The sequence below is a fragment of the Aeromicrobium jepli genome (assembly GCF_047246605.1).
GTDB lineage: Bacteria > Actinomycetota > Actinomycetes > Propionibacteriales > Nocardioidaceae > Aeromicrobium.
The window spans coordinates 1-52,198 of record NZ_JBFOKO010000015.1 but is presented as its reverse complement, the minus strand read 5'-3'; the positions used below and the strand labels follow the sequence as shown (position 1 = coordinate 52,198).

Genomic DNA, 52,198 nt, shown 5'->3' with positions numbered 1-52,198 from the left:
ACCTGGTTCCACCGCGTCGCCGGCACCGACGCCCACCACCTCACCGACGCCGAACAACGCCTCACCCAACTCCAGGGACAGACCGGCGAGCAGTGATCGGTCCACAGGGGTCTCGGCCGCTCCGCGCCTCGTCCACAGCTCGCGACTGACGCCTGTCGGCACGCCGGTCGTCACGGCAGGCTCGTCGTCATGACAGACACCGAGCACACGGACGCGGACAACCGTGTCCTGCTGCGCGGCCGCGTCGCCGACGTGGCCGAGCAGCGCACCCTGCCCAGCGGGGACGAGGTCGTCTCGTTCCGGCTCATCGTCGATCGCAGTGCGGCGGCGAAGCGCCGCTCGCGCCAGCTCGTCGACACCTTCGACTGCTCGGCGTGGACGTCGCGGCTGCGCACCAAGGCGCTGCGGCTGCAGCCGGGTGACCGCATCGAGATCAGTGGCGAGCTGCGCCGGCTGTTCTCCAGCCGTGGGGGAGGGGTCTCCAGTCGCGTCTACGTGGACCTCGGGTCGCTGACCCGGCTCCCCGCCGTCCCGGTAGCCTCGACGACATGACCTTGGCCGCGACCGAGGGCGCGCTCGTCGACGCCCATGATGCGGTCCTGCTGGACCTCGACGGCGTCGTGTATCGCGGCGCCCACGCCGTGCCCGGCGCGGTCGAGGCGCTCGAGTCCGCGACCCACGCCCGCCTGGCCTATCTGACGAACAACGCGAACCGCCGCCCCGAGACGGTCGCCGAGCACCTGCAGGAGCTCGGCCTGCCCGCCGCGGTGGAGGACATCATCACCTCGGCCCAGGCGATCGCGGGCGTCATCGCCCGCGACCTCCCCGCCGGCAGCGGCGTCCTTGTCGTGGGCGGCGAGGGCCTGCGCGCCGCGTTGACCGAACGTGGTCTCGTGCCGCTCGACGACCGCCACGATCCGCGCGTCGCCGCCGTCGTGCAGGGCTATGCGCCGGACCTGGGCTGGCGTGACCTGGCCGAGGCGGCGTACGCGATCGAGTCCGGCCTGCCGCACTACGCCAGCAATACGGACCTGACCATCCCGACCGCCGAGGGCATCGCCCCTGGCAACGGCGCGCTCGTGCACGCCGTCCAGCTGGCCACCGGCGTCGAGCCGGTCATCGCGGGCAAGCCCTACGCGCCGCTGTTCGAGGAGACGATGGCGCGCCTCGGCGTCGACGCGCCGCTCATGGTGGGCGACCGCCTCGACACCGACATCCGCGGTGCGCGCACGGCCGCGATCCCGTCGCTGTGGGTGGCGACGGGTGTCAACACCGTGGCCGACGTCGTCGGCGCCGAGCCGCAGGATCGTCCGGACTTCGTCGGTGCGGGCCTGGCCGCCCTGCACGAGCCGCACCCCGAGGTCGTCCTCGAGGGCAAGCGCGCCCGGTGCGGCGACGCGGTGGCCGAGATCGACGACGACCGCATCGGCCTGGTCGCGTCCGGCACGTCCACCGAGACGCTGCGCGCCGTCGTCGCACTGGGCTGGGCCCGCCGTGACGAATCAGGCGTCACGCCGGTCGTCGATGAGACAATCGGCGCATGACCAGCGAACCGATCGAGGCCGCCGTCGCCCAGCTCGACTCGCTCGCCGAGCTGCCCGTCGAGGACCACCCGGCCGTGTTCGAGTCCATCCATCGCGTCCTGCGCGACCAGCTCGCCGGCAACCCCGGCGCGCAGGCGTGACCGCATGAGCCGACGCGTCCGGCTCGACGCCGAGCTCGTCCGCCGGGGGCTCGCGCGGTCACGCGGCGAGGCCGCCACCCTGATCGAGGCGGGCCGTGTCCTCGTGAACGGCGCCGCGGCGAGCAAGCCGGCCACCCAGCTGACGACCGACCAGCCGATCGTCGTGCGCGAGGACAGCGAGGACCCCGGCTGGGCCTCGCGCGGCGCGCACAAGCTGCTCGGCGCCCTCGAGGTCTTCGAGCCGATGGGCCTGACGGTCGCCGGCCGCCGCGCACTCGATGCCGGCGCCTCGACGGGGGGCTTCACGGACGTGCTGCTGCGCCGCGACGTGCGCGAGGTCGTGGCCGTCGACGTCGGCTACGGCCAGCTCGTGTGGTCGCTGCAGTCCGACGAGCGGGTGCACGTGTTCGACCGCACCAACATCCGCTCCATCGACACCGAGGTGATCGGGGGAGCGGTGGACCTGGTCGTGTCGGACCTGTCGTTCATCTCGCTGACCCTCGTGCTGCCGGCGCTCATGTCCGTGTGCCGCGACGACGGCGACATGGTGCTCATGGTCAAGCCGCAGTTCGAGGTGGGCCGCGAGAACCTCGGCAAGAACGGGGTCGTCCGCGACCCGGCGCTGCACGCCTCGGCCGTGCACGGCGTCACCACCGCGGCGTGGGCCGGCGGCTGGGGGACCCGCGCCCTGGCGCCCAGTCCGCTGCCGGGCCCCGCGGGCAATGTCGAGTACTTTTGTTGGCTGAGGACCGATGCGCCCGAGCCCGAGCTCGCGGCGGCCGAGGCTGCCGTGGCGGCCGGGCCTCTCGCAGCGACCGGAGGAGGCGGGGCATGAGGAGCGTGCTGCTGGCCGTCCACGTCGCGCGTGAGGGAGCGCCGCTCATCGCCGCCGGGTTCGCCAAGGTCCTGCAGGACGCGGGCATCGAGGTGCGCGCACTCGACACCGACATCGCCGAGCTCACCGAGGCCGGTGCCACCGATCTCGTGTGCGTCCCGGCCGCGCCGGGCGCCTCCGAGGGCTGCGAGCTGACGGTCGTGTTCGGCGGCGACGGCACGATCCTGCGCGCCGCCGAGGTCTGCCGCGGCACCGGAACCCCGCTGCTCGGGGTGAACCTGGGTCACGTCGGCTTCCTGGCCGAGGCCGACGAGGAGGACCTCGACGACGTCGCGCGCCACGTCATCGCCGGCGGCCTCACGGTCGAGGAGCGGCTCACGGTCGACGTGCTCGTGTTCCACGACGGCGAGGTCGTCGCCACGAACTGGGCCCTCAACGAGGCCTCCGTCGAGAAGGCGTCGCGCGAGCGCATGCTCGAGGTCATCACCGAGATCGACGGCCGTCCCGTCTCGCGGATGGGCTGCGACGGCGTCGTCTGTGCCACGCCCACCGGCTCCACCGCCTACAACTTCAGCGCCGGCGGCCCGGTCGTCTGGCCAGAGGTCTCGGCCCTGCTCATGGTCCCGATCAGCGCGCACGCGCTGTTCGCCCGGCCCATGGTCGTCTCGCCCGAGTCGACGCTCGCCGTCGAGGTGGTCGGCCAGTCGTCCACCGGCATCCTGTGGTGCGACGGCCGCCGCGCCGCCGAGCTGCCGATCGGCGCGCGCGTCGAGGTGCGCCGGGGCGCCGAGCCCGTCCGGCTCGCCCGCGTGCACCCTGCATCGTTCGCGGACCGCCTGGTCCGCAAGTTCGAGCTCCCCGTTGCCGGGTGGCGCGGCTCCGCCGAGGCGCGACGGGCCGCCGGGGGGCGCTGATGTGGAACTACCTGCGCCTGGAGTCGCTGGGCGTCATCGAGGAGGCCGAGCTCGACCTCGGACCCGGGTTCACCGTCATCACCGGCGAGACCGGCGCCGGCAAGACGATGGTCGTCACGGCGCTGGGCCTGCTGCGTGGTGAGCGTGCCGACACGGGCCTCGTGCGTCGCGGCTCCGACCGCGCGCGCATCGAGGCGTCGGTCGCGGCCACGCCCGAGGTGAGCGGCCTCGTCGAGGAGGCCGGCGGCCACGTCGACGACGAGCTGCTGCTCGCGCGCGTGCTCACCAGCGCCGGCCGCAGCCGCGCGCTCGCCGGCGGCGCCACCGTCCCGGCCGCCCTGCTGTCACGGCTGGCGGACAGCCTCGTGGCCGTCCACGGACAGTCCGACCAGCAGCGGCTGGTCCGGCCGCAGGAGCAGCGGCACGCGCTCGACCGGTTCGCCGGCGACGCCGTCGCCGACGTGCTGCGCGAGTACCAGCCCGCCTACGAGCGGCTGCAGCAGCTCAAGCGCCGGCTGCACGACCTGCGCACGCACGCGGGGGAGCGGCTGCAGCGCCTCGACCTGCTGCGCCACGGCCTCGACGAGATCGACGCCGTCGACCCGCAGCCGGGCGAGGACGAGGAGCTCGTCCAGCGCGAGAACCGCCTCGCCCACGCCGAGGCGCTCGCCGCCGCCGCGACGGGTGCCTCGTCCGTCCTGTCCGAGGACGAGGCGTCCGCCGCGGCCGCGCTCGCCGCCGCGAAGGCCGTCGTCGATCCGGTCGCCGGGAACGACCCGCGCCTGGAGGAGCTGGCCGACCGCATCACGCGCGCCGCGATCGACCTGACCGACATCGCGTCCGAGCTGGCCGCGTACGCCGCCGACATCGACCTCGACCCCGCCGGGCTGGCCACCGTCCAGGAGCGCCGCGCCGCGATCACGGCCCTGCAGCGCCGCTACGGGCCCAGCCTCGACGAGGTCATCGCGTGGGCGAAGCACGCGCGCGAGGAGGTGCTCGAGCTCGATCTCGACGACACCGCCGTCGAGCGGCTCGAGCAGGAGCTCGCCCAGGTGCGAGGGACGGTCGTCGACCTCGCCGGCCGCCTGACGAAGGCCCGCACGACCGCGGCGACCCAGCTCTCCGAGGCCGTCGGTGCCGAGCTGGCCGACCTCGCCCTGCCGTCGGCGCACTTGGAGATCCGCGTGGTCCCGGGCGACCCGGGCCCGCACGGCGCGGACGACGTCGAGATCTGGTTCGCCGCCAACAGCGGCGCCGAGCCGCGTCCGCTGGGCCGGGCCGCCAGCGGTGGCGAGCTCTCGCGCCTCATGCTCGCGATCGAGGTCGTGCTGGCCGGCCGCGACCCCGTGCCGACCCTCGTGTTCGACGAGGTCGACGCCGGCATCGGCGGCCGCACCGCGGTCGAGGTGGGCCGCCGCCTGGCGCGCCTGGCCGACCACGCGCAGGTCATCGCGGTCACCCACCTGCCGCAGGTCGCGGCGTTCGCGGACTCGCACTTCGTCGTCAGCAAGTCCGACGACGGCAGCATCACCAGCAGCAGCGTCGTGCGCCTCGACCACGACCGCCGGGTCGACGAGCTGGCCCGGATGCTGGCCGGACTGGACGACTCCGCCGCCGCCCAGGAGCACGCCCGCGAGCTGCTCGAGCTGGCCCGCACGCCCTGAGTGTGACGACCTTTTCCCGGTCCGCCCGGCGTGTCTGAGACGCTCGCGGCGGCGGGAGCGTTTCCATGGAAGGCATCATGCCCATCTTGAAGCGCAGGAACAGCGCCGTGCCCGAAGGGCCGGGCGTCACCGGCCCCGCGCGGCTGTGCCGCCGGCTCGACGACCTGTCCACGGTCCGCGCGGGCGACGTCGTCGTGCTCGACGTGACGGACCTCGAGGCCGACACGGCCCAGGGCCTCGTCGAGCGCCAGGTCGCCGCCGTCGTGAACGTCTCGCCCTCCTCGTCCGGCCGGTACCCGAACCTCGGACCCCAGGTGCTCGCCGACGCCGGCGTCGTCCTGGTCGATCGCGTCGGCGAGGCCGTGTGGCAGTCGCTGCGCAGCGGCGACGTCGTGCGCGTGCACGAAGGCACCGTCTTCCGAGGGGACTCGACCGTCGCCACGGGCGTCGAGATGACCTCGGCCCGCGTCCGCGACCAGCTCGACGAGGCGTCCTCCGGCCTGACCAACCAGCTCGACTCGATCGTCACGAACGCCGCCAACACGCTGCGCCGCGACCGGGCGATGCTGCTCGAGGGAGCCGGCATCCCGGCCGTCTCCACGCAGATCAAGGGACGCCCGGTGGTCGTCGTCAGCGCCGGCCCCGACGCCGAGGAGGACCTCCGGTCGATCCGCGCGTTCATCCGCGACCACGACCCCGTGCTGATCGGCGTCGCCGAGGGAGCCGAGCTGCTGATCGGCGCGGGCCTGCGCCCGCACGTGGTGATCGGCCGCGGCGACGATCTGTCGCCGCGCATGATCGAGCGCTCCGGCGAGGTCGTCATCGTCTCGGCCGCCGGACGCCTCGAGCGCCCCGAGCAGTTCGAGGCCCACGGCCGCCAGCCCGTCGTCTTCACCGCCGCCGGCGCCCCCGAGAACCTCGCGGTGCTGCTCGCGGACCAGAACGACGCCGCCGTCATCGTCCTCGTGGGCGCGCCCTCGCGCCTCGTCGACGTGGTGGACGGCGACACGGCGGACGCCGCCGGCACGTTCATCGCCCGGCTGCGCGCCGGCTCGCGCGTCGTCGACGCCCAGGCCGTGTCCTGGTTCGCGCGGCAGCGGCTGAGCTGGTTCGTCCCGCTGCTGCTCCTGCTCGCCGGTGCCGTCGCGGTCGTCGCCGCCATCGCCACCACCCCGCTCGGTCACGACTGGCTCGCGCCGGTGGCCGACCGTGTCACCTCCTGGACCGAAGGACTCGTCTCGTGATCAACCTGCGCTACCACGTCATCTCCCTGGCCGCCGTCCTGCTGGCGCTCGCGGCAGGCATCGCGCTGGGCGCCGGGGTGCTCGACGAGAGCGACACGGCCGAGGCGGGCGGCGCGAACGACAGCGCCGAGATCAGCTCGGCCCTGGCCGGCTTCGACGCCGGCTACGCCACGCTGACCTCGCCGGGCCTGCTCCGCGACAAGCTCAAGAACCGCACCGTCCTGCTGCTGACCACGCCGGGTGCCCGCGACAGCGAGATCGACTCGCTCATCGAGAACCTCACCACCGCCGGCGCGCGCGTCACGGGCGAGGTCGAGATGACGGGCAAGCTGCTCTCGCCGTCCAACCGCCAGTTCGCCGAGGGCGTCGCGACGCAGGCCGACCCCGACGCCGCGACCGCCACGAGCGACTACGCCAAGGTGGGGACGGCGATCGCGCGCGGCTACCTCACGACGGGCGACGGCTCGCTCGATGACACCGCCCTGACGATCCGCTCCGCGTTCACCGAGGGCGGCCTGCTGGCGCCCGAGCAGGACCCCGAGGTCTCGGCCCAGCTCGCGCTCGTCGTCTCCGGCCCGTCCGGCGCGGGAGCCGGCGGAGAGGGCACCGTCATCTCCAGCATCGTCGCCAGCCTGGACTCCGGCAGCCAGGGCGTCGCGGTCGTCGGGCCGGTCTCGTCGGGGGAGGACGGCGTCGTCAACGCGGTCCGCAGCAGCGACGCCGCCGCGACCGTCTCCACCGTCGACGTGACCGACACCGGCACGGGCCGCGTCGCCGCGATCCTGGGCCTCGTGCGCGAGGCCGCGGGCCAGTCCGGCGCGTGGGGCACGTCGCGCGCCGGCGACGGGCCCGTCCCCAACTGAGACCGGGGCCATGCCCGAGATGGTCTCGGGCGTGGTCCGCCGGTGGTAGGCTGGAGTTCCGTGGAACCCAGAGTCGCATCGATCACGGATCGATCCTCAGCCCACGGGTGCGGCCGCAGGCATCGCCCGGTTCCGCATCCGAAACGGATCCACGGGAGTCACCTTGGCAGCTAACGCGGTCACCAAGCACGTATTCGTCACCGGCGGCGTCGTCTCGTCGCTCGGCAAGGGCCTGACCGCGTCGAGCCTCGGCCGTCTGCTCAAGTCGCGCGGCCTGCGCGTCACGATGCAGAAGCTCGACCCGTACCTCAACGTCGACCCCGGAACGATGAACCCGTTCCAGCACGGCGAGGTCTTCGTCACCGACGACGGCGCCGAGACCGACCTCGACATCGGTCACTACGAGCGCTTCCTCGACGAGGACCTCGTCGGCCGGGCCAACGTCACGACCGGCCAGGTCTACTCCGAGGTCATCGCGCGCGAGCGCCGCGGCGACTACCTGGGCGACACGGTCCAGGTCATCCCGCACATCACGAACGAGATCAAGGACCGCATGCTCAGCATGGGCGGACCCGACATCGACGTCGTGATCCACGAGATCGGCGGCACGGTCGGCGACATCGAGAGCCAGCCGTTCCTGGAGTCCGCGCGCCAGGTCCGCCAGGAGGTCGGCCGCGCCAACGTCTTCTTCCTGCACGTCTCGCTCATCCCGTACATCGGCCCCTCGGGCGAGCTCAAGACCAAGCCCACGCAGCACTCCGTCGCCGCGCTGCGCTCGATCGGCATCCAGCCCGACGCGATCGTGTGCCGCAGCGACCGCCCGGTCCCGGCGGGCGTGAAGCGCAAGATCTCGCTCATGTGCGACGTCGACGAGGAGGCCGTGGTCACCGCGATCGACGCGCCCTCGATCTACGACATCCCGAAGGTGCTGCACGGCGAGGGCCTCGACGCGTACGTCGTGCGCCGCCTCGACCTGCCGTTCCGCGACGTCGACTGGACCGAGTGGGACGCGCTGCTGCGCCGCGTGCACGAGCCGGCCGAGGAGCTGACCGTCGCGATGGTCGGCAAGTACATCGACCTGCCCGACGCGTACCTCTCGGTCGCCGAGGCGCTGCGCGCCGGTGGCTTCGCCAACGACGTCAAGGTCAAGCTGCGCTGGGTCCCGTCGGACGAGTGCGCCACCGAGGCCGGTGCGGCCGAGCAGCTCGCCGACGCCGACGCCGTCTGCGTGCCCGGCGGCTTCGGCATCCGCGGCATCGAGGGCAAGCTCGGCGCGCTCAACTACACGCGCACGCACGGCATCCCGACGCTCGGCCTGTGCCTGGGCCTGCAGTGCATGGTGATCGAGTACGCCCGCACCGAGCTGGGCATCGAGGACGCCAGCTCCTCGGAGTTCGACCCGTCCACCGAGCACCCGGTCATCGCCACGATGGCCGAGCAGCAGGCCTTCGTCGAGGGCGCGGGCGACCTGGGCGGCACGATGCGCCTGGGCCTGTACCCGGCCAGCCTCAAGCCCGGCAGCATCGTGGGCGAGCTGTACGGCAGCGACAAGATCGACGAGCGCCACCGTCACCGCTACGAGGTCAACAACGCGTACCGCGACCAGCTCGAGAAGGCCGGCCTGGTGTTCTCGGGCACGTCGCCGGACTCGACGCTCGTCGAGTTCGTCGAGCTGCCGCGCGAGGTGCACCCGTTCTACGTGTCGACCCAGGCGCACCCCGAGCTCCGGTCCCGCCCGACCCGCCCGCACCCGCTGTTCGCGGGCCTGGTCGAGGCCGCGCTGAAGCGCAAGCTGGAGATGCGGCTGCCGGTCGAGCAGGCATGAGCGCCCACCCGCGGCTGCCCGGGCGCCTCGTCACGTCCTGGCAGACCGACGACGCGCACTGGCCCGTCGCCCGCTCCGAGGTCGGCTTCCGCAGCGACTACCTGACGCTCACCGTCGACACGATCGTCGGTCCCGACCAGCAGGAGCACGGCCGCGTCGTCGTGCGGCCGCGCCCCGCCGTGGGCGTCGTCGCCCTCGACGAGGACGGTCGCGTCCTGCTGGTCGAGCAGTACCGCCACCCGCTGGGCCGGCGCGTGCTGGAGATCCCCGCGGGCGTCATGGACGTCGAGGGCGAGGCCGCGCAGCAGACGGCCGCCCGCGAGCTGGCCGAGGAGGCCGACCTCGTCGCCGCGACGTGGCGCGAGCTCATCACGGTGGCGCCGTCGGTCGGCTACTCGACCGAGCTCATCACGCTGTTCGAGGCGACCGACCTGAGCGAGGTCCACGAGGACGACCGCACCGAGCGCGAGGCCGAGGAGGCCGACATGGCCCACTGGTGGGTCGACCTCGACGAGGCGGTCCGGGCGTGCCTCGACGGACGCATCGTCGACGCGAAGACGGTGATCGCCCTGCTGACGGTGGCGCGGGCGTGACCGAGGCGGCGGTCGACCGCGTCGTGGCCGAGTACCTGTCCCACCTCGGGGTGGAGCGGGGCCTGGCCGAGAACACGCTCGCGTCGTACCGCCGCGACCTGCGCCGCTATGCCGCGTTCCTCACGGACCGCGGCATCGACGACCTCACGGCCGTCACCGAGGCGGACGTCACCGCGTTCGCCGCCGCCCTGCGCACGGGCGACGAGGACCATCCGCCGCTGGGGACGTCCAGCGTGGCGCGGACGGTCGTCGCCGTCCGCGGCTTCCACAAGTTCTGCCTGCGTGAGCAGATCGTCCCGAACGACGTGACCGCCGCCGTGCGCCCGCCGCGGCCCGCCTCCCGGCTGCCCAAGGCGCTCCCGCTCGAGGACGTCGAGGCGCTGCTCGCGGCGGCGGGCGAGCCCGGCACGGCCCTGGCGATCCGCGACCGCGCGCTGCTCGAGGTGCTGTACGGCACGGGCGCCCGGATCTCCGAGGCCGTCGGGCTCGACGTGGACGACGTCGACCTCGAGAACGGCTCGGTCCTGCTCACCGGCAAGGGCTCCAAGCAGCGCATCGTGCCCCTCGGGTCCTACGCGCGTGACGCGATCGAGCGGTACCTGCTCAAGGCCCGGCCGGCGCTCACCGCGGCGACCGGCAGCGGCCCCGCGATGTTCCTCAACGCGCGCGGCGGACGCCTGTCGCGACAGAGCGCGTGGACCGTCCTGACCAAGGCCGCCCAGCGCGCCGGGATCAGCGTCGACGTGTCCCCGCACACCCTGCGGCACTCCTTCGCGACGCACCTGCTGGACGGGGGAGCGGACGTGCGCGTGGTGCAGGAGCTGCTGGGTCACGCGTCGGTCACGACCACCCAGATCTACACCCTCGTGACGATCGACAGGCTGCGGGAGACGTATGCGGCGTCCCATCCCCGCGCGCTCGGGTGAGCGGTACAGTGTCCGCTATGCCCAGCACGGAAATCGGACCCACCGGTCGACCGCTGCCCGACCTGCCCGATCCCGGTCCGCGCACTTCCCAGGGGCCCGCCGTCGTCATCTCGATGTGCAACCAGAAGGGCGGCGTCGGCAAGACGACCACCACGATCAACCTCGGTGCCGCGCTGGCCGAGCTGGGCCGCCGCGTGCTCCTGGTCGACTTCGACCCGCAGGGCTCGATGACCGTCGGCCTGGGCTACAACGCCCACGAGATCGAGCAGAGCATCTACCACGTCCTCATGGACCGCGAGCTGTCCATGAAGGAGGTCATCCTCGGCACGTCCGTGGACAACCTCGACCTCGTCCCCGCCAACATCGACCTGTCCGCCGCCGAGATGCGCCTCGTGACCGAGGTCGGTCGCGAGCAGGTGCTGGCCCGTGCGCTGCGCGACGTGCGCCACGACTACGACGTCATCCTCATCGACTGCCAGCCCTCGCTGGGCCTGCTCACTGTCAACGCGCTGACCGCGTCGAGCGGCGTCATCGTCCCGCTCGAGTGCGAGTACTTCGCCCTGCGCGGCGTCGCGCTGCTCAACGAGACGATCGAGAAGGTCCGCGACCGCACCAACTTCGACCTGCGCGTCATCGGCCTGCTGGGCACGATGTTCGACGGGCGCACCCTGCACGGCCGCGAGGTCCTGCAGACGCTCGTCGACGGCTGGGGCGACGCGGTGTTCCACACCGTCATCCGCCGCACCGTGAAGTTCTCCGACTCGACCGTCGCGGGCGAGCCCATCACCGAGTACGCGTCGTCGTCGCCGGGCGCCGAGTCCTACCGTCAACTGGTCAGGGAAGTGCTGCAGCGGTGCCCCGACGCGTGAACCTCCCGGGTGCGGACGAGCTCTTCCGGCCGACCGCTCCCAGTGCTCCTCGCGGTGACGACGCCCCCGTCGTCCCGCCGGCCGGCAGCGGCCGGGTCAAGCACGACGAGAAGATGACGGTCTACCTGACCAGCGAGGAGCTGCTCGCGATCGAGCAGGCGCGGCTCGAGCTGCGCTCCGTGCTGGGGCGCAAGATCGACCGCGGGCGCCTCGTGCGGGCCGCGATCGCCGGGGCGCTGGCCGACCTCGAGACGCGGGGCGCGCAGAGCGAGCTCGCCCGCCGCCTGACCGAGGACTGAGTCGCGGTGTCCGTCACCGAGCCGGCGCCCGCCGAGTCCGCCGAGGCCGGGTTCTCGGTCTCGCTGGGCAACTTCGAGGGCCCGTTCGACCTGCTGCTGCAGCTCATCGCGAAGCACCAGCTGGACATCACCGAGGTTGCCCTGTCCGTCGTCACGTCCGACTTCATCGCGTACACGCGCGAGCTCGAGGACGACCTCGAGCAGACCACGCACTTCCTGCTCGTCGCGGCCACACTGCTCGACCTCAAGACGGCGCGCCTGCTGCCGCAGGCCGAGGTGGAGGACGAGGAGGACCTGGCGCTGCTCGAGGCCCGGGACCTGCTGTTCGCCCGGCTCATGCAGTACCGCGCGTTCAAGTCCGTCGCCGCGATCCTGGCCGAGCGGTACGAGAACGCGCTGCTGCGCCACCCGCGGGCCGTGACCCTCGAGCCGCGCTTCGCGACGCTGCTGCCCGAGGTCGAGATCCGCGCGACGCCGCAGGACCTCGCCGAGCTGGCGGCCGGCGCGCTCGCGCCCAAGCAGCCGCCGCTCGTGTCGCTGGCGCACCTGCACGCACCGGCGGTCAGCGTGCGCGAGCAGGCCCACCTCGTCGTCGACCGGCTGCGCCGCGAGCGGTCGCTGACGTTCCGTGCGCTCGTGCAGGACGCGCCGGACGGCCAGACCAAGGTGGCGCGGTTCCTGTCCCTGCTCGAGCTGTTCCGCGAGGGCATGCTGGCGTTCGAGCAGGCCGTCCCGCTGGGCGAGCTGACGGTGCGCTGGACGGGCAGCGACGAGGGCGACATCGACGTGGGCGACGAGTTCGACGAGCCCGCGCCGCAGGACGAGACCGAGACGACCGGAAGTGACGATGACCGAGACTGACGACCAGGTGCCCGAGGGCACGGACGCGATCGACGAGCGACCCCCGGTCGCGCTGCGTCCCGCGCTCGAGGCCGTCCTCATGATCGCCGACGAGCCGCTGGACCACCTCGTCCTCGCGCAGGCCGTGGGACACCCGCCGGCCGACGTCCAGCAGGCGCTGCGCGAGCTGGCCACCGAGTACGCCGAGCAGGGCCGCGGCTTCGAGCTGCGCGAGCTGGCGGGCGGCTGGCGCTTCTACAGCCGCGAGGAGTACGCCGACGTCGTGGCCGCCTTCGTGCTCGAGGGCCAGCAGGCCAAGCTCAGCCAAGCCGCGCTCGAGACGCTCGCGGTCGTCGCGTACCGCCAGCCGATCAGCCGCTCGCGCATCTCGGCGATCCGCGGCGTCAACGTCGACGGCGTCGTGCGCACGCTCGTCACCCGCGGGCTCATCGTCGAGCTGGGCAACGACGCCGAGACCGGCGCGGTCCTCTACGGGACCACCACCTACTTCCTCGAGCGCATGGGGCTGAGCGGTCTCGACGAGCTGCCGCCGCTCGCGCCGATGCTGCCCGAGCTCGACGACCTCGACGGCGAGCTTGAGCGCGTCGCGCAGGAGACCGTCGAGAAGGAGGCCGTGCCGCAGGAGCCGGCCGCCGACGCGAGCGCGGGCGATGCCCGTGAGTGAGCCGATCCGCCTGCAGAAGGCGCTCGCGCAGGCGGGCGTCGCCAGCCGCCGCCGCTGCGAGGAGCTCATGGCGACCGGCCGCGTCGAGGTCAACGGCGAGGTCGTCACCCAGATGGGCGCTCGCGTCGACCCGGCCACCGACGTCATCCGCGTGGACGGCGTCCGCATCCCGCCGCCGTCCGAGCACGCCTACGTCCTGCTCAACAAGCCGCGGGGCGTCGTGTGCTCGATGGCCGACGAGCAGGGCCGCCCCGACCTGTCCGGCCTGCTCGCCGACCGCGACGACCGGCTGTTCCACGTCGGCCGCCTCGACACCGACACGTCGGGGCTGCTGATCCTGACCAACGACGGCGACCTGGCGCACCAGCTGGCGCACCCGTCGTTCGAGGTGACCAAGACCTACGTCGCCCTGGTCGAGGGCACCGTCGCCCCCGCGATCGGGCGGACGCTGCTCGGGGGAGTGGAGCTCGAGGACGGGGTGACGAAGGTCGACCGGTTCGTCGTCCGCGACCGCAGCCGTGGCCGGAGCCTCGTCGAGCTCGACCTGCACAGCGGCAAGAACCGCATCGTCCGCCGGCTGCTGGCCGCCGTCGGACACCCCGTGATCGAGCTGACCCGCACGGCCTTCGGCCCGCTGCGCCTGGGCGACCTGCGGGTAGGGGCCATGCGCGACCTGTCGCGTGACGAGCTCGGCGCGCTCTTCGATAGCGTGGAGGCATGAGTGCGCCGTCCGATGCCGTCGTGCCCGGACCGGTCCTCGTCATCGGCTGCGGCCTGATCGGCACCTCCGTCGCCCTCGCCCTGCGCGACCGTGACGTCGAGGTCCACCTGCGCGACGCCCGGCCCTCGAACGTCGAGCTCGCGGTCTCGGTCGGCGCCGGCACGGCCGACCCGGTGGACGCTCCCGCGCTCGTCGTCGTGGCCGTCCCGCCGTCCGCCGTCGTCGAGACCGTCCGCGCCGCGCTCACGGAGTTCCCGGGCGCCGTTGTGACCGACGTCGCCAGCGTCAAGGGCGCGATCTGTGCCGAGGTCACCGACCCGCGCTTCGTCGGCAGCCACCCCATGGCGGGCAAGGAGCGCTCCGGCCCGATGGCCGCCTCCGGCCTGCTGTTCGAGGGCCGCGCGTGGGCCGTGGTCCCGTCCGAGGACACCGATCCCGCCGCGATCGAGGTCGTCGAGCGCATGGCGGCGTCGTTCGGCGCCGTCACGCGGCGCATGGACGCCGCATCCCACGACCGCGCCGTCGCCCTCGTCTCGCACGTGCCGCACCTGGTCTCGGCGCTCACCGCGGGCCTGCTCACCGAGGCGCCCGGCGACGACCTGCTGCTGGCCGGCCAGGGCCTGCGCGACGTCATCCGCATCGCCGGCAGCGACCGCGGCCTGTGGGTCGACATCATCGGCAGCAACGCCCGCCAGGTCGGCGACATCCTCGACGACCTCGCCGTGCGCCTCGACGAGCTGCGCGCGGCCGTCCGCTCGGCCGACGGCTCCGTCGCGTCGCACCTCGACCGCGGCCGCGCCGGGGTCCAGCGCGTCCCCGGCAAGCACGGTGCCCACCCCACCGCCGTCGAGGGCGTCTTCGTCTCGATCGACGACACGCCCGGCGAGCTCTCGCGCCTGTTCGCCGACATCGGCGACGCGGGCGTCAACATCGAGGACATGCGCATCGACCACGAGCTCGGCCGCATGGTCGGCATCGTCGAGGTCGTGGTCCGCGCGGGCGTCGCCGACGACCTGCACACCGCACTGATCGAACGCGGCTGGGCCGCGTTCCGCTGAGGAGACATCCGTGACCCACGTCATCGCCATCGACGGGCCCTCGGGCTCGGGCAAGTCCAGCACCTCGCGCGGGGTGGCCACCAAGCTGGGGTACGCGTACCTCGACACGGGCGCCATGTACCGCGCGATGACGTGGGCGATGCTGCAGCGGGGGATCGACGTGAACGACGCCGACGCCGTCGCGGCCGCCGCGGCGGACGTGACGCTGACCTCGGGCACCGACCCGCAGGACCCGACGATCCACGCCGACGGCGTCGACGTCTCCGAGCCGATCCGCGGCGACGAGGTGACCGCGGCCGTCAGCCCGGTCGCGACGGTGCCGCAGGTCCGCCAGCAGCTCGTCGACCTGCAGCGCGAGCTCATCGCCGGTGCCGCGGACGGCATCGTGGTGGAGGGGCGTGACATCGGCACGGTGGTGGCGCCCGACGCGAGCCTGAAGGTCTACCTCGTCGCCGATCCCGTGGCCCGCGCGCAGCGCCGCGCCCTCGAACTGGGGGTGGAGGACGCCGAGGCGATGCGCCAGGCCCTGGCCCGCCGCGACGCGATCGACTCGACCCGCAAGACCGCGCCGCTGGCCCAGGCCGACGACGCCGTCGTGGTCGACGGCACGCACCTGACGCTCGACGAGGTCATCGACCACATCGTCGGCCTCGCGCAGCGCTGACACGGGTTGGAGCCGCGGGGCCACGTCTGGCAGAATGGGTGATTGCGTCCGGAACGCGCGGCCCTCTCACCGCTCGTGCCCGGCCCCACGACGATGACCGGCATGCCCCACACGCCTGGTCGGAATCACCCACAGATCGACACATCAAGGAGACACCACACTCGTGGCAGTCAAGATTCGCCTCAAGCGGATGGGCAAGATCCGCACGCCGTTCTACCGCATCGTCGTCGCCGACAGCCGCACCAAGCGTGACGGCCGCGTGATCGAGGAGATCGGCACGTACAACCCCAAGACGGAGCCCTCGACGATCCACGTCGACTCCGAGCGCGCCCAGTACTGGCTCGGCGTCGGCGCGCAGCCGACCGAGTCGGTCGCCGCGATCCTCAAGCTCACCGGCGACATCGGTGGCGAGAGCTCCCTCAAGCAGCCCGAGCCCAAGGCCGACAAGGCCGAGGCGTTCCAGGCCGCGCTGAAGGACCTGCACGCCGAGCCGAAGAAGTCGGCCACCACGTCGAAGGCCAAGAAGGACAAGGCCGAGGACGAGGCGCCCGCCGCCGAGCAGGCCGAGGCTCCCGCCGAGGAGACCCCCGCCGAGGACGCGAAGGCCGACGAGGCCTGATCGTGGCCGCACCCATGCAGGAGGTCGTCGAGCACCTCGTCGCCGGCATCGTCGAGCACCCTGACGAGGTCACGGTCCGCACCAAGCAGACCCGTGGCGGCGAGCTGTTCGAGGTCCGCGTGAACCCCAGCGACCTCGGCAAGGTCATCGGCAGGCAGGGCCGCACGGCCACGGCGATCCGCACCGTCGCGTCGGCGATCGCCGGCCGCGGCGGCGCGCGGATCGACTTCGTGGACGTCGACCGCCGCCGCTGACCGACATGCGTGTCGTCGTCGGCCGGATCGGCCGTGCCCACGGCATCCGTGGCGACCTGTCCGTCGACCCCAGGACCGACGAGCCCGAGAAGCGCTTCGCGCCGGGCTCGTCGGTCCTGTGTCGTGACCGGGTCCTGACGGTCGCGGCCGTCCGCCCGCACTCGGGCAAGCTCCTCGTGACGTTCGACGAGGTCCCCGACCGCACCGCCGCCGAGCAGCTGCACGGCGCCGTGCTCGAGGTCGAGGTCGACCCGGCCGACGTCCCCGACGAGGACGACGCCTTCTACGACCACCAGCTCGTGGGGCTGAGGGTCCTGGTGGACGGCACCGAGCGCGGCACCGTGCTCGAGGTGCTGCACCTGCCCGCCCACGACTCCCTGCTGCTCGCCGTCGACGGCCGGCGCGTGCAGGTCCCGTTCGTCGAGGCGATCGTGCCCGATGTCGACCTGGCCGCCGGAACGCTCACCGTGCTGGACCGGCCGGGCCTGCTGAACCCCGAGGAAGCCGACGAGGCCCGCTAGTGCGCATCGACGCCCTCTCGATCTTCCCCGACTACTTCTCCCCGCTGGACCTGTCGCTGCCGGGCAAGGCGCGACGGTCCGGCCTCGTCGACTTCCGCGCGCACGACCTGCGCGACTGGACCCACGACCGTCACCGCACGGTCGACGACACCCCCTACGGCGGCGGCGCCGGCATGGTCATGCGCCCCGAGCCGTGGGGCGAGGCGCTCGACGCCGTGTGCACCGATGCCGCGGTCGTCATCGTCACCACGCCCTCGGGCAAGCCGTTCACGCATGCCGACGCCGTGCGCCTGTCGCAGGCCGAGCAGCTCGTGTTCGCGTGCGGCCGCTACGAGGGCATCGACCAGCGCGTCCTCGACCACGCCGGCGAGCGCTGGCACCTCGAGGAGATCTCGCTCGGCGACTTCGTCGTGAACGGAGGCGAGGTCGCCGCCCTGGCGATCATCGAGGCCGTCGTGCGTCTGCTGCCCGGATTCATGGGCAACCCCGAGTCCCTCGCCGAGGAGTCCCACGCCGACGGGCTGCTCGAGTACCCCGTCTACACCAAGCCCGCGCAGTGGCGCGGCCTCGACGTCCCCGACGTCCTGCTCTCGGGCGACCACGGGCGCATCGCCGCGTGGCGCCGCGAGCAGTCGCAGCTCCGGACGGCGCAGCGTCGTCCGGATTTAACCCGCGACCGCGTCGAGTAACACGCTCGTAACGGCTGGGGTGCCGTCACGTAATCGCAGGTCAGCAGGATCGGTGACGCGCCGAGGCAAGGGAGCCCGGGCGCTTCCCACGAGTTACCTACTGCGAAGAGGTTGATATGGAACCCGGGACGATCTGGCTGCTGATCTGCGCAGCCCTTGTTCTCTTCATGACGCCGGGGCTGGCGTTCTTCTACGGCGGCCTCGTCAAGGCCCAGAGCGTCATCTCGATGATGATGCTGAGCTTCGGCGCCATGGGTCTGGTGTTCGTGCTGTGGATCCTCTACGGCTCGAACATGACCACGATCGGGGACGGCGACTGGATCTCGGGCTGGCTCGGCAACCCGTTCTCGGACTTCGCGCTGCAGGACCTGGCCACCGGCGACGGCGCCTCGGCCCTGGCCGGCGTCGCGTTCGCCTCGACGTTCGCGGTCATCACGACCGCCCTGATCTCCGGTGCGGTCGCCGACCGTGCGCGCTTCTTCCCGTGGATGCTGTTCGCGGGCCTGTGGGCGACGATCGTCTACTTCCCGTCGCAGGGCTGGGTGTGGGGCCTCGACGGCGAGGGCAACCTCTCGGGCTGGATCGGCAAGCTGACGATCGGCGACGCGGCTCCCATCGACTGGGCCGGTGGCACGGTCGTCCACATCAGCGCCGGTGCCGCCGCGCTCGCCCTGGCGATCGTGCTGGGCAAGCGCTCGATCGGCTTCGCCAAGGAGTCGGCCGAGCCGCACAACGTGCCCCTCGTCCTGATCGGCGCCGCGATCCTGTGGTTCGGCTGGTTCGGCTTCAACACCGGCGCCGCGACGGACGTCAACACCGGCGCGCTGATCTTCCTCAACACGATCGCCGCTCCGGCGGCCGGCATCATCGGCTACATCGTCGTCGAGCACTTCAAGGACGGGAAGCCGACCGCCGTCGGCGCCGCCTCGGGCATCGTCGCCGGCTTGGTCGCCATCACGCCGGCCTGCGCCAACCTGACGCCGTTCTGGGCGATCGTCCTGGGCCTGGTCGCCGGTGCGCTGTGCTGCTTCGCGATCGATCTCAAGTACAAGCTCGGCTACGACGACTCGCTCGACGTGGTGGGCCTGCACCTGGTCGCCGGCCTGCTGGGCTGCCTCTACCTGGGCTTCTTCGCCACGGACACGGGCCTGTTCACGGGCGGCAACCTCGACCAGCTGATCGCGCAGATCATCCCGTCGGTCGTCGTCGCGGTGTTCTCCTTCGCGGTGGCCTTCGGCCTGGGCAAGGCGATCGACGCCACCGTCGGCTTCCGCGTCACCGAGGAGGAGGAGGTCGCCGGCCTGGACAACGTCCTGCACGGCGGCGCCGCCTACAAGTTCGACTGACGGTGGTCGAGTAGCTCGGCGAGGAACGAGCCGGCGTATCGAGACCACATCTGGATCTCGATACGCGGCTCGTTCCTCGCCGCTACTCGATCGCCGGTGGCGCCCCGCTCCCGATTTCGTCGGGGGCGGGGCGCTGTGGCATCATTGACTGTTGGTGCCGGACGGCTCTGCCACGAGGGAGTCCCCATGCAGCACCACACACATTCTTCGTAGCAACACCGACATCCGCAGGTGACTTGTGGCACCGGCGAGGAGAGACCATGACGAACGTCATCGACCAGATCGCAGCCCAGAGCAAGCGCGACGACGTCCCCGAGTTCCGCGCTGGCGACACCCTCAAGGTGCACGTCAACATCGTCGAGGGCAACCGCTCGCGTGTGCAGCTGTTCCAGGGCGTCTGCATCAAGGTGCAGGGCTCGGGCATCGGCCGCACCTTCACGGTCCGCAAGGTCAGCTTCGGCGTCGGCGTCGAGCGCACGTTCCCGGTCCACTCGCCCGTGATCGAGAAGATCGAGGTCGCGACCCGCGGTGACGTCCGTCGCGCCAAGCTGTACTACCTGCGCAACCTGCGCGGCAAGGCCGCCAAGATCAAGGAGAAGCGCGACGTCTGATCGCCCCTCCTCGCCGCCCCCGCCCGGATTTCGGGCGGGGGCGTCGTCGTTCACCTAGGCTCGCGGGCGTGACGAAGCCGCGCCGCCGCCGCGTCCCCTGGTGGCTGGAGATCCCGCTCGCGCTGGCCCTCGCGCTGGGCTGCGCCCTGGTGGTGACGACCTGGTTCGTGCAGGCGTTCGTCATCCCGTCGAGCTCGATGCGGCCCACGCTCGTGAAGCACGACCGCATCGTCGTGGAGAAGTGGTCCACGTGGTCCGGCCTGCCCGAGCGCGGCGACGTCGTGGTGTTCCGCGACCCGGGGGAGTGGCTGGACGAGCAGGAGAGGGTGTCCGTCTTGCGACGGCTGACGCAGGAGCTGGGACTGGCGCCCAAGGGCGGGCACCTGGTCAAGCGCGTCATCGGCCTGCCGGGCGACGAGGTGCGCTGCTGCGACGCGCGGGGACGCACGCTCGTGAACGGGCGCGCGATCGATGAGCCCTACCTCGCCGACGCGACGGCCAACGCCGACGTGACCTTCCAGGTGACCGTGCCCCGCGACCGGCTCTGGGTCGAGGGGGACAACCGGGGCGACTCGGAGGACTCGCGCCTGCAGATGGACGGACCGTCGGGCGGCTTCGTGCCGGTCGACCACGTCGTCGGGCGCGTGTGGTCGCGGGTCTGGCCGCTCGGGCGCTTCGGGCCGCCGGCCGCCACGCGAGCCTTCGACGACGTTCCGGCGCCGGCGAAGGGCTGAGTCCTGCGCCGAACCCGATGGGCCAGCCGCTAGGCTCTTCGGGTGTCCGAGGAGAAGCGCCAGTTGCCCCTGTGGCAGGAGTCCCTCCTCCTCGTCGCGACGGCCCTCGTGCTGGCGCTGATCGTCAAGACCTTCTTCTTCCAGGCCTTCTACATCCCGTCGGACTCGATGGTCCCGACGATGGTCAAGAACGACAAGCTGCTCGTGCAGAAGTGGTCGTACTGGACGGGCGGCCCCGAGCGTGGTGACATCGTGGTGTTCCGCGATCCGGGCAACTGGCTGGGTCCGGACGAGTCCGCCGCCGACGGCAACGCGATCCAGGACGCCCTCGAGGTCGTGGGACTGTTCCCGTCGGGTGGACACCTGATCAAGCGCGTCGTGGGCGTGGGTGGCGACACCGTCAAGTGCTGCGACGCGCAGGGCCGTACGACGGTCAACGGTGTGGGGATCGACGAGCCGTACCTGAAGGACAAGAGCGTGAACGCCGACCAGACCTTCGAGGTGAAGGTGCCGCAGGGCTACCTGTGGGTGCAGGGGGACAACCGGGGCAACTCGGCGGACTCGCGCGCGCACCTGGGCCAGCCCGGCGGCGGGTTCATCGCCGAGGACGACGTGGTCGGCAAGGCGTGGCTGCGCGTGTGGCCGCTCGACCGGTTCGGCCTCATTCCGGGCACGGACGCCTTCGACGAGGTGCCATGAGCACCGCGCCGTCCCTGCGCATCGAGCGCCGGCTCCTGCGGGAGGGGCGCGTCGCTCTCGCGTGCGCCGACGAGGTCGGCCGCGGAGCCCTGTGCGGGCCCGTGACGATCGGCGTCGTCGTCGTGACGGAGCAGACCCGCACCGCGCCGCAGGGCGTCCGCGACAGCAAGCTGCTGACGCCGGCGGCCCGCGAGGCGCTCGTCCCCAAGATCCGCCGCTGGGCTCCGGTCCACGGCGTCGGGCACGCGAGTCCCGCCGAGATCGACCAGTACGGGATCATCGCCGCCATGCGGCTGGCGGGGCACCGCGCCCTCGCGCAGCTGGCGACGCAACCCGACGCCGTGCTGCTCGACGGCAACCACGACTACCTCAGCGTGCCCGAGCAGTCCGCGCTGTTCGGCCCGCCGGACCTGCGTGACGACCTGCCGCCCGTCACCACGATGATCAAGGCCGACATGAAGTGCGCCGCGGTCGCGGCCGCCAGCATCCTGGCCAAGACGGCACGCGACGCGATCCTCGTCGAGCTCGCCGCCGAGCACCCGCAGTACGGCTGGGAGCTCAACAAGGGCTACTCCGCGCCCGAGCACATCGCCGCGCTCGCCGAGCACGGACCGACGGTCCACCACCGTCGCTCGTGGTCGCTGCCGGGCTGCACCCCGAGCCCCGAGACGGTGGTTACGATGGCCGACACGACGACGCGAGAGGCGGTGGCCGGGTGAGCGCCGAGGACCTGGAGCGGTACGAGAACGAGATGGAGCTCGCGCTCTACCGTGAGTACCGCGACGTCGTCTCGATCTTCAAGTACGTCGTCGAGACCGACCGCCGGCTGTACCTGTGCAACGCCGTCGACGTGAAGGTGCGCTCGGAGTCCGGCGACGCGTACTTCGAGGTGACGATGGCCGACGCGTGGGTGTGGGACATCTACCGTCCCGCGCGCTTCGCGAAGAACGTCAAGGTGCTGACGTTCAAGGACGTCAACGTCGAGGAGTTGCAGGACTCCGACGTCAAGCTGCCGGGCTGACCCCGTGTCCTCCCCGGTCGCACCGCGTGACGGAGCGAGGGTCTTCGGTCACGTCCTGCTCAACACGCTCGTCGCGAACGTCACGACGAGCTTCCTGTGGTTCGCGCTGACGTTCTGGGTCTACCTCGAGACGCGGTCCGTGCTCGCCACGGGCGTGGTGGGCGGCGCGTACATGCTCATGCTGGCGCTGTTCGCGATGCTGTTCGGCACGATCGTCGACCGCCACCTGAAGCGCGACGTGCTGGTCGGCTCGAGCGTCGTCACGATGGCCTCGTTCGCGGTCGCGGGCCTGATGTACGCCGTCGTGGGCCCGGCGGCGATCGTCGACATGTCCGGGCCGTGGTTCTGGCTGTTCGCCGGCATCGTGCTGTTCGGCTCGGTCGTCGAGAGCATGCGCAACATCACGCTGTCGACCCTCGTGACGCTGCTCGTGCCCGCTGACCGGCGGGACCGCGCGAACGGGCTCGTCGGCACGGTGCAGGGCCTCGCGTTCATCGTCACGAGCGTCTTCAGTGGGCTGGCGATCGGCCAGCTCGGGATGGGCTGGACGCTCGTCGTCGCGAACGTGCTGACCCTGCTGACGGTGCTGCACCTGTTCTTCGTCCGGATCCCCGAGGAGCGCCCTGAGGCGACGGGGGAGCATGCGCCGAGAGTCGACGTGCGCGGCGCGCTCACGGCGATCCACCAGGTCCCCGGCCTGTTCGCGCTCATCGTCTTCACGACGTTCAACAACCTCATCTCGGGCGTGTTCATGGCGCTCATGGACCCGTACGGCCTGACGCTGTTCAGCGTCGAGTGGTGGGGGATCGTGTTCGGCATCGGCTCGACCGGCTTCATCATCGGCGGGCTCGTCATCGCCCGCTTCGGGCTCGGCGCGAACCCCATCCGGACGATGCTCCTGGTCGTGGCGGTGCTCGGCGTCATCAACGCGACGTTCACGATCCGCGAGTGGCCGTGGCTGTGCATCCTGGGCATCTGGGTGTTCCTGCTGCTGATGCCGGCGGTCGAGGCCGCCGAGCAGACGGTGATCCAGCGCGTCGTGCCGTTCACCAGCCAGGGCCGCGTCTTCGGCTTCGCCCAGGCCTTCGAGTCCGCCGCGGCTCCCGTCACCTCGTTCCTGATCGCCCCGATCGCCGAGTTCTGGGTCATCCCGTACCTGGAGACCGACGAGGGAGCCGACCGGTGGGCGTGGCTCGTGGGGCACGGCGACGCCCGCGGCATCGCGCTCGTGTTCTTCTTCGCCGGCGCCATCATGGTCGTGGCATCGCTCGCCGTGTTCGGCACTCGGTCCTACCGCCTGCTGTCCGACCGGTATCGCGCCGGCGAGGGTGAGCCCGCGCACATCGGGGACCCCGGGTTTGGGTCGACCGAAACCCTCCGGTAATGTTGTTCTCGCAACGCGGGGTGGAGCAGTTCGGTAGCTCGCTGGGCTCATAACCCAGAGGTCGCAGGTTCAAATCCTGCCCCCGCTACCACGAAGATCAGGCCCGGAATCCACTGGATTCCGGGCCTGATGCTTGTCGGGCCGGGTGAGGCACGTCATGCGCGCTCACAGCTGCAACCTGAGGTGTTCCCGGGACAGGGGAGGTCCGGCCGACCTAGTCTTGCGGAGGCCTTGGCTCGGATCCCGTCCCCTCGCGACGCGAACACCAGGTCGTCGTCTCTCGGGAGTCCTCGATGCATCGTCATGCCGTCTCGCGCGTCCGGCCGTGGAGCGCGGTGCTCGCGCTCCTCGCCCTCGTGGCCTCGACCTTCGCGGTCGCCGTCAGCCCGGCCGGAGCGGCCGAGCCCGACCCGCTGCCGCGGGTGCTGCTGCTGGGCTACGAGCGCGCGGACTACATGATCGACGTGCAGGACCAGCTGACCAGGTCCGGCGCGTTCGCCGAGGTCGCCACGCTGACTCCGTCCAACGGCTGCACCTTCACCGATCCGACGGTGGAGGAGCTCGACCAGTACGACGCGGTGCTGCTGTGGACCGACTGCGCCCTCGCCGACCCGGCCCGGCTGGGTGACCGGCTCGCGGACTACGTCGACCACGGCGGGCGGCTCGTGGTCAGCACCTTCGCGACCTCGACCTCCTACGGCCCGCAGGGACGCATCGTGTCCGGCGGCTACCTGCCGTACGTCTTCGACAGCTATCGCAGCGGCGAGCCCGCCTCGCTCGAGGCCGAGCTGGCGGACCACCCGCTGCTCGCCGGCGTGACCACCTTCCGGGGCGGTGCCTCCAGCTACCGCGGCACCGGCATGACGTTGGCCGAGGGTGCGACGCAGGTGGCCCGCTGGAGCACCGGCGAGCCGCTCGTCGGCTTCAAGGACGAGGTCGTCGTCGTCAACTTCTTCCCGCCGTCGAGCGCCATCCGGGCCGACTTCTGGGACGCCTCGACCGACGGCACCCGGCTCCTGGTCAACGCGCTGACCAGCTCGCTGGAGTACGCGCCGAGCCTCACGAGCGCCGCGTCCGCCGACTTCACCGCCGGGGAGGCCGGCTCGTTCACCGTCAAGGCGACGGGTCACCCGAAGCCGGCGATCACGTCGACCGGCGCGCTGCCGGACGGCATCACGCTCACCGACCGTGGCAACGGCACGGCGACGCTGGCCGGCACGCCCGCGCCCGGCACCGGCGGCCAGTACTCGCTCGCCCTGACCGCGGCGAACGGCATCGGCGACGACGCGAGCCAGACCCTGGACGTGACGGTGAACGAGGCGCCCGCCGTCTCGAGCGTGCCCTCGGCCGGCTTCACCGTGGGCGAGGCCGGGTCCTTCGCCGTGACCACGACCGCCGGGTACCCGGCGAAGACCACGCTCACCCAGACGGGCGACCTGCCTGCCGGCATGAGCTTCACCGACAACGGCGACGGCACCGCGACGGTGTCGGGCACGCCCGCCGACGGCTCCGCCGGCAGCTACCCGATCACCGTCACGGCGGCGAACGCCGTCCTGTCGTCCAGCCAGACGCTGACGCTCACGGTCGCGAAGGTCTCGCAGGCGGTCGCGTTCACGTCGACCGCGCCGACGGCCGCCGTCGTGGGCCAGACCTACGAGGTCACCGCGACGGGCGGCGCCTCGGCGAACCCCGTCGTCCTCGCGATCCACGAGGATGCGGCCGGCGTGTGCTCGCTCGACGGCAACCGGGTGACGTTCCGCCACCCGGGCTCGTGCGTGATCGTCGCCGACCAGTCCGGTGACGGCCGGTACGCCGCGGCGACCGCCAGCCAGACCGTGGCCGTCACGGCCGCCGCCACCACGACCGACCTCAAGGTCACGGGCGAGCGCCTCACCGCGACCGTCACGCCGAAGGCCCCCGGCGCCGGCACCCCCACCGGCTCGGTGACCTTCTCGGTCGACGGCACGGCGGTCGGCACCGCGCCGCTCGTCGACGGCGTCGCCACCCTCGCCCACCGGCTCCCGGCGGGCAAGGCGCGCGCCGTCGCGGCGACCTACTCCGGCGACGCGGATTACACGGGCTCGTCGGGCTCCACGGCCCGCCGGGATCCCACGATCACCGCGAAGGTCTCCAGCGCTCGGGCGAAGTCGCGCCACGGCTGGTACCGCACGGCGGTCACCGTGACGTTCCGCTGCACCACCGCGGGCGCGCAGCTCAGCGCCCCGTGCCCGAAGCCGGTCACGCTGTCGGCCAACCGCGCCGGCCAGTCGGTCACGCGGACGATCCTCGCCGAGGACGGCGGCGCGGCCACCGTCACCGTCTCGGGCATCAACGTGGACCGCGGCGCCCCGCGCGTCTCGATCAAGGGCGTCAAGCGCGGCGCGACGTACCCCGGCCAGGCGCCCAAGGCGCGCTGCGCGAGCGCGGACGGCGTGTCCGGCGTCGCGCGGTGCCGCGTCACCAAGCGCGTCAAGGGCGAGTCCGTGACGGTCCGGGCGACCGCGACCGATCGCGCCGGCAACACCCGCACGACCACGGCCCGGTACACGGTCGCGCGCTTCTACGTGGCCGGGGCGCCGTTCCGCAACGGCGCCTACCAGGTGCGCGACGGCCACACCTATGCCGTGGTCGCGCTGACCACCGGCACGGCCCGCCCGCAGTACTTCAACGCCGCCCTGCGTGGTTCGACGCCGACGGCGTCGGGCAGCTTCCTGCGCCGCGCCGGCAAGCAGGGCGGCCTGGTCCGTCACACGCTGCCCGTGCGAATCGACCGAGGCATGAGCCGCCGCGGCGACTGGGTCCTGGGCGTCAAGGTCGGCAACACACTGCACCGGATCCCGGTGCACGTCCGCCGCTGACGCATTGGGTCACGTCATGCGGATCGGTCGCTCAGGCGGCCGATCCGCATGACGGACAGGCGCAGGCCCGCCGCCACGCCGACGCCGAGTGCGGTCCCGGCGAGCGCGTCGGAGGGCCAGTGCGCGCCCTGATGGACGCGCACGAGCGACGAGGCCGTCGTCAGCGCGGCCACCGGCAGGGTCACCGGGGGAGCGGCGCGGCAGACCAGGTAAGCCGCCGCGGCGGCGAGCGCCGCGTGACCTGATGGGAACGACGGTCCCTCGACGGGCGCGTCGTCGCGCAGGACGGTCGGCGTCTCGTACAGCGGGCGCGGCCGCTGGAGGACCTTCTTCACCGCCACCTCGACGCCCTTCGAGGCGGGCAGGGACAGGAACGCGGCGACCGCCTCCCGCCGGCGGCCCGCGAGCCACAGCGCCGCGCCGACCAGCGGTGGCGCCCAGGGCGTCCCGACCTGCTGGGGAAGACGGTGCAGGCGCGTGTCCGGCCACTCGTTGACGACGCCGAACAGGCGCAGCTCGGGGCCACGCGGCGTGCCGCGGAACGCCACGGCCGATGCCAGGAACGCGACGGCGCCGCACGCGGCGACCGTCGCGTCCACGTCCCGCCGTGCTCGCCCTCCCCGCATGACCTCATGGTCGGGCGGGCGGCGGGCGGGCGCATCCGCTCAGGGGAGCAGCGTCGCGAGCTTGTCGACGGCGCGGTAGCCCGCCGGCACTCCCTCGACGATGCACGTCACGGAGTCGGAGTGCTCGGTGCGCAGCGGCAGGATCGCCCGGTAGGCGTCCGAGTCGTACCAGGCGCGGGCGGCGTCGGCGCCCGGGAACTCGATGATGACGAGGTCGCCGTCCCACTCGCCCTCGATCGGCGTCAGGGCGCCGCCGTGGACGATGAACCGGCCACCGTACGGCTCGAGCGTCGCGTCGATGCGCTCGATGTACTCGACGATCTCGGCGCCGAGGTCGACGCTGCGCAGGTGGGCGATGGCGTAGGCGGGATGCGTGCTCATGGTGGTCTCCGTTCGGTCGGGGTGATGGCCCGATCCCACCGCGCCGGCCGGGCCCGAGTCGATGACCTCGGAGGTCATGGCGACGATGCCCTCGCGCGGCTAGGTTGACGCTCGTGAGCACCTCGGCCGGCACCCTGATCCGCACGTGGCGACAGCGCCGCCGGCTCTCGCAGCTCGAGCTCGCGTCCGGCGCCGACGTCTCTACGCGCCACCTGAGCTGGATCGAGACGGGCCGCAGCCGCCCCACCAGCGCGATGGTGCTGCGGCTGTGCGACCACCTCGACGTGCCGCTGCGCGAGCAGAACCGGGTGCTGCTCGCGGCCGGCCACGCTCCGGTCCACCCCGAGCACGGGCTCACCGACCCGCCGATGGCCGAGGTCAACCGCGCGCTGGAGGCGATCCTCGCCGCGCACCACCCGTACCCCGCGCTCGTGGTGGACCGCCGCTGGGAGCTGGTCACCGCGAACGAGGCGGCCTACGCGCTGCTCGGCGGCATCGACCCGGACCTGCTTGAGCCGCCCGTGAACGTCATCCGGCTCTCCGTCCACCCGCGCGGCCTCGGCGGCCGCATCGTGAACCTCGACGAGTGGCGTGCCCACCTGGCGGAGCGGCTGCACCGCGACCACGAGGCCACGGGCGATCCGTTCCTCGCCGAGCTGCGCGCCGAGGTCGTCGGCGATGGCGTCGCGCCACTGGACTCCGCGGCCCTCGTGGTGCCGTTGCGGCTGCGGACCCCCGAGGGCGCGGTGCTGTCGTTCATCTCCACGACGACCGTGTTCGGCACGCCGCGCGAGGTCACGCTCTCCGAGCTCGCGATCGAGGCGTTCTACCCGGCCGACGAGGCCACCCGCCGCCTGCTCGGGTAGCTCACCGCTCCTCCTGCCGCGCCTGCTGGTCCAGCAGCTCGCGGGCGTGCTCCGCGTCCTGCTCCTGGTCGAGGGCGCGATGGAACGACTCGAGCTTCTCCTCGCCCGCGGGGAACGGCGGCAGCAGCGGGACGTCGGGGTCGACGACCGCTTCGAGGACGACCGGCCGGTCCGCGCAGAGCGCCCGGTCCCACGCGGACTCGACGTCCTCGGGCCGCTCCACGCGGATGCCGGTCAGCCCGAGCAGGTCGGCGTAGCCCGCGTACGGGAAGTCCGGCAGGGACTGGCTGACGTCGTAGCGGGGGTCGCCCTCGGTCTCGCGCTGCTCCCACGTCACCTCGGCGAGATCGCGGTTGTTCAGCACGAGCACGACGAAGCGCGGGTCTGCCCAGTCCCGCCAGCGGGACTCGACCGTCACCAGCTCGGCGATCCCGTTCATCTGCATCGCGCCGTCGCCGACGAGCGCGACGACCGGCCGGTCCGAGTCGTCCAGCTTCGCCGCGAGACCGTACGGCAGCCCCGATCCCATCGAGGCGAGCGTCGAGGACAGGTGCGCCTGCACGCCGGTCGGCAGGGTCAGGTGGCGCGCGTACCAGTAGACGACCGAGCCGACGTCGACGCTGACCTGCGCGTTCGCGGGCAGGCGAGGCGTCAGGGCGCGCACGACGTGCTCGGGGCTGAGCGAGGCGGCGGAGGACCCGGCGCGCTCGGCGGCGATGCGGTGCCACCGCTCGACCTGCTCGGTCACGGCGGAGCGCCACGCCGGGTCGGTCCGCTCGCGCAGCAGTGGCAGCAGGGCGTCGAGGGTCTCGGCCGCGTCCCCGGTCAGGCCGACCTCGACGGGGTAGCGATTGCCCAGGTGCCGGCCGTCGAGGTCGATCTGGACGGCGCGCGCCTGTCCGGGCGCCGGGTAGAACTCGGTCCACGGGTCGTTCGTGCCGATCATGAGCAGGGTGTCGCACTGGTCCATGAGCCAGCCGGACGCCGTGGTGCCGAGGTGCCCCATCACGCCGCAGCTGATGGGGAGCGTCTCGTCCCACCACGGCTTGCCCAGCAGGCTCGTGGTCACGCCCGCATGGAGGCGCTCGGCCACCGCTCGCACCTGGTCGCCGGCGTCGCGCGCGCCCTGGCCCATGAGGATCGCGACGCGCTCGCCGGCGTTGAGGACGGCGGCGGCCTCCTCGAGGTCGGCCTGGGTGGGCAGCACGCGCGGGCGCCGCCACTCGGGCGCCGTCGGCACGACGCCGTGCTCGTGCGGTGGGACCTCGGGGGCGGGGGCGACCTGCACGTCGTGCGGCAGCACGACGACGCAGGGCGAGCGGGTCGCCAGCGCGGTCCGGAAGGCCCGGTCGAGGACCATCCCCGCCTGCTCGGGCGACAGGACGGCCTGCACGTACTGCGCGGCCACGTCCTTGAACAGCGTCGTGAGGTCGACCTCCTGCTGGTACTCGGACCCGAGGGCGGTGGTCGGCTGCTGGCCCACGATCGCCACGACGGGCTGGTGGTCAAGCTTGGCGTCGTAGAGGCCGTTGAGGACGTGAACGGCACCGGGCCCCTGCGTGCTCACGACGACGCCGACGCCCCCGGTGTACTTCGCGTGGCCGACCGCCATCAGCGCTGCGTTCTCCTCGTGCCGCGCCTGCACGAACGCGGGGTCGCCGCCGGCGCGACGCAGGGCCCCCATGAGGCCGTTGATCCCGTCACCGGAGTAGCCGAAGACCCGCGGCACGCCCCACGCCCGCAGCCGTTCCACGACCAGGTCCGCCACGAGGAGCTCGTCGTGGTCCTGCGTCCCGTCGTCGCTCATGCCCATCCCTTCGCCGTCGGTCCCTCTCGGGTACCCGTGGCCCGGCGGGACAAACGACGCGTCGCCCGTATCCACCCGCGTCCGTTCCTGCTCATCGAGGGTGACGAGCCGTCCCGGCCGTCCCGCACCGAGGAGGACCACCATGGCCACCGCATCAGACCTCATCCGCGCCATCGCGCACGGACGCGCCAGCCTGTCCGGCTCGGACCGGCTGGAGCTCCTCGCCCTGTTCGACGACCGGATCTGGGAGCTCGTCGGAGGCGGGCCGCAGGGCCTGTCCGCCCGCTTCGCCCACGTCGCGCTCAACCCGCAGCCGCTGCCGCCCGTCGACGCGGGGCGACTCCTGCTGACGGTCGTGGCGCGCGGGATCATCGTCGTCGGCGGTCGCGACGAGAGCGCCCACCGGGCGTTCCTCGAGGACATCGACGACTGGTGCGGCACCGGCTGGCCGCGTCGTTGGCCCAAGCCCCAGCCCGGACCGTTCCCGGATCCGCGCCAGGAGCTCGACCCGTCGGTCCTCCTCGGTGGAGCGCTGGCCGCGGCCGAGCTCGCGGCGCGGTACCCGGCAGGCGGGCTGCAGGACCTGTTCGGCCGCGCCGCCGAGCAGCTCACCGAGGCCGCGCTCGGCTGAGGGGCCGTCGCGCGCCCACAGGCCTAGGCTGAGGGCGTGACCGACGATGCCGCCGCGCGCGGTGCCCGCCGCCGCGAGCGGACTCGCTCCACGGTGCTCGAGGCGGCCGAGCGGCTCGTGTCGCAGCGTGCGCCGGAGGAGATCCGGGTCGAGGACGTCGCCGCGGAGGCGGGCATCTCGGCGGCGTCGGTCTACGTGCACTTCGGCACGAAGGACGCGCTGCTCGCCGCCGTGACCGAGCGGGTCCTGGGGGTGGCGACCGAGACGCTGCGCGCGGCCTACGCGGCCGACGTGTCGCCGCTGGAGCGCTTCGCCGGCATCGGCGTCGCCTACCTGCGGCTCCTGCTGGACCATCCCGTCGTCGTGAAGTACCTGACGGTGACGGGGGAGCGGGGGCCGCGCACGCGCATCGAGGCCGAGGTGGTCGAGCGCTTCAGCGAGCTGCGGTGCGAGTTCGAGCAGAGCATTCGCGAGGCCGTCGAGTCCGGCGCGATCCGCCGCGTCGACCCCGAGCTCATGTCGTTCTTCCTCTTCAGCGCCTGGAACGGCGTGGCGGCCCTGGCCCTGCGGCGCGACGCGCTGGCCCTGGACCCGGCGCGCGTCGAGGCGACGGTGACCGAGTCGGGCCTGGTCCTGCTCGCCGGACTGATCCCTCCATCGCCGGCCGACTGAGCGTGGCGGGGGTGACGTGGAGCGGCCGAGGGGGTTGACTGGAGTCCGACTCCAGATCACTCGACGAGAGCGGCGCACCATGAGCCAGACACCCGAGCCGGACGGCTCCACCAGCGAGACGTGGGACGTCGTCGTCGTGGGCGCCGGCCCCGGCGGCCTGACGTGCGGCGCCTACCTCGCGGCCAACGGCAAGCGGGTGCTCGTGCTCGAGGCCAACCAGGTCGTCGGCGGCAGCACGCAGGTCTTCCGCCGCGCCGGCAACAAGTTCGAGTTCGACGTCGGCACGCACTACGTCGGCGAGTGCCACCCCGGCGGCCGGATGCAGACCGCGCTGTCCGGTCTCGCGCTCACCGAGCGCATCCACTGGCTCCGGCAGGATCCCGACCGGCACTGCCAGGTCATGATCCCGGGGACGACGTTCCACACGCCGACGGGCTGGGACGCCTACCTCGAGCGGCTCGTCGCGGCGTTCCCCGACGAGGAGGCCGGCATCCGCCGGTGCGTCCGCATCCTCCGTATCGTCTCGGCGGGGGAGGAGCCGCGCCGCAGGCCGTGGATGCTGCTGCGCTGGGGAATCCGTCCGATCACCAGGCTCATGGACGCGTGCGGCCTCAGCGCCGACGTCCAGGCCGTGATCCTGGCCGAGAACGGCGACTACACGTGGCCGCCGCACCGCACGCCGGCGGTCATGCACGGTGGACTGCTGCACCACTACCTGCAGGCCGGCGCGTACTACCCGAGGGGCGGGGGACAGGTGATCGGCGCGCACCTCACCGACGTCATCCAGACCCACGGCGGTCGCGTGCGCACGAAGGCGCGCGTCGAGCGGATCCTCATCGAGGGCGGCCGTGCCGTCGGGGTGCGGCTGCGCGGCGGCGAGGAGATCCGCGCCGGCATCGTCGTGGCCGCCGGCGACTACAAGCTCACGTGGACCGAGCTGGTCGGCGACGAGCACCTCACGCGGCGGCTGCGCCGGCGCCTCGCGAGCCTCGAGATGACCCAGCCGATGTTCGCCGTGTACGTCGCCCTCGACGTGGACCTGCGCGAGCGGGGGACGCCGCCGCTGGCGTGGGTGTGGCCCAACAACGACGTCGACGGCTACTACCGCGAGGTCGCCGCCGGGCGCTGCCCCGAGCAGATGCCGGTCGGCATCAGCTGCCCCACCGCGAAGGACCCGCACGGCACGCACTCGGCACCGCCGGGCTATTCCACGCTCGAGCTGGTCAGCTGGGCGCCGAAGGAGCACGCCTTCTGGAACGTCGAGACCGACCCGAAGGAGGGCGCCGAGTACGGCCGCGACGAGCGGTACCGCCGGCTCAAGGAGGAGCTCACCGAGCGGGTCCTCGACACGGCCTCGATCTTGATCCCGGACCTGCGCGAGCGGATGGTGTTCTGCGAGGCGTCCACCCCGATGACGCAGGAGCGGTTCACGCTGACGTCCGACGGCTCGTGCTACGGCATCGCTCCGCTGATGCGGAACCTCGGCCCGTGGCGGCCGCGCGTCACGACGCATATCCCGGGCCTGTTCCTGGCCGGCGCCAGCACCGAGCACATGTTCGGCATCAACGCCACGATCTGGGGCGGGATGAAGTCGGCGGGGACGATCCTGGGGCGCGACCTCGAGCAGGAGGTCAGGGACGGCGCCGTCTTCGTCGACGAGTCGCGGCTGACCGAGATCACCGAGGACTGGGACCCGCTGCTGGCCTCCAAGCCCGGCTCGGTGATCCGTCGTCCGGTCCGGCGGCGTCCGCGCGCCTCCGTGTGACGCACGATGATGCATTCGGGTGCCTGAGCGGGGCGCGATGCCTCATCGTTCGTCCGGCTCCGCGGTGACGGCCACGCCCGTGGGTACGCCTCCCTCGTGACGGCGCGGCAGCCGGTCGCCGACGGCGGCCCCGCGCCGAGGAGGAGGGGACGATGACAGCACTGGAGATGCTCGAGAGCCATCCGAAGGACGTCGAGGTCTTCGACGCTCAGCAGCTCGCCGAGTGCATCGAGGCGTGCTTCGCGTGCGCGCAGACGTGCACCGCGTGCGCCGACGCCTGCCTGGCCGAGGACATGGTCGCGGACCTGGTGTCCTGCATCCGGACCGACCTGGACTGCGCCGAGATCTGCCGCGCGACCGGAACGGTGCTGTCGCGCCAGGGCGGCTCGTCCACCCCGGTGACGCGGGCGCTGCTCGAGGCCTGCGCCGCGGCGTGCAAGGCCTGCGGTGACGAGTGCGCGCACCACGCCGAGATGCACGAGCACTGCCGCATCTGCGCGGAGGCGTGCCGGCGCTGCGAGGAGGCCTGCCGAGCGCTGCTCGCCGCGCTGTGAGCACGTGCGAGACCTTCGTCCGCGCGCGACAGTGAGTTCCATGGACGTCGATCGCATCGCACAGCCGTGGGGGACGAGGACGCCGTACGCGGCGGGGGAGGCGTGGCCCATCCGGGTCGACACGCACCTGGCGGACGGCCTCGCACCCGAGGACGTCGACCACTGGGCGCAGTCGGCGTCGATCCTGCACTCCAACGGCGACGCGATGGACATCGCCGTGAAGGACGGGCGCATCGTGGGGGTGCGGGGGCGCGCGGTCGACCGGGTCAACCACGGTCGTCTCGGTCCCAAGGACCTCTACGGGTGGCAGGCGAACGGCTCGCCGGACCGGCTGACCCGGCCGCTGGTCCGGCGCGACGGCCAGCTCGTCGAAACCGACTGGGACACCGCCATGGAGGCCGTCGCGGCCCGGATGAAGGAGCTGCTGGCCGAGCGAGGACCCTCGTCGATCGGCTTCTACACGACGGGCCAGCTGTTCCTCGAGGAGTACTACACGCTCGGCGTCATCGCCCACGGCGGGATCGGCACCAACCACGTCGACGGCAACACCCGGCTGTGCACCGCGACGGCGGCCGAGGCGCTCAAGGAGTCGTTCGGCTGCGACGGCCAGCCCGGCTCGTACACCGACGTGGACCACGCGGACGTCATCTGCCTGTACGGGCACAACATGGCCGAGACCCAGACGGTCCTGTGGACCCGTATCCTCGACCGGCTCGCGGGCGCCAACCCACCGAGCATCGTGTGCGTCGACCCGCGGCAGACACCCGTCGCTGACCACGCCACGGTCCACCTGGCGCCGCGGCCGGGCACGAACGTCATGCTGATGAACGCGCTGCTGCACGAGCTCATCGAGAACGACTGGGTCGACCACCAGTACGTCGAGGCGCACTCGGTCGGCTACGACGAGCTCGTGAAGATGCTGCGCGACTGCACGGTGGAGCGCGCCGCGCAGGTGTGCGACGTGCCGGCCCGGGACCTGCGCGAGGCCGCCCGCCTCATCGGCACGTCGCAGCGCCTCATGTCGACCGTGCTGCAGGGCTTCTACCAGTCGCACCAGGCCACGGCCGCAGCCGTGCAGGTCAACAACGTGCACATCCTGCGCGGGATGCTCGGCCGGCCGGGCTGCGGCGTGCTGCAGATGAACGGCCAGCCGACGGCCCAGAACACCCGCGAGTGCGGCGCCGACGGCGACCTCGCGGGATTCCGCAACTGGTCGAACGAGGAGCACGTCAAGGACCTCGCGCGGGTCTGGAACATCGATCCGATGAGCATCCCGCACTACACGGCGCCGACCCATCTCATGCAGATGATGCGATACGTCGAGGACGGCTCGATCCGGTTCCTGCACGTCTCGGGGACGAACCCGGCGGTCTCGCTGCCGGAGCTCGGGCGGATCCGCTCGATCCTCTCGCAGGACCGCCTGTTCCTCGTGGTGCAGGACCTGTTCCTCACCGAGACGGCGCAGCTCGCCGACGTGGTCCTGCCCGCCGCGACGTGGGGCGAGAAGACGGGCACCTTCACGAACGTCGACCGGACCGTGCACCTGTCGGAGAAGGCGGTCGAGCCGCCGGGGGAGGCGCGACCGGATCTCGACATCCTCGTCGAGCTGTCCCACCGCCTCGGGCTGCAGGACAAGGACGGTGGCCCGCTGGTCACGTGGAGCACGCCGGAGGAGGCCTTCGAGGCCTGGAAGGAGTGCAGCCGCGGCCGTCCCTGCGACTACACGGGCATCACCTACGAACGGCTGCGCGGCGGCAGCGGGATCCAGTGGCCGTGCAACGAGGACCATCCCGACGGGACCGAGCGGATCTACGCGGACGGTCGCTTCTGGGCCCATCCCGACGAGTGCGAGAGCTACGGACGCGACCTCGTGACCGGTGCGCCGGTCTCGCCGACGGAGTACAAGGCGCTCAACCCGCAGGGCCGAGCGGTCATCAAGGCCGCCGAGTACCTGCCGCCGCACGAGCCGCCGTCCGAGGAGCTCCCGTTCCAGCTCATCACCGGGCGCACCCTCTACCACTTCCACACCCGGACGAAGACCGGTCGCGCGCCGCAGCTGCAGGCGGCCGCTCCCGAGGTCTGGGTCGAGGCGTCGGCCACCGACGCCGAGGCGGCCGGTTGGCAGGAGGGCGACGTGCTGCGGGTGACCACGCCGCGCGGCGAGGTGACCGCGCGGCTGCGCATCAGCGGCATCCGGTCCGGCGTGCTGTTCCTGCCGTTCCACTACGGCTACTGGGACACGCCCGGCGGGCACGAGCCCGAGCACGAGGGTCGCGCGGCGAACGAGCTCACGCTGACGGACTGGGACCCCGCGTCCAAGCAGCCCATCTTCAAGACCGCGGCGGCGCGGGCCGAGCGCGTCTCGGGGTCCGGCGGCCGCGCGGCACCCGCACCCACGACCACCGCCTCGCGACCCGTCTCGGGCTCCGTCCCGCCGACGCGCGGGACCGCCGCTGCGGGGGTCACCGAGACGTTCGGAGGACGCCGATGAGACTCACCCAGACGCTCCGCAGCCTGCACGGCAACAAGGTCGGTGCCGCGATCGAGGAGCTGCACCGCTCCGAGAACAACCTCGCGGGCGCGCTGCTGACGCTGTCGGACCAGCAGCGGACCGACCATGAGATCTTCCACGTGGCGCGCGACATCGCGCGGTGGTCGCAGGAGCACGTGCGCCGCCTCGCCGAGATCGGGCACGCGTACGGGCTCGACCTCGATCCCGAGCCGGAGGACGAGTCGACGCTCGTCGCGCGCGTGAAGCAGAAGGGCTCCGAGCTGGTCGGCCGGTTCCACGAGCCCTCGCTGCTGCTGCTGGCGGACCTGCGGCACATCCACCGGATGGCCGCCGGGGTCTCGCTGGACTGGGAGGTGCTGGCGCAGACCGCCCAGGCGATGCAGGACACGGACCTGCTGGCGGTCGCCGAGGAGTGCCACCCGCAGACCCTGCGCCAGATGCGCTGGGCGAACGCCAAGGTGAAGGAGACCGCGGCCCAGGTGATGGTCACCGGGTGACCGCCGCCGGGCGCGGTGACGAGGGTCCTACGCTACGGACGTGACCTCGCCCACGTCCCCCCTCGCACCCGTCCTCGTCACCGGCGCCGGCTCCGGCCTGGGCCTGCGCCTGACCGAGCTCTACGCCGAGCGTGGGCACGCCGTCATCGCCCTCGACGTGGCGTTCTCGGCGCAGGCGCGCGACCGGCTCGGGCGGGCGACCGTGCGGCTGCACACCGAGGACGTCGACGTGCGTGACGGTGCCGCGGTCGAGGCCGCCGTGGCGCGGGGGATCGAGGCCCTCGGCACGCCGGGCGTCGCCGTGAACTGCGCCGGAGTCCAGGACGCCGCACGCTTCGAGGACCTGTCCGAGGACGCGTTCCGGCGGGTCGTGGACATCAACCTGGTCGGCAGCCGCAACGTCGCCGCGGCGGTCCTCCCGCGGCTCGGGCGGGGCGGGCACCTCGTGCTGATCGCCTCGATGGCCGGCCTCGTCGCGAACTACGGGTACGCGGCGTACGCCGCGTCGAAGTACGGCGTCGTCGGCCTGGGCCAGGTGCTGCGGATCGAGCAGCGGCCGCGCGGCGTGGACGTCTCGGTGGTGTGCCCGCCCGAGGTGGAGACGCCCATGGTCGACGAGGAGCGGCGCACCATGCTGCCGGCGACCCGCGCCCTCAAGGGCATGGCGGGCACGCTCGAGCTGGAGCCGGCGGTGCGCGAGATCCTGCGCGGCATCGACCGCCGCCGTGCCGTGATCGTCCCGGGCCGCGCCGCCCGACGGACCCTGCTGCTGACGAGACTGCTGCCGCGCCGGGTGGTCGACGCGGTGACGGACGGCATCGTCCGCAGGGCGCTGCGGTCTGCGTCCTGACGGGGTCCGCCTCGTCCGGAAGTGAACGTTCTCCCTGATCTTTCAGGCATTCTCAGACTGTGAGATGGGACTCATCCGAACTCGCGGGCGCCCCGAAGCAATGTCAGGAGGTCGGAAGTCCCGGCCGCTGACAAAGGGGAAATCATGAAGAAGGCAATTCTCGCGTTGCTGACCGTCGTGCTGGGAGTGGGCATGACGACCGCTCTGGGGTCGCCCGCGCAGGCGGCGACCGCCAAGAGCAGCTCTTCGAAGGTCGGCTACACCCGGGTCGTCGTCGCGCCCCCCGTGTACGACCTGATCGCCGGCGCCGGCATCACGCCGACTCCCGTCCAGGGCGCCAAGGCGGGCGCTTACAAGGACACCATCGCCGCCACGTTCCCGATCACCGGCTACCGCCTCAAGGGCCTGCGCATCAAGCACAGCGGCGGCCTCAACCTCGCGGCCGGCTCGGCGACGATCACCGTGTCGGACTTCAACATCGACCTCGCCCGCCTGCGCGTCAGCGGCAAGGTCGTCGGCACGGTCGGCAACGTCGGTCGGGTGGACCTGTTCAAGATCCGCGCCTCCGACCGCCGGGACCTCGGCCTGGTGAGGCTGACGCTGACCAAGACGGCGGCCGATGCGCTGAACGCCACGTTCGGGGTCGACGCCTTCGCCGAGAACGCCACCTTCGGCTACGCGACGCCGAAGCCGTTCTCGCGCTTCTGATCGGCAGGGGGAGCGGCTCCCACCCTTCGTGGTCGCTCCCTACTGCAGGTCCGCCGACCACGACGGCGGACCCGCAGGGTGGCCCCTCGCGGGCCACCCTGCGTCATGTCGGGGCTCGGGCGGCGGCCGAGGGGACGGCCGTCGTCCGGGCCCGGGCGGTCCCGGCGCTTCGCCCGTACATTGGACGGCAGGAGGACTCATGTCCCTGCTCGAACTCGCCCTGACGGCCGCTCAGGACGCGCCTGCGGGACTGCTGCCTGCCCGCCAGCAGATGGCGCTCTCGCTGGGCTGGCACATCGTGCTGGCGTGCTTCGGGGTGGCGTTCCCGACCATGATCTTCGTCGTCCACGCCCGCGGCATCTTCCGGGACGACCCGATCGCGCTGGGGCTGGCCAAGCGCTGGGCCAAGGTCTCGGCGGTCCTGTTCGCGATCGGCGCGGTGTCCGGGACGGTGCTCAGCTTCGAGATGGGCCTGCTGTGGCCCGGCTTGATGGGCACGTACGGCGACGTGCTCGGCCTGCCGTTCGCGTTCGAGGGGCTGTCGTTCTTCGTCGAGGCGATCTTCCTGGGCATCTATCTGTACGGGTGGGGCCGGATGCCTCCGAAGCGGCACCTGCTGATGCTCGTGCCGATGGCGCTCGCGGGCATCGTCGGCACGTTCTGCGTCCTGTCGGTCAACGCGTGGATGAACGATCCCGCCGGGTTCCGGATCGTCGACGGCGAGGTCGTGGACGTCGACCCGTGGCGGGCCATGTTCAACGACCAGGTGTGGCTGCACTTCGCGCACATGTGGGTCGGCGCGTTCGTCGTGGTGGGCTTCCTCATCGCCGCGGTCTACGCCGTCGGGATGCTGCGCGGGCGGCGCGACGAGCACCACCGGCTCGGCTTCATCGTGCCGTTCACGTTCGCGACCGTCGCGGCGATCGCGCAGCCGTTCGTGGGGCACCTGCTGGGGCTGCGCGTGGCCGAGACCCAGCCGGCCAAGCTCGCCGCGTTCGAGCTCGCCCTCGAGACCGAGAGCCCGTCGCCGCTGCGGCTCGGCGGTGTCCTCATCGACGGCGAGGTCCGTGGGGCGATCGACCTGCCGCGGCTCGGCTCGGTCATCGCGCGCAACTCCTTCACCGAGCCCGTGCAGGGACTCGACACGATCCCCGAGGACGAGCGCCCACCGGTCAACATCACGCACATCGCGTTCCAGTCGATGGTGGGCATCGGGACGCTGCTCATGCTCTCGGTGATCTTCTTCTGGTTCGTGCGGTGGCGCGGGCGAGACCTGCTGGAGAACCGCTGGTGGCTGAGGTTCGTCGTGCTGGCCGGCCCGCTGTCGGTGGTCGCGCTCGAGATGGGCTGGATCGCCACCGAGGTCGGGCGGCAGCCGTGGGTCGTCTACGGGTACCTGCGCACGGCGGACGCCGCGGGTGAGAACAGCGGACTGTGGTGGCTCCTCGCCGCGACGGTCGTCGTCTACACGGGGATGACCGTCGGCGCGGTGATCGTGCTGAGGTCGATGGCGCGGCGCTGGCGGTCCGGCGAGGACGACCTGCCGAGTCCGTACGGCCCGCAGCTGGCGGACAGCGCGTCGGGGGATCCGGGGCCGCGATGAACGTCGAGATCGTGGTGGCCGCGGCGATGTTCGTCGGTGTCGTCGCGTACGCGCTGTTCGGCGGCGCGGACTTCGGGTCCGGCTTCTACGACCTCACGGCCGGCAACGCGCGTCGGGGCGCGGCGCTGCGGACGCACATCGACCACCACATCGGGCCGGTGTGGGAGGCGAACCACGTCTGGCTCATCTACATCCTCGTGGTGTGGTGGACGGGCTTCCCGAGGTCGTTCGCCGCCGCCATGGACACGCTGATCCTGCCGTTGCTGTTCGCGCTGCTGGGGATCGTGCTGCGCGGCGCCTCGTTCGCGTTCCGCAAGTACGCCGCGACGCTGCGGCAGGCGCAGGTGTTCGGGGCGTTCTTCGCGACCTCCTCGGTCATCACGCCGTTCTTCCTCGGCACGGTGGCCGGGGCGATCGCGTCGGGGCGCGTGCCGATGGACGGGCGCGGCGACCTGTGGACCTCGTGGCTGCACCCGACCTCGATCGTCGGCGGACTGGTCGCCGTGGGGACGTGCTCGTTCCTGGCGGGGGTGTTCCTGACCGCCGACGCCGCACGCGCGGATCGGGCCGACCTCGTCGCGTACCTTCACCGCCGGACGCTCATCGTCGGCGTGGTGACCGGGCTCGTGGTGTTCGCCGGGCTCATCCCGCTGCGCGACGACGCGCCGACGCTGTGGGAGGGGCTGACCGGCCGGGCACTGCCGCTCATGATCGTGTCCGCGCTGGCCGGCGCGGCGACGCTGTGGCTGCTGTGGACCCGCCGGTACGCCGTGGCGCGCGTGACCGCGGTCGTGGCCGTGGGTGCGGTCATCACGGGCTGGGGCGTCGGCCAGTACCCGTGGATGCTCGTGGACGAGGTCACGATCTCCGAGGCGGCCGGCGCGACCGCGACGCTGTGGGCCCTCGTGGTGGCGGCCCTGCTGGCCGCGATCATCGTGCTGCCGGCCCTGGGCTACCTGTTCTGGCTCACCCAGACGCAGGCGTGGACACGGGAGGACGAGCCGGCGCCGGCGGAGTGAGTCAGGACGGCGGCCCGGCGGGGTGGTCGGACCTCGCGACGCGGCGGTCGGTCATGACGACCCACGCAGCGAGGGCGGCACCGGCGAGCACGGCGAAGAGGAAGAACAGCATCGCCAGGCCGGGGTAGCCGAACAGCGTCCACGTCGAGGGGACGCGCATCATCATCGCGGCGCCCAGGATCGTGGCGGCGATGATGATGCCGAGCGTGAGGCGGTTGGCGATGCGCTGCAGCACGGTGTGGAGGCGCTGCTCGTCGATGGCGTTGACGGTCAGCTGGAACTCGCCGTCGGCGAGCGAGTCCATGATCCGGTTGGCGCGCTTGGGCAGCTGCTCGAGGAAGGTCTTGGACTCGATCGCCGCGGCGACGACGCCCCCGGTGGACATGGTCAGGCCCGCGGCGAAGATGTCGCTCACGTTCTCGCGGATGGCCTCGGCGGGGGAGAAGCCCGGGTCGAGGTGCGTCGTGGCGCGGTCGAGGTTGAGCAGCGCCTTGCCGACCATCGACATCTCGGCGGGCGGGCGCAAGCCGTGGGCGCCGGAGAGCCGGCTGAGGTCGACCAGCACGGCGCCGACGGCGACCTCGGCGCCGCTCGCGATGGCCTCGGAGACGAGGTGGGCGACGTCGTCGCGGAACGCGGCCGGCGCGAAGCCGTCCACCGGGTGGCCCATGGTGGCCAGGATCGAGGCGGTCTCCTCACCGTCGCCGTCGCTGATGGCCAGCAGCAGCTTGATGATGTGGTGCTGGATGCGCGGCGGGACCGAGGCGGTCATGCCGAAGTCGAGCAGGGCGAGGCGGCCGTCGGGGGTGAGCAGCAGGTTGCCCGGGTGCGGGTCGGCGTGGATGAGGCCCGCGTCCAGGATCATGTGCAGGTAGGCGCTGAACAGCTGCTCCACGACGGGGCGCGCGTCGACGTCGGTGAGCCCGAGCGGCCCGATGTCGGTGACCTTGCGGCCCTCGACGTAGTCCATCGTCAGGACCTTCGAGGTCGTGTACGCCTCGACGGGCTGGGGGACCACCAACAGGTCGTAGCCGGCGGTGAGCTCGCCGAAGGTGACCAGGTTGCGGGCCTCGCGGCGGTAGTCGAGCTCTCCGGCGAGGGAGCGGCGGAACTGGTCGAGCAGGCGGCCGAAGCCGAAGCTGCGGCCGACGTCCGTGCGCTTGTCGGCGAGCCGCGCGAGGCGGCCGAGGACCTTCATGTCCTCGCGGACGGTCTCGCGGACGTGGGGTCGCTGGACCTTCACGACGACCTCGCGCCCGTTGCGCAGGACCGCCCGGTGGACCTGGCCGAGGGAGGCGGCCGCGAGCGGCTTGACGTCGAAGTCGCTGAACCGCTCCTTGAGCGTGGCGCCGAGCTCGGCCTCGACGACCTCGCGGACGGTGTCGAAGTCGATGGGGTCGACCTCGTCCTGCAGGCGCTCGAGCGCGGTCGTGTACGAGGCGGGCAGCAGGTCGAAGCGGGTGGACAGCAGCTGGCCGAGCTTGATGAAGGTGGGGCCCATCTTCTCGAGGTCGTCGGCGAAGGCCTCGGCGCGCTCCGTGTCGCCGAGCGGGGCCTCGTCGTCGATGTCGAACTCATCGAGGTGGGCGCCGGCGAGCAGGTCCGACCGGCCGTAGCGGCGCACGAGGCGAGCCAGTGCGACGTACCGGTTGTCGTCCAGGATCGTCATGGCGCAAGCATGCCCGTGTTGGGCCCGTCGTGCCCGGGTTTGCGCCGCTCGGAGGGCGTTGTCGTGCCGGAATCGCAGGCGTACATTCGAAGGATCACCGGTCGATGCGACCTCGAGTCGAACGGAGAGCATCATGGCCAACGCACATCTCCACCTGCCTCACGTCCACGTCTGGTACCCGCACGTCGGGATGCCCGACGACCAGCTCCACCGCGAGGAGACCAGACCGTCGCGCCTCGGCGGGATCGTCCTCGGCATCGCCGTGGTCGTCGCCCTCCTCGCCTGGGCGACCGCCCTGATCGCGCTGATCAGCCTCGGCCCGGCGCGCGCCGGCGCCGTCTCCGACGCCCGCGCCCTCTGGACGGCCGTGGCGATCGCCTCGGCGATCAGCTTGTTCCTGCTGGGCGTGTGGAAGGTGAGTCGGGCCTAGAGGTCTCGGACTTGCGGCGCCGACGGCGGCACCTCCCCGTTCAACGCCTCGTCAGAGGCATCGGCGACTCGCACCGCGGAGCTTCTGGGGTTCAAGTCCCGGGGCGGGCTCCGATCACGATTCGTCATCCTGACCGACAGGCGGATCAGACCGCAAGGCAGTGGCAACGACGTTCGCAGCCACCAGAACGTCCTCATGCTCCCAGAACGCCAACACTCTCCATCCGTGTTCGACCAAGCGCGCGCGCGTCGAGGCATCCCGATGCCGGTTCGCCGAGATCTTTTCGTCCCACCAAGCAGCGTTGTTCTTTGGAGGGATGAAGTGCTCGGGGCAGCCATGCCAGAAGCACCCGTCCACGTAGACGGCCACCTTCTTGCGTCGAAAGACGATGTCGGGCTTGGAGCGGATCGAGGGTTCTGCGACCGTGTCGACCCGATAGCGGTAGCCCATCCGGTGGAGCTCCCTGCGCAGTTGAATCTCCGCGGTGGTGTCGCGAGTGCGCTGCGCCGCGAATCGTCGCCGCACATGTTCGTTCGCCGGCTTCGGCATGCCCAGATTCTCGCCCATCCGAATGTCGGACCCTCCGCTTAGTGTTTCAGCCTGCACCCGCGTGTCGCTTGGCTCGGCGGGACAAACACCTGACAAAATGTCGTTCAATCTACCCTTGGAGTTCTTGGTGACTGCAGCACTTGACCTTCTCCGCGCCGCGCGCGAAAGCTACTCTCAGCGTCAGATCGCTGAGGCGCTGGGAGTGAACGACCGAACGGTCGCTCGCTGGGAGGCTGGCAACACCTCGATCCCTTCACTCGCGGTTCCGGCGCTCAAGGAGTTCCTGCGACTCGGACGAACCAGCAGTGCGCCCCGCGCGTTCACGTTCGTTGACCTGTTCGCTGGCATCGGCGGCATCCGCACTGCCTTTGAGCGCATCGGGGGCGAGTGCGTGTTCACCAGCGAGTGGGATCGCTGGGCGCAACAGACCTACAAGGCCAACTTCCCCGACGACGAGTATGGCGAGCACGTCTTTGCGGGCGACATCACCGCGGTCGAAGCGTCCGCGGTCCCCGATCACGATGTACTGGTGGGCGGGTTTCCTTGCCAGCCCTTCTCGATCGCCGGCGTCTCGAAGAAGAATGCGCTTGGACGTGCCCACGGGTTCGCGGATGCCACGCAGGGAACGCTCTTCTTCGACGTCGCTCGGATCATTGACGAGAAGCGACCCGCCGCGTTTCTCCTAGAGAATGTGAAGAATCTTAAGTCGCACGACAAGGGCCGGACCTTCGAGGTGATACGAGCGACGCTCCAAGAGGAGCTTGGGTATGAGCTGCACACGCGCGTCATCAACGGAAAGCACTTCACGCCGCAAAATCGTGAGCGCATCATCTTGGTGGGTTTCCGGGAAGGCTCAGATTTCGACTTCGACGAGTTGGCGCTCGAGGACTACCCATCCACGGTCCGTGATGTGCTTCACAAGCCGTCCGATGCCGACCTCTCTCATGACGGTGGTCGTTTTGTTGACCCGACGACTGGCCGTGTGAACGACAAGTACACACTCACGGATCACCTCTGGACGTATCTACAGAACTACGCTGCGAAGCACCGAGCAGCCGGAAATGGATTCGGCTTCGGACTCGTCGACCTTGATGGGACGACGCGAACCTTGTCCGCCCGTTATTACAAAGACGGCTCCGAGATTCTGATCCCCCAGACCGGTAGGAATCCGCGACGCCTCACCCCCAGGGAGTGTGCCCGTCTGATGGGTTTCGATGACGATTTCGTCATCCCTGTCAGCGACACTCAGGCCTACAAGCAATTCGGTAACAGCGTGGTGGTGCCCGCCATCTCAGCCGTTGCTGAATTGATGGCGCACCACATCTCGCCAGCGGCCCGGAGTGTTTCCGGGAGCCTCGCCGGATGAGCGCAGACCTATCCCGGTGGTTCCGCGGGGCTGCGGCGAAGAGATTGTCCGCGGTGGAAATCGATCCCACGTCCTCGAACCAGCACGAGTTCCAAGCGACCATCGAGATGCAGCGATTCTTGGGGCCGCCAGTGCCGCGCCGGGAGATCGCCACAAGGTTCGTTTACCTCGACGATGATGAGCCGCCGCTCGTGTGTGACGTGATCGTCAAGTACTACGACGCGCGGGAACGCCACCCCAGCCGTAGCGAGGCGAGGATCTATTACCCGGACAACAAGGTGATTCGCGTCGCGCGACCGGGCGACGTCTTGGTGTTCGCTGTGCGTCCTGACGGTGATGCCGCCGTGATCATCGCGAGGGCGGGATGCTCGACTGCCACCCAACTCCTCTGGCTTTTCAACTTCGATCGTAATCAGACTCAGCGGTTTACCGCGGCGGATGATGCGACGTTCAAGGAGCGGCTGACCTCATTTGATGCGGAAGTGCTTCTTGATGTGCTTGGCATCGAAGCGACGCTCTCGGACGAGTCGGACGTCGAATTGGTCGAAGCAAGGTTCGGTGACGCGTTCCCGTCGACCGCCGAATTCTCCGCGTTCGCGCGCGAGCAGTCGGACGCGCCCGATCCTCGTGACGACGCGGACGCATGCCTCATCAGATGGTGGGAGACTGAGTACAGGCTGTTCCAGGCACTCGAGCGGAGCATCGTCGAGAAGCGGCTGGCGGTCGGGTTTTCCGGCAGTGAAGCAGTCGAGGATTTCATCTCATTCTCGCTTGGTGTCCAGAACCGCCGGAAATCTCGCTCTGGGCACGCGTTCGAGAATCATCTCGCGGCGATCTTCACGGCCAGAGGCGTCGCGTACGAAAGGGGCGCAGTCACTGAGCGCAAGGCCAAGCCGGATTTCTTGTTCCCATCTTCACGTGCCTACACGGATCCAACGTTTCCTGGCTCGGAACTACGTATGCTCGGAGCAAAGACGACCTCCAAGGACCGATGGCGGCAAGTCTTGACCGAGGCTGACCGGATCCCGGTGAAGCACCTGGCGAGCCTTCAGCCGGCGATCTCCGAGGCTCAGACGAGCGAGATGCGAGCACTTGGGGTGCAGCTCGTGCTGCCGAGGGAGTTGCATCGGACTTACACGCCTGCACAGCAGGGGTGGCTCTGGACGTTAACAGATTTCATTCTCGAGGTCGGCGGCTAGTTCGTATTCGCGGTGATACTCCGCGCTCCAGAGCGGCCTGAGATGGGTGGTCGTCGCGTGTTCGCCAAAGCCCGGAAGGACGCGCCTGAACTCTGTTGCGGCGGGCTGCGCTGCTTCATGGCTAGGGTGTTTCAGACGAAGGAGAACTTGGTGCCCATCAACATCTCGCAGGTAATGCGAAAAAAGCTGCCCGAAGACGAACGCTCGAGCATCGAGCAAGCTCTGTGGGACAAGGCGGGCGGGCGATGCCACCTCTGCGAGGAACCCCTCAATCGGTCCGCCGACGATATCCAAGCGGACCATGATGTGCCGGAGTCTGACGGCGGGACGACGGATTTGGGGAACCTCAATCTGGCGCACGCGTCATGCAATAAGGCGAAGCGGAATGCGAAGACTGTTCCCATCCGGCCGTATCTCAAGTTGCTTGCCTATGCGCGAAAGAAGGGAGGTCGTATAAAGTACGACGGCTTCCTCGAGCACTTCGGGATTGAACCCCAGCCGAGCGTTGTGACAGTGGACGACGGCGTAGCGACCTTCGAGCTGCCGGACGGATCGGTGGTCGCCGTACCGGTCTTCGAAGAATCCAATAAGGTCGGCACGCAGCGGTACGTGTTCTTGACACTGCCCCGAACAGCCATATACAACGACGACGATTGCCAGCCGCGTGTAGTCCGGACGGATCACGCCTGGTCCATCTATGCCGACATGCAACGGAACGTCCTCCACGAACCGCCGAGTTGCCGCGTCGAGCTATTGGAGATGGGAAAGCCGACGCGCCTTCTCATGTTCGATGGCCAACACAAGACGCTCGCCAGTTGGATGATGGATCGCCAAGGGGTCACCTCGAAGGTGTACCTCGATATGACCGCTTCTCAAGCAAATGAACTGGTCAACTCGATCCAAGCAAAGATCAAGAAACTCCCGTTGTCGCCGTTTGAGCTTGCAGGCAAGATGGCCGACGAGTGGGAGAACAAGTTCGCCGAATACGAGGAATCGGTAGGCATTTCCGAAGTGTCCGAGGCCGGGTTTTTGGCATGGCTACCGCAGACCGAGCGGGCAAGAGGAAAGGCCGCGCTGCAGGCTGCACTGGTACAGAACGTGCTGAGTTCCAGTGATCTACGCATAACAGCGCATGTGAGGCGTCCTGGCAGCCCGGCGGGGGTGTTTGGATTCACCGAGCAGGCGTTGAAGACAAAGGTCATTGAGCGTTTGGTCGCGCGGGAGGCCCAGACATCTAAGGGTGTGGCCGCACAAGAAAGCCGGGACATCGAGGCGATGAATGTTGTCGCGCTTCTGAACCTCCTGAACGACTATGCCTTCGAACCGACGGAAGACGGCGTCGCGCTGACCGAGGTCGAAGTAGAGCGCGCACGGCGTATGTCTTACCAAGGCGCGCTCTCATATGTCGCGGACCTCATCCGGCGAATGTACGAGCGCGTTGTGATCACGGCGACGCCGAAGAGTCCTATGTCCGCAGAACTCACCGAGTCACAAAGCGCAGAACTTGCGGTGAGTGTTAAGCGGATCGTGGACCATCCGGTATGGACTGCGGAGTTCGACCGCGACGCAAAGATGCGTGCTGTGAAGACGGCGCTGGAAAAGAACCAAGAAATTACCGACGCGTTCCAAGGGGTTGGCTTGGACCTGTCATTCCTAGTGATGGGCAAGGACGCGACACCGTACAAGACGTACTGGCTCTGAAACAGTGATCAGACGTGTCATTTTGGTCGTTCAAAGAAAGATGCAAGATGCGTCCGACCGCACTGACGCACATATCTGGAACTCAAGTTCTTTCCACCCTCAGGACTGGAACACGCCCCTAGTCACGTGGCCGGTCGCGGTCCGATGATGGGGCAAGCCGCGAACACAAGGTCTCGACGCGGCGGCGAAGCCCGGCCAGACTGGCGCCCATGACGGTGCGCGCTGACCTGAACATCTCGCTCGACGGCTTCGCCACGACCGCCGACGGCACTCCGGAGAACCCGATGGGGGAGGACTGGGGGCAGCTGACGGCGGCGTACGCGGCGACGCGCACGTTCCGCGAGCGGGTCTTCGGCGACACGAGCGGCCAGGGGACGACGGGCGTCGACGAGAAGTACGCCGCGGCCTACTTCGAGGGGATCGGCGCGGAGATCATGGGCGCCGGCATGTTCGGCCTGCACCTGCACGGGGACGACCCGGACTGGCGTGGCTGGTGGGGCGGCGAGCCGCCGTTCCGCGTGCCCGTCTTCGTCCTGACCAACGCGCCGCGCGAGGACATCGCGTTCGACAACGGGACCACCTTCCACTTCATCACGGCCACGCCGCAGGAGGCACTCGAGCGCGCCAGGGAGGCCGCCGACGGCCAGGACGTGCGCATCGGGGGAGGGGCAACGGTGGTGCGCGACTTCCTCAAGGCCGGACTCGTCGACCGTCTGCACGTGGCGATCGCGCCGATCCTGCTCGGTCAGGGGATCCGCCTGTGGGACGACCTGCGGCACTTCGAGGAGGGCTACGCCGTGTCCACCGAGACCGCCGAGAGCGGCACGGTGCACGTCGTCTTCAGCCGAGTCTGAGCCCGACTCGCGTCGCTCACTCGCGTTCAACCAGAGCGGACCTAGGGTGGAGGCATGTCACCCGGTGGCCTCTCGGGCCCGGACCACGGTCACGACCTGCTGTTCGGCACGTTCGTCACGCCCACGAACCGGCCCGTCCACCAAGCCGTCGAGCAGGCGGTCGTCGCCGACCGCGCCGGCCTGGACCTGGTGACCTTTCAGGACCACCCCTACGTCGCGAAGTTCCACGACACCCAGACGCTGCTGGCCTTCGCCGCGGCCCGCACCGAGCGCATCCGCCTCGCCGCCAACGTCACGAACCTCCCGCTGCGCCCGCCCGCCGTGCTGGCCCGCTCGATCGCGACGCTCGACCAGCTCAGCGGCGGCCGGATCGAGCTCGGCCTCGGCGCCGGCGCCTTCTGGGACGGCGTCGTCGCCATGGGCGGCCCGCGTCGCACCCCCGGCGAGTCCATCGAGGCGCTCGAGGAGGCCATCGCCGTCATCCGCGGCATCTGGGACGCGTCCGACTCGAGCGTCCTCTCGGTCCGCGGGAGCACTACGAGGTCGTCGGCGCCAAGCGCGGCCCCGCCCCGGCGCACGACGTCGGCATCTGGGTCGGCGCCTACAAGCCGCGCATCCTGCGGCTGACCGGCCGCCTCGCCGACGGCTGGCTGCCGTCGCTGTCGTACCTGGAGAACGGCCCCGCCGACCTCGCCGGCATGAGTCGCCGCATCGACGACGCCGCGCTCAAGGCCGGCCGGAAGCCGAGCGACATCCGCCGTCTCCTCAACATCAACGGCCGATTCCGCGAGCAGGGCCACGGGCTGCTGGACGGCCCGCCCGCGCAGTGGGCACAGGAGCTGGCCGAGATCGCCCTGACCCACGGCACGAGCGCCTTCATCCTGGCCTCGGACGACACCACCACCACCGAGACGTTCGCCGCCGAGGTCGCCCCGGCCGTCCGCGAGCTCGTCGCGAAGGAGCGCGCATGACCGAGTGGCTCGACGAGACGGAGCAGGCCGCGTGGCGCGGGATCCTGCGGATGCACTCGAACCTGATGACGGCGATGGACCTGACCCTCAGGGCCGACGCAGGCATGTCGATGTCGGACTACGAGGTGCTCGCGATGCTCTCGGAGGCTCCCGACGCGCAGCTGCGCTCGCCCGACCTGTGCTTCGAGCTGCAGTGGCCGGCGGAGCGCCTCGACGAGCAGGTCCGCCTGCTGGAGGAGCGCGGCCTGGTCGAGCGCGAGGGCGGGGAGGACGGAGGTCATCCGTGCATCTCGCTCACGGAGGCGGGACGCGACGCGATCGACGCCGCCGCCCCGACCCACGTCGCGCGCGTGCGCGAGCTGTTCTTCGACGTGCTCACACCGGAGCAGGTGAAGGTGCTGGGCGAGGCGGCGGGCGCGGTGCTCGAGAACGTCGCCCGGCTCAGCGAGGAGCCGGGCGACGCCTGAGCGATCAGATCTTGATCTTCTTGCGGGACGTCAGGCCCGAGATCAGCAGGCTCAGGCCGGCGCCGACGAGCCAGACGTCCTTCGCCAGGCCCGTGCCCTCCTGGCTGGGGCGGAACTTCGAGCCCTCGGCGGTCATGCCGGGCGTGTTCAGGTAGATGTTCACCAGGCCGGCGCCGAACGCGGTCAGGCCCGCACCGGCGACGGTCGCAGGGACGAACGGCGTGAGCAGGGCGGCGCCGAGCGCGATCTCGCCGGCGCTCAGCGCCTTGCCGAAGGTGCCGGGGTCCAGGCTCTTGACCTGCGGCACTCCGGCGGCGGCCATGCCCTGCATGCCCTCGGCCGTCTCACGGGACAGGTTCCGCTTGACCAGGCCGCTGTTGAGGATGTACGCGCCGGTCGCGACGCGCAGCGGGACGTGGCTCAGCTTCATGGATCTCTCCTTCGGGTGGGTTCCCTTGTCAGGCTACGCGGGCTCGGCGGGACCGCCATCTGGACGACGGCTGTCACGGATCGGCATCGGCCGGTGTCTCCATGTCGAGTGACCTCGCCCGAGGTCCGACGAAGGAGGCACCATGCCCAGCACGTTCCGCATCCCCGCCGCCGCGATGGACTCGCCGGCCGCCCGCCTCGTGAGCGCCGTCGCGCGCCGCATGTACGGCCGCGTCCCCGACACTGTCCCGGTGCTGTGGCACCACCGCAAGGTGCTGCGCGCCGACCTCGCCTGGGAACGGCGCATCGCCACGTGGGACACGCTCGACCCGCACCTGAAGACGTTCGCCGTCATGGCCTCGGCGGCGTCGATCGGCTGCAGCTGGTGCCTCGACTTCGGCTACTACCTCGCGCACGGCGAGGGCCTCGACGAGCGGAAGGTCCGCGAGGTGCCGCGCTGGCGCGACTCGGACGTCTTCACCGACCTCGAGCGCGAGGTCATGGCCTACTCCGAGGCCATGACCGCGACGCCGCCCACCGTCACGGACGAGCAGGTCGCGAGCCTGCGCGGCGCGTTGGGCGACGAGGCGCTGGTCGAGTTGACCATGATGGTGGCCGTGGAGAACCAGCGATCGCGCTTCAACTACGCCGCCGGACTGGCGAGCCAGGGCTTCAGCGACGTGTGCGAGCTGCCGTTGGCGGACGCCCGGTGACCGACGTCCTGGCCGACTTCACGGCGCACCGCGCGCTGCTGTTCACCGTCGCCTACGAGATGCTCGGGTCCGCCGCCGACGCCGAGGACGTCGTCCAGGAGGCGTGGCTGCGCTGGAGCGCCGACGACCGCGGCGACGTCCGCGACCCGCGCGCGTACCTCGTGCGGATCACCACGCGGCTCGCGCTGAACCGGCTCCGCACCCTGGCCCGGCAGCGCGAGTCGTACGTCGGCCCGTGGCTGCCCGAGCCCCTCGAGACGGTCCCCGACGTCGCCGACGACGTCGCGCTGGCCGACTCGGTCTCGACGGCGATGCTGCTGGTGCTCGAGACGCTCGGCAGCACCGAGCGCGCCGTGTTCGTGCTGCGCGAGGTGTTCGACCTGCCGTACGAGGAGATCGCCGCCGCCGTCGACCGGACGCCCGAGAACGTGCGGCAGATCGCCCGCCGGGCCCGCGCCCACGTCGCGGCCCGGCGGCCCCGCACGCACGTGACGGCCGACGAGCGCACCGAGGTCGTCGCCCGCTTCCAGCGCGCGGTGACCGAAGGCGACCTGCAGCAGCTGCTCGACGTCATCTCGCCCGACGTGGTGCTCGTCAGCGACGGCGGCGGCAAGGTCTCGGCGGCCCGCCGGCCGATCGAGGGCCGCGACAAGGTGCTGCGCTTCCTCGCCGCGGTCATGCCGGCCGAGGTCACGATGGAGACGCAGTGGGTCAACGGCGAGCTGGGCCTGGTCTTCCGCGAGGCCGGCGTGATCACGTCGGTGGCGACCGCGGTCGTCGAGGACGGCGTCGTGACGACGATGCACATCGTGCGCAACCCCGACAAGCTGCGCCTGCCGGGGCCCGTCTCACTCAGCCGCGGCTAGATGTACTCGGCTGAGACGTTCATGACAGTCGGCTGATCGGGGGTAGTCCTTCGAGGGCTGTGTGGCGTCGTCC

The 52,198-nt window shown here is 71.1% G+C and carries 57 protein-coding genes and 1 tRNA gene; 52 read left to right on the top strand and 6 right to left on the bottom strand.

The window, feature by feature from the left end; all coding sequences use genetic code 11:
* The first annotated feature begins 189 nt into the window (after positions 1-189).
* The 31 genes from AB3M81_RS18285 to AB3M81_RS18135 all read left to right on the top strand — a co-directional run bounded on the left by AB3M81_RS18285 (position 190) and on the right by AB3M81_RS18135 (position 26,420).
* Positions 190-552: a single-stranded DNA-binding protein gene (locus AB3M81_RS18285; RefSeq protein ID WP_412905373.1), complete on the top strand. Its 363-nt coding sequence runs from the start codon at positions 190-192 to the stop codon at positions 550-552.
* On the top strand, positions 549-1,544 hold the full coding sequence (locus AB3M81_RS18280; protein ID WP_412905372.1) for an HAD-IIA family hydrolase: 996 nt from the start codon (positions 549-551) through the stop codon (positions 1,542-1,544). The genes AB3M81_RS18285 and AB3M81_RS18280 overlap by 4 nt, the downstream gene beginning before the upstream one ends.
* Entirely contained in the window at positions 1,541-1,684 is a 144-nt protein-coding gene (locus AB3M81_RS18275) for a hypothetical protein (protein WP_412905371.1), read from the top strand. Before AB3M81_RS18280 ends, AB3M81_RS18275 begins: the two co-directional genes overlap by 4 nt.
* Positions 1,685-1,688: 4 nt before the next feature.
* Positions 1,689-2,519 carry a TlyA family RNA methyltransferase gene (locus AB3M81_RS18270; protein ID WP_412905370.1) on the top strand — a complete coding sequence of 277 codons (831 nt, stop codon included), beginning with the start codon at positions 1,689-1,691 and terminating at the stop codon, positions 2,517-2,519.
* Entirely contained in the window at positions 2,516-3,433 is a 918-nt protein-coding gene (locus AB3M81_RS18265) for an NAD kinase (RefSeq protein ID WP_412905369.1), read from the top strand. The genes AB3M81_RS18270 and AB3M81_RS18265 overlap by 4 nt, the downstream gene beginning before the upstream one ends.
* Positions 3,433-5,097: a DNA repair protein RecN gene (gene recN / locus AB3M81_RS18260; RefSeq protein ID WP_412905368.1), complete on the top strand. Its 1,665-nt coding sequence runs from the start codon at positions 3,433-3,435 to the stop codon at positions 5,095-5,097. Before AB3M81_RS18265 ends, recN begins: the two co-directional genes overlap by 1 nt.
* A gap of 77 nt (positions 5,098-5,174) precedes the next feature.
* Positions 5,175-6,341 carry a putative cytokinetic ring protein SteA gene (gene steA / locus AB3M81_RS18255; RefSeq protein ID WP_412905367.1) on the top strand — a complete coding sequence of 389 codons (1,167 nt, stop codon included), beginning with the start codon at positions 5,175-5,177 and terminating at the stop codon, positions 6,339-6,341.
* Entirely contained in the window at positions 6,338-7,204 is an 867-nt protein-coding gene (locus AB3M81_RS18250) for a copper transporter (RefSeq protein WP_412905366.1), read from the top strand. The genes steA and AB3M81_RS18250 overlap by 4 nt, the downstream gene beginning before the upstream one ends.
* A gap of 163 nt (positions 7,205-7,367) precedes the next feature.
* The gene (gene pyrG, locus AB3M81_RS18245) at positions 7,368-9,029 is read left to right on the top strand and encodes a CTP synthase (RefSeq protein ID WP_412905365.1); all 1,662 of its coding nucleotides are present in this window, start codon (positions 7,368-7,370) and stop codon (positions 9,027-9,029) included.
* On the top strand, positions 9,026-9,622 hold the full coding sequence (locus AB3M81_RS18240; protein WP_412905364.1) for an NUDIX domain-containing protein: 597 nt from the start codon (positions 9,026-9,028) through the stop codon (positions 9,620-9,622). The genes pyrG and AB3M81_RS18240 overlap by 4 nt, the downstream gene beginning before the upstream one ends.
* The gene (gene xerD, locus AB3M81_RS18235; RefSeq protein WP_412905363.1) at positions 9,619-10,548 is read left to right on the top strand and encodes a site-specific tyrosine recombinase XerD; all 930 of its coding nucleotides are present in this window, start codon (positions 9,619-9,621) and stop codon (positions 10,546-10,548) included. The genes AB3M81_RS18240 and xerD overlap by 4 nt, the downstream gene beginning before the upstream one ends.
* A gap of 17 nt (positions 10,549-10,565) precedes the next feature.
* Positions 10,566-11,417, top strand: a complete 852-nt coding sequence (locus tag AB3M81_RS18230; RefSeq protein WP_412905362.1) for a ParA family protein — start codon at positions 10,566-10,568, stop codon at positions 11,415-11,417.
* Entirely contained in the window at positions 11,402-11,716 is a 315-nt protein-coding gene (locus AB3M81_RS18225) for a hypothetical protein (protein WP_412905361.1), read from the top strand. The genes AB3M81_RS18230 and AB3M81_RS18225 overlap by 16 nt, the downstream gene beginning before the upstream one ends.
* Before the next feature lie 6 nt (positions 11,717-11,722).
* Positions 11,723-12,577, top strand: a complete 855-nt coding sequence (locus AB3M81_RS18220) for a segregation and condensation protein A (protein ID WP_412905360.1) — start codon at positions 11,723-11,725, stop codon at positions 12,575-12,577.
* Positions 12,564-13,241, top strand: a complete 678-nt coding sequence (gene scpB / locus AB3M81_RS18215; RefSeq protein ID WP_412905359.1) for an SMC-Scp complex subunit ScpB — start codon at positions 12,564-12,566, stop codon at positions 13,239-13,241. The genes AB3M81_RS18220 and scpB overlap by 14 nt, the downstream gene beginning before the upstream one ends.
* Positions 13,228-13,962 carry a pseudouridine synthase gene (locus tag AB3M81_RS18210; protein ID WP_412905358.1) on the top strand — a complete coding sequence of 245 codons (735 nt, stop codon included), beginning with the start codon at positions 13,228-13,230 and terminating at the stop codon, positions 13,960-13,962. Before scpB ends, AB3M81_RS18210 begins: the two co-directional genes overlap by 14 nt.
* Positions 13,959-15,020, top strand: coding sequence for a prephenate dehydrogenase (locus AB3M81_RS18205; RefSeq protein WP_412905357.1), 1,062 nt, complete (start codon positions 13,959-13,961; stop codon positions 15,018-15,020). Before AB3M81_RS18210 ends, AB3M81_RS18205 begins: the two co-directional genes overlap by 4 nt.
* Positions 15,021-15,030: 10 nt before the next feature.
* Positions 15,031-15,684: a (d)CMP kinase gene (gene cmk / locus AB3M81_RS18200; RefSeq protein WP_412905356.1), complete on the top strand. Its 654-nt coding sequence runs from the start codon at positions 15,031-15,033 to the stop codon at positions 15,682-15,684.
* 163 nt (positions 15,685-15,847) lie between these two features.
* Positions 15,848-16,303 carry a 30S ribosomal protein S16 gene (rpsP, locus tag AB3M81_RS18195; protein ID WP_412905355.1) on the top strand — a complete coding sequence of 152 codons (456 nt, stop codon included), beginning with the start codon at positions 15,848-15,850 and terminating at the stop codon, positions 16,301-16,303.
* Positions 16,304-16,317: 14 nt separating this feature from the next.
* Positions 16,318-16,557 carry an RNA-binding protein gene (locus tag AB3M81_RS18190; RefSeq protein ID WP_412905374.1) on the top strand — a complete coding sequence of 80 codons (240 nt, stop codon included), beginning with the start codon at positions 16,318-16,320 and terminating at the stop codon, positions 16,555-16,557.
* A 5-nt stretch (positions 16,558-16,562) separates the two neighbouring features.
* The gene (gene rimM, locus AB3M81_RS18185) at positions 16,563-17,078 is read left to right on the top strand and encodes a ribosome maturation factor RimM (RefSeq protein WP_412905354.1); all 516 of its coding nucleotides are present in this window, start codon (positions 16,563-16,565) and stop codon (positions 17,076-17,078) included.
* Complete coding sequence (gene trmD, locus AB3M81_RS18180; RefSeq protein WP_412905353.1) at positions 17,078-17,767, top strand: tRNA (guanosine(37)-N1)-methyltransferase TrmD; 690 nt, start codon at positions 17,078-17,080, stop codon at positions 17,765-17,767. The genes rimM and trmD overlap by 1 nt, the downstream gene beginning before the upstream one ends.
* A 116-nt stretch (positions 17,768-17,883) precedes the next feature.
* Positions 17,884-19,113, top strand: coding sequence for an ammonium transporter (locus tag AB3M81_RS18175; RefSeq protein WP_412905352.1), 1,230 nt, complete (start codon positions 17,884-17,886; stop codon positions 19,111-19,113).
* Positions 19,114-19,373: 260 nt separating this feature from the next.
* Positions 19,374-19,724, top strand: a complete 351-nt coding sequence (gene rplS / locus AB3M81_RS18170; RefSeq protein ID WP_412905351.1) for a 50S ribosomal protein L19 — start codon at positions 19,374-19,376, stop codon at positions 19,722-19,724.
* Positions 19,725-19,792: 68 nt separating this feature from the next.
* A complete protein-coding gene (lepB, locus tag AB3M81_RS18165) occupies positions 19,793-20,458 on the top strand; it encodes a signal peptidase I (RefSeq protein ID WP_412905350.1) in 666 nt (221 codons plus the stop codon).
* 42 nt (positions 20,459-20,500) lie between these two features.
* Positions 20,501-21,157 (top strand): signal peptidase I, encoded by a 657-nt coding sequence (lepB, locus tag AB3M81_RS18160; protein WP_412905349.1) that lies wholly within the window; start codon positions 20,501-20,503, stop codon positions 21,155-21,157.
* Positions 21,154-21,876, top strand: coding sequence for a ribonuclease HII (gene rnhB, locus AB3M81_RS18155; protein ID WP_412905348.1), 723 nt, complete (start codon positions 21,154-21,156; stop codon positions 21,874-21,876). The genes lepB (AB3M81_RS18160) and rnhB overlap by 4 nt, the downstream gene beginning before the upstream one ends.
* On the top strand, positions 21,873-22,178 hold the full coding sequence (locus AB3M81_RS18150) for a DUF2469 domain-containing protein (RefSeq protein WP_412905347.1): 306 nt from the start codon (positions 21,873-21,875) through the stop codon (positions 22,176-22,178). Before rnhB ends, AB3M81_RS18150 begins: the two co-directional genes overlap by 4 nt.
* A 4-nt stretch (positions 22,179-22,182) precedes the next feature.
* Complete coding sequence (locus AB3M81_RS18145) at positions 22,183-23,562, top strand: MFS transporter (RefSeq protein WP_412905346.1); 1,380 nt, start codon at positions 22,183-22,185, stop codon at positions 23,560-23,562.
* Positions 23,563-23,576: 14 nt separating this feature from the next.
* Positions 23,577-23,653: transfer RNA gene (locus tag AB3M81_RS18140), tRNA-Met, on the top strand.
* A 202-nt stretch (positions 23,654-23,855) separates the two neighbouring features.
* Complete coding sequence (locus AB3M81_RS18135) at positions 23,856-26,420, top strand: Ig-like domain repeat protein (RefSeq protein WP_412905345.1); 2,565 nt, start codon at positions 23,856-23,858, stop codon at positions 26,418-26,420.
* A gap of 14 nt (positions 26,421-26,434) precedes the next feature.
* Here the strand turns inward: AB3M81_RS18135 and AB3M81_RS18130 are convergent, their stop codons facing one another.
* On the bottom strand, positions 26,435-27,019 hold the full coding sequence (locus AB3M81_RS18130) for a phosphatase PAP2 family protein (protein WP_412905344.1): 585 nt from the start codon (positions 27,017-27,019) through the stop codon (positions 26,435-26,437).
* A gap of 66 nt (positions 27,020-27,085) precedes the next feature.
* Entirely contained in the window at positions 27,086-27,427 is a 342-nt protein-coding gene (locus AB3M81_RS18125) for a DUF1330 domain-containing protein (protein ID WP_412905343.1), read from the bottom strand.
* Positions 27,428-27,540: 113 nt separating this feature from the next.
* Between AB3M81_RS18125 and AB3M81_RS18120 the strand changes: the two genes are divergently transcribed.
* On the top strand, positions 27,541-28,293 hold the full coding sequence (locus AB3M81_RS18120) for a helix-turn-helix domain-containing protein (RefSeq protein WP_412905342.1): 753 nt from the start codon (positions 27,541-27,543) through the stop codon (positions 28,291-28,293).
* Between the two features lies 1 nt (position 28,294).
* On the opposite strand, the gene AB3M81_RS18115 is transcribed toward AB3M81_RS18120, so the two are convergent.
* Complete coding sequence (locus AB3M81_RS18115; RefSeq protein ID WP_412905341.1) at positions 28,295-30,100, bottom strand: thiamine pyrophosphate-requiring protein; 1,806 nt, start codon at positions 30,098-30,100, stop codon at positions 28,295-28,297.
* Positions 30,101-30,242: 142 nt separating this feature from the next.
* Here AB3M81_RS18115 and AB3M81_RS18110 point away from each other — a divergent pair, with 142 nt between their 5' ends.
* From AB3M81_RS18110 to AB3M81_RS18065, 10 genes are all read left to right on the top strand, one after another.
* Positions 30,243-30,731 carry a hypothetical protein gene (locus AB3M81_RS18110; RefSeq protein WP_412905340.1) on the top strand — a complete coding sequence of 163 codons (489 nt, stop codon included), beginning with the start codon at positions 30,243-30,245 and terminating at the stop codon, positions 30,729-30,731.
* A 36-nt stretch (positions 30,732-30,767) separates the two neighbouring features.
* Positions 30,768-31,403 (top strand): TetR/AcrR family transcriptional regulator, encoded by a 636-nt coding sequence (locus AB3M81_RS18105; protein WP_412905339.1) that lies wholly within the window; start codon positions 30,768-30,770, stop codon positions 31,401-31,403.
* Between the two features lie 79 nt (positions 31,404-31,482).
* A complete protein-coding gene (locus AB3M81_RS18100) occupies positions 31,483-33,168 on the top strand; it encodes a phytoene desaturase family protein (protein WP_412905338.1) in 1,686 nt (561 codons plus the stop codon).
* Positions 33,169-33,320: 152 nt separating this feature from the next.
* Positions 33,321-33,722 carry a four-helix bundle copper-binding protein gene (locus AB3M81_RS18095; RefSeq protein WP_412905337.1) on the top strand — a complete coding sequence of 134 codons (402 nt, stop codon included), beginning with the start codon at positions 33,321-33,323 and terminating at the stop codon, positions 33,720-33,722.
* 40 nt (positions 33,723-33,762) lie between these two features.
* The gene (locus AB3M81_RS18090) at positions 33,763-36,213 is read left to right on the top strand and encodes a molybdopterin oxidoreductase family protein (protein ID WP_412905336.1); all 2,451 of its coding nucleotides are present in this window, start codon (positions 33,763-33,765) and stop codon (positions 36,211-36,213) included.
* A complete protein-coding gene (locus tag AB3M81_RS18085) occupies positions 36,210-36,731 on the top strand; it encodes a hypothetical protein (RefSeq protein ID WP_412905335.1) in 522 nt (173 codons plus the stop codon). The genes AB3M81_RS18090 and AB3M81_RS18085 overlap by 4 nt, the downstream gene beginning before the upstream one ends.
* A 40-nt stretch (positions 36,732-36,771) precedes the next feature.
* Positions 36,772-37,581, top strand: coding sequence for an SDR family NAD(P)-dependent oxidoreductase (locus AB3M81_RS18080; RefSeq protein WP_412905334.1), 810 nt, complete (start codon positions 36,772-36,774; stop codon positions 37,579-37,581).
* A gap of 144 nt (positions 37,582-37,725) precedes the next feature.
* The gene (locus AB3M81_RS18075; protein ID WP_412905333.1) at positions 37,726-38,289 is read left to right on the top strand and encodes a hypothetical protein; all 564 of its coding nucleotides are present in this window, start codon (positions 37,726-37,728) and stop codon (positions 38,287-38,289) included.
* A 199-nt stretch (positions 38,290-38,488) separates the two neighbouring features.
* The gene (locus AB3M81_RS18070; RefSeq protein ID WP_412905332.1) at positions 38,489-39,892 is read left to right on the top strand and encodes a cytochrome ubiquinol oxidase subunit I; all 1,404 of its coding nucleotides are present in this window, start codon (positions 38,489-38,491) and stop codon (positions 39,890-39,892) included.
* Positions 39,889-40,911, top strand: a complete 1,023-nt coding sequence (locus tag AB3M81_RS18065; protein WP_412905331.1) for a cytochrome d ubiquinol oxidase subunit II — start codon at positions 39,889-39,891, stop codon at positions 40,909-40,911. Before AB3M81_RS18070 ends, AB3M81_RS18065 begins: the two co-directional genes overlap by 4 nt.
* Before the next feature lies 1 nt (position 40,912).
* Here AB3M81_RS18065 and AB3M81_RS18060 read toward each other — a convergent pair whose 3' ends face one another.
* A complete protein-coding gene (locus AB3M81_RS18060; RefSeq protein WP_412905330.1) occupies positions 40,913-42,580 on the bottom strand; it encodes an ABC1 kinase family protein in 1,668 nt (555 codons plus the stop codon).
* Between the two features lie 133 nt (positions 42,581-42,713).
* Here AB3M81_RS18060 and AB3M81_RS18055 point away from each other — a divergent pair, with 133 nt between their 5' ends.
* Positions 42,714-43,010 (top strand): hypothetical protein, encoded by a 297-nt coding sequence (locus AB3M81_RS18055; protein ID WP_412905329.1) that lies wholly within the window; start codon positions 42,714-42,716, stop codon positions 43,008-43,010.
* Positions 43,011-43,124: 114 nt separating this feature from the next.
* Here AB3M81_RS18055 and AB3M81_RS18050 read toward each other — a convergent pair whose 3' ends face one another.
* On the bottom strand, positions 43,125-43,559 hold the full coding sequence (locus tag AB3M81_RS18050; RefSeq protein WP_412905328.1) for a very short patch repair endonuclease: 435 nt from the start codon (positions 43,557-43,559) through the stop codon (positions 43,125-43,127).
* Positions 43,560-43,686: 127 nt separating this feature from the next.
* Here AB3M81_RS18050 and dcm point away from each other — a divergent pair, with 127 nt between their 5' ends.
* The 7 genes from dcm to AB3M81_RS18015 all read left to right on the top strand — a co-directional run bounded on the left by dcm (position 43,687) and on the right by AB3M81_RS18015 (position 50,117).
* Positions 43,687-44,925, top strand: coding sequence for a DNA (cytosine-5-)-methyltransferase (gene dcm / locus AB3M81_RS18045; protein WP_412905327.1), 1,239 nt, complete (start codon positions 43,687-43,689; stop codon positions 44,923-44,925).
* A 53-nt stretch (positions 44,926-44,978) separates the two neighbouring features.
* Positions 44,979-46,124: a type II restriction endonuclease gene (locus AB3M81_RS18040; RefSeq protein ID WP_412905326.1), complete on the top strand. Its 1,146-nt coding sequence runs from the start codon at positions 44,979-44,981 to the stop codon at positions 46,122-46,124.
* Positions 46,125-46,274: 150 nt separating this feature from the next.
* Entirely contained in the window at positions 46,275-47,825 is a 1,551-nt protein-coding gene (locus tag AB3M81_RS18035) for an HNH endonuclease (protein WP_412905325.1), read from the top strand.
* A gap of 209 nt (positions 47,826-48,034) precedes the next feature.
* Positions 48,035-48,679 (top strand): dihydrofolate reductase family protein, encoded by a 645-nt coding sequence (locus tag AB3M81_RS18030; protein WP_412905324.1) that lies wholly within the window; start codon positions 48,035-48,037, stop codon positions 48,677-48,679.
* Positions 48,680-48,733: 54 nt separating this feature from the next.
* The gene (locus tag AB3M81_RS18025; RefSeq protein ID WP_412905323.1) at positions 48,734-49,306 is read left to right on the top strand and encodes an LLM class flavin-dependent oxidoreductase; all 573 of its coding nucleotides are present in this window, start codon (positions 48,734-48,736) and stop codon (positions 49,304-49,306) included.
* Positions 49,307-49,377: 71 nt separating this feature from the next.
* Positions 49,378-49,650 (top strand): hypothetical protein, encoded by a 273-nt coding sequence (locus AB3M81_RS18020; RefSeq protein WP_412905322.1) that lies wholly within the window; start codon positions 49,378-49,380, stop codon positions 49,648-49,650.
* Complete coding sequence (locus AB3M81_RS18015) at positions 49,647-50,117, top strand: MarR family winged helix-turn-helix transcriptional regulator (protein WP_412905321.1); 471 nt, start codon at positions 49,647-49,649, stop codon at positions 50,115-50,117. Before AB3M81_RS18020 ends, AB3M81_RS18015 begins: the two co-directional genes overlap by 4 nt.
* Before the next feature lie 4 nt (positions 50,118-50,121).
* On the opposite strand, the gene AB3M81_RS18010 is transcribed toward AB3M81_RS18015, so the two are convergent.
* Entirely contained in the window at positions 50,122-50,547 is a 426-nt protein-coding gene (locus tag AB3M81_RS18010; RefSeq protein ID WP_412905320.1) for a hypothetical protein, read from the bottom strand.
* Positions 50,548-50,689: 142 nt separating this feature from the next.
* Between AB3M81_RS18010 and AB3M81_RS18005 the strand changes: the two genes are divergently transcribed.
* Positions 50,690-51,259: a carboxymuconolactone decarboxylase family protein gene (locus AB3M81_RS18005; protein ID WP_412905319.1), complete on the top strand. Its 570-nt coding sequence runs from the start codon at positions 50,690-50,692 to the stop codon at positions 51,257-51,259.
* Positions 51,256-52,125, top strand: a complete 870-nt coding sequence (locus tag AB3M81_RS18000) for an RNA polymerase sigma-70 factor (RefSeq protein WP_412905318.1) — start codon at positions 51,256-51,258, stop codon at positions 52,123-52,125. Before AB3M81_RS18005 ends, AB3M81_RS18000 begins: the two co-directional genes overlap by 4 nt.
* Positions 52,126-52,198 lie beyond the last annotated feature (73 nt).

Excerpts from the sequence above, each read along its gene's own strand:
- AB3M81_RS18285 (WP_412905373.1), top strand. The coding sequence starts at position 190 with ATGACAGACACCGAGCACACGGACGCGGACAACCGTGTCCTGCTGCGC.
- AB3M81_RS18280 (WP_412905372.1), top strand. The coding sequence starts at position 549 with ATGACCTTGGCCGCGACCGAGGGCGCGCTCGTCGACGCCCATGATGCG.
- AB3M81_RS18275 (WP_412905371.1), top strand. The coding sequence starts at position 1,541 with ATGACCAGCGAACCGATCGAGGCCGCCGTCGCCCAGCTCGACTCGCTC.
- AB3M81_RS18270 (WP_412905370.1), top strand. The coding sequence starts at position 1,689 with ATGAGCCGACGCGTCCGGCTCGACGCCGAGCTCGTCCGCCGGGGGCTC.
- AB3M81_RS18265 (WP_412905369.1), top strand. The coding sequence starts at position 2,516 with ATGAGGAGCGTGCTGCTGGCCGTCCACGTCGCGCGTGAGGGAGCGCCG.
- recN (WP_412905368.1), top strand. The coding sequence starts at position 3,433 with ATGTGGAACTACCTGCGCCTGGAGTCGCTGGGCGTCATCGAGGAGGCC.
- steA (WP_412905367.1), top strand. The coding sequence starts at position 5,175 with ATGCCCATCTTGAAGCGCAGGAACAGCGCCGTGCCCGAAGGGCCGGGC.
- AB3M81_RS18240 (WP_412905364.1), top strand. The coding sequence starts at position 9,026 with ATGAGCGCCCACCCGCGGCTGCCCGGGCGCCTCGTCACGTCCTGGCAG.
- AB3M81_RS18230 (WP_412905362.1), top strand. The coding sequence starts at position 10,566 with ATGCCCAGCACGGAAATCGGACCCACCGGTCGACCGCTGCCCGACCTG.
- scpB (WP_412905359.1), top strand. The coding sequence starts at position 12,564 with ATGACCGAGACTGACGACCAGGTGCCCGAGGGCACGGACGCGATCGAC.
- AB3M81_RS18210 (WP_412905358.1), top strand. The coding sequence starts at position 13,228 with ATGCCCGTGAGTGAGCCGATCCGCCTGCAGAAGGCGCTCGCGCAGGCG.
- AB3M81_RS18205 (WP_412905357.1), top strand. The coding sequence starts at position 13,959 with ATGAGTGCGCCGTCCGATGCCGTCGTGCCCGGACCGGTCCTCGTCATC.
- AB3M81_RS18190 (WP_412905374.1), top strand. The coding sequence starts at position 16,318 with ATGCAGGAGGTCGTCGAGCACCTCGTCGCCGGCATCGTCGAGCACCCT.
- rimM (WP_412905354.1), top strand. The coding sequence starts at position 16,563 with ATGCGTGTCGTCGTCGGCCGGATCGGCCGTGCCCACGGCATCCGTGGC.
- AB3M81_RS18175 (WP_412905352.1), top strand. The coding sequence starts at position 17,884 with ATGGAACCCGGGACGATCTGGCTGCTGATCTGCGCAGCCCTTGTTCTC.
- rplS (WP_412905351.1), top strand. The coding sequence starts at position 19,374 with ATGACGAACGTCATCGACCAGATCGCAGCCCAGAGCAAGCGCGACGAC.
- rnhB (WP_412905348.1), top strand. The coding sequence starts at position 21,154 with ATGAGCACCGCGCCGTCCCTGCGCATCGAGCGCCGGCTCCTGCGGGAG.
- AB3M81_RS18135 (WP_412905345.1), top strand. The coding sequence starts at position 23,856 with ATGCATCGTCATGCCGTCTCGCGCGTCCGGCCGTGGAGCGCGGTGCTC.
- AB3M81_RS18125 (WP_412905343.1), bottom strand. The coding sequence starts at position 27,427 with ATGAGCACGCATCCCGCCTACGCCATCGCCCACCTGCGCAGCGTCGAC.
- AB3M81_RS18115 (WP_412905341.1), bottom strand. The coding sequence starts at position 30,100 with ATGAGCGACGACGGGACGCAGGACCACGACGAGCTCCTCGTGGCGGAC.
- AB3M81_RS18110 (WP_412905340.1), top strand. The coding sequence starts at position 30,243 with ATGGCCACCGCATCAGACCTCATCCGCGCCATCGCGCACGGACGCGCC.
- AB3M81_RS18100 (WP_412905338.1), top strand. The coding sequence starts at position 31,483 with ATGAGCCAGACACCCGAGCCGGACGGCTCCACCAGCGAGACGTGGGAC.
- AB3M81_RS18095 (WP_412905337.1), top strand. The coding sequence starts at position 33,321 with ATGACAGCACTGGAGATGCTCGAGAGCCATCCGAAGGACGTCGAGGTC.
- AB3M81_RS18090 (WP_412905336.1), top strand. The coding sequence starts at position 33,763 with ATGGACGTCGATCGCATCGCACAGCCGTGGGGGACGAGGACGCCGTAC.
- AB3M81_RS18085 (WP_412905335.1), top strand. The coding sequence starts at position 36,210 with ATGAGACTCACCCAGACGCTCCGCAGCCTGCACGGCAACAAGGTCGGT.
- AB3M81_RS18075 (WP_412905333.1), top strand. The coding sequence starts at position 37,726 with ATGAAGAAGGCAATTCTCGCGTTGCTGACCGTCGTGCTGGGAGTGGGC.
- AB3M81_RS18070 (WP_412905332.1), top strand. The coding sequence starts at position 38,489 with ATGTCCCTGCTCGAACTCGCCCTGACGGCCGCTCAGGACGCGCCTGCG.
- AB3M81_RS18065 (WP_412905331.1), top strand. The coding sequence starts at position 39,889 with ATGAACGTCGAGATCGTGGTGGCCGCGGCGATGTTCGTCGGTGTCGTC.
- AB3M81_RS18060 (WP_412905330.1), bottom strand. The coding sequence starts at position 42,580 with ATGACGATCCTGGACGACAACCGGTACGTCGCACTGGCTCGCCTCGTG.
- AB3M81_RS18055 (WP_412905329.1), top strand. The coding sequence starts at position 42,714 with ATGGCCAACGCACATCTCCACCTGCCTCACGTCCACGTCTGGTACCCG.
- AB3M81_RS18050 (WP_412905328.1), bottom strand. The coding sequence starts at position 43,559 with ATGCCGAAGCCGGCGAACGAACATGTGCGGCGACGATTCGCGGCGCAG.
- AB3M81_RS18030 (WP_412905324.1), top strand. The coding sequence starts at position 48,035 with ATGACGGTGCGCGCTGACCTGAACATCTCGCTCGACGGCTTCGCCACG.
- AB3M81_RS18025 (WP_412905323.1), top strand. The coding sequence starts at position 48,734 with ATGTCACCCGGTGGCCTCTCGGGCCCGGACCACGGTCACGACCTGCTG.
- AB3M81_RS18020 (WP_412905322.1), top strand. The coding sequence starts at position 49,378 with ATGAGTCGCCGCATCGACGACGCCGCGCTCAAGGCCGGCCGGAAGCCG.
- AB3M81_RS18015 (WP_412905321.1), top strand. The coding sequence starts at position 49,647 with ATGACCGAGTGGCTCGACGAGACGGAGCAGGCCGCGTGGCGCGGGATC.
- AB3M81_RS18010 (WP_412905320.1), bottom strand. The coding sequence starts at position 50,547 with ATGAAGCTGAGCCACGTCCCGCTGCGCGTCGCGACCGGCGCGTACATC.
- AB3M81_RS18005 (WP_412905319.1), top strand. The coding sequence starts at position 50,690 with ATGCCCAGCACGTTCCGCATCCCCGCCGCCGCGATGGACTCGCCGGCC.